The organism is Methylobacterium sp. P5_C11 (assembly GCF_054049775.1).
This window is the reverse complement of the sequence record NZ_JBFULS010000034.1, coordinates 1-53281: the sequence shown is the minus strand read 5'-3', so window position 1 is coordinate 53281 and position 53281 is coordinate 1. Positions and strand designations below refer to the sequence as shown.

Annotated in this window: 59 protein-coding genes (1 of these 59 cut by a window edge); 24 read left to right on the top strand and 35 right to left on the bottom strand. The window is 70.6% G+C overall.

Going from position 1 to position 53281, the window contains the following annotated elements; genetic code table 11:
• Together ACXJKQ_RS17845 and ACXJKQ_RS17840 are read right to left on the bottom strand one after the other, a co-directional pair.
• Window positions 1-581, bottom strand: the 5' portion of a protein-coding gene (locus ACXJKQ_RS17845) for an invasion associated locus B family protein (protein ID WP_457107063.1). Its footprint begins 109 nt before the window's first position; only the first 581 of its 690 coding nucleotides appear in the window; its start codon is at window positions 579-581; its stop codon lies off the left edge, out of view.
• A gap of 100 nt (window positions 582-681) precedes the next feature.
• Entirely contained in the window at window positions 682-858 is a 177-nt protein-coding gene (locus ACXJKQ_RS17840) for a hypothetical protein (RefSeq protein ID WP_457107062.1), read from the bottom strand.
• 378 nt (window positions 859-1236) lie between these two features.
• On the opposite strand from ACXJKQ_RS17840, the gene ACXJKQ_RS17835 reads away from it, so the two are divergent.
• On the top strand, window positions 1237-2682 hold the full coding sequence (locus ACXJKQ_RS17835; RefSeq protein WP_457107061.1) for a homospermidine synthase: 1446 nt from the start codon (window positions 1237-1239) through the stop codon (window positions 2680-2682).
• Between the two features lie 81 nt (window positions 2683-2763).
• On the opposite strand, the gene ACXJKQ_RS17830 is transcribed toward ACXJKQ_RS17835, so the two are convergent.
• The 3 genes from ACXJKQ_RS17830 to ACXJKQ_RS17820 form a co-directional block, all read right to left on the bottom strand.
• Complete coding sequence (locus ACXJKQ_RS17830; RefSeq protein ID WP_457107060.1) at window positions 2764-3657, bottom strand: transporter; 894 nt, start codon at window positions 3655-3657, stop codon at window positions 2764-2766.
• 141 nt (window positions 3658-3798) lie between these two features.
• Window positions 3799-4650 carry a metallophosphoesterase gene (locus tag ACXJKQ_RS17825; RefSeq protein ID WP_457107059.1) on the bottom strand — a complete coding sequence of 284 codons (852 nt, stop codon included), beginning with the start codon at window positions 4648-4650 and terminating at the stop codon, window positions 3799-3801.
• A 23-nt stretch (window positions 4651-4673) separates the two neighbouring features.
• Window positions 4674-5291 (bottom strand): cation transporter, encoded by a 618-nt coding sequence (locus ACXJKQ_RS17820; RefSeq protein WP_457107058.1) that lies wholly within the window; start codon window positions 5289-5291, stop codon window positions 4674-4676.
• Window positions 5292-5468: 177 nt separating this feature from the next.
• Here ACXJKQ_RS17820 and croR point away from each other — a divergent pair, with 177 nt between their 5' ends.
• From croR to ACXJKQ_RS17765, 11 genes are all read left to right on the top strand, one after another.
• Window positions 5469-5942 carry a 3-hydroxybutyryl-CoA dehydratase gene (gene croR, locus ACXJKQ_RS17815; RefSeq protein ID WP_457107068.1) on the top strand — a complete coding sequence of 158 codons (474 nt, stop codon included), beginning with the start codon at window positions 5469-5471 and terminating at the stop codon, window positions 5940-5942.
• 4 nt (window positions 5943-5946) lie between these two features.
• The gene (locus ACXJKQ_RS17810; protein ID WP_457107067.1) at window positions 5947-6771 is read left to right on the top strand and encodes a TrmH family RNA methyltransferase; all 825 of its coding nucleotides are present in this window, start codon (window positions 5947-5949) and stop codon (window positions 6769-6771) included.
• A gap of 281 nt (window positions 6772-7052) precedes the next feature.
• Entirely contained in the window at window positions 7053-8054 is a 1002-nt protein-coding gene (locus ACXJKQ_RS17805; protein ID WP_457107057.1) for a helix-turn-helix domain-containing protein, read from the top strand.
• Window positions 8055-8294: 240 nt separating this feature from the next.
• Window positions 8295-9884, top strand: a complete 1590-nt coding sequence (locus ACXJKQ_RS17800; RefSeq protein WP_457107056.1) for a phytoene desaturase family protein — start codon at window positions 8295-8297, stop codon at window positions 9882-9884.
• A gap of 56 nt (window positions 9885-9940) precedes the next feature.
• A complete protein-coding gene (locus ACXJKQ_RS17795; protein WP_457107066.1) occupies window positions 9941-10348 on the top strand; it encodes a DUF2141 domain-containing protein in 408 nt (135 codons plus the stop codon).
• A 4-nt stretch (window positions 10349-10352) separates the two neighbouring features.
• Complete coding sequence (locus ACXJKQ_RS17790; protein WP_457107055.1) at window positions 10353-11330, top strand: ABC transporter ATP-binding protein; 978 nt, start codon at window positions 10353-10355, stop codon at window positions 11328-11330.
• Window positions 11327-12535, top strand: a complete 1209-nt coding sequence (locus ACXJKQ_RS17785) for an ABC transporter permease (RefSeq protein WP_457107054.1) — start codon at window positions 11327-11329, stop codon at window positions 12533-12535. The genes ACXJKQ_RS17790 and ACXJKQ_RS17785 overlap by 4 nt, the downstream gene beginning before the upstream one ends.
• 115 nt (window positions 12536-12650) lie before the next feature.
• Window positions 12651-13493 carry a type 1 glutamine amidotransferase gene (locus ACXJKQ_RS17780; RefSeq protein ID WP_457107053.1) on the top strand — a complete coding sequence of 281 codons (843 nt, stop codon included), beginning with the start codon at window positions 12651-12653 and terminating at the stop codon, window positions 13491-13493.
• Between the two features lie 104 nt (window positions 13494-13597).
• Window positions 13598-15127: a phytoene desaturase family protein gene (locus ACXJKQ_RS17775; protein WP_457107052.1), complete on the top strand. Its 1530-nt coding sequence runs from the start codon at window positions 13598-13600 to the stop codon at window positions 15125-15127.
• Between the two features lie 95 nt (window positions 15128-15222).
• Window positions 15223-15981: a lysophospholipid acyltransferase family protein gene (locus ACXJKQ_RS17770; RefSeq protein WP_457107051.1), complete on the top strand. Its 759-nt coding sequence runs from the start codon at window positions 15223-15225 to the stop codon at window positions 15979-15981.
• Window positions 15982-16048: 67 nt separating this feature from the next.
• Window positions 16049-17185: a glycosyltransferase gene (locus ACXJKQ_RS17765; RefSeq protein WP_457107050.1), complete on the top strand. Its 1137-nt coding sequence runs from the start codon at window positions 16049-16051 to the stop codon at window positions 17183-17185.
• A 65-nt stretch (window positions 17186-17250) separates the two neighbouring features.
• Here ACXJKQ_RS17765 and ACXJKQ_RS17760 read toward each other — a convergent pair whose 3' ends face one another.
• Together ACXJKQ_RS17760 and cutA are read right to left on the bottom strand one after the other, a co-directional pair.
• Complete coding sequence (locus tag ACXJKQ_RS17760) at window positions 17251-17757, bottom strand: hypothetical protein (RefSeq protein ID WP_457107049.1); 507 nt, start codon at window positions 17755-17757, stop codon at window positions 17251-17253.
• 576 nt (window positions 17758-18333) lie between these two features.
• A complete protein-coding gene (gene cutA / locus ACXJKQ_RS17755; RefSeq protein ID WP_457107048.1) occupies window positions 18334-18687 on the bottom strand; it encodes a divalent-cation tolerance protein CutA in 354 nt (117 codons plus the stop codon).
• 144 nt (window positions 18688-18831) lie between these two features.
• Here cutA and ACXJKQ_RS17750 point away from each other — a divergent pair, with 144 nt between their 5' ends.
• Together ACXJKQ_RS17750 and ACXJKQ_RS17745 are read left to right on the top strand one after the other, a co-directional pair.
• Window positions 18832-19599, top strand: a complete 768-nt coding sequence (locus tag ACXJKQ_RS17750; RefSeq protein ID WP_457107047.1) for an NAD kinase — start codon at window positions 18832-18834, stop codon at window positions 19597-19599.
• 2 nt (window positions 19600-19601) lie between these two features.
• A complete protein-coding gene (locus ACXJKQ_RS17745; protein ID WP_457107065.1) occupies window positions 19602-20084 on the top strand; it encodes an N-acetyltransferase family protein in 483 nt (160 codons plus the stop codon).
• Between the two features lie 11 nt (window positions 20085-20095).
• Here the strand turns inward: ACXJKQ_RS17745 and ACXJKQ_RS17740 are convergent, their stop codons facing one another.
• The 6 genes from ACXJKQ_RS17740 to ACXJKQ_RS17715 all read right to left on the bottom strand — a co-directional run bounded on the left by ACXJKQ_RS17740 (window position 20096) and on the right by ACXJKQ_RS17715 (window position 23349).
• Window positions 20096-20296, bottom strand: a complete 201-nt coding sequence (locus tag ACXJKQ_RS17740) for a hypothetical protein (protein WP_457107046.1) — start codon at window positions 20294-20296, stop codon at window positions 20096-20098.
• Window positions 20297-20333: 37 nt separating this feature from the next.
• Window positions 20334-20702, bottom strand: coding sequence for a DUF6481 family protein (locus ACXJKQ_RS17735; protein WP_457107045.1), 369 nt, complete (start codon window positions 20700-20702; stop codon window positions 20334-20336).
• Between the two features lie 123 nt (window positions 20703-20825).
• Window positions 20826-21035, bottom strand: coding sequence for a cold-shock protein (locus tag ACXJKQ_RS17730; protein WP_010683690.1), 210 nt, complete (start codon window positions 21033-21035; stop codon window positions 20826-20828).
• Between the two features lie 369 nt (window positions 21036-21404).
• Window positions 21405-22532 carry a beta-ketoacyl-ACP synthase gene (locus ACXJKQ_RS17725; protein WP_457107044.1) on the bottom strand — a complete coding sequence of 376 codons (1128 nt, stop codon included), beginning with the start codon at window positions 22530-22532 and terminating at the stop codon, window positions 21405-21407.
• 6 nt (window positions 22533-22538) lie between these two features.
• Window positions 22539-23018 (bottom strand): 3-hydroxyacyl-ACP dehydratase FabZ family protein, encoded by a 480-nt coding sequence (locus ACXJKQ_RS17720; protein WP_457107043.1) that lies wholly within the window; start codon window positions 23016-23018, stop codon window positions 22539-22541.
• Between the two features lie 22 nt (window positions 23019-23040).
• Window positions 23041-23349: an acyl carrier protein gene (locus ACXJKQ_RS17715; RefSeq protein ID WP_010683687.1), complete on the bottom strand. Its 309-nt coding sequence runs from the start codon at window positions 23347-23349 to the stop codon at window positions 23041-23043.
• A gap of 299 nt (window positions 23350-23648) precedes the next feature.
• Between ACXJKQ_RS17715 and ACXJKQ_RS17710 the strand changes: the two genes are divergently transcribed.
• Window positions 23649-24767, top strand: coding sequence for an AI-2E family transporter (locus tag ACXJKQ_RS17710; RefSeq protein WP_457107042.1), 1119 nt, complete (start codon window positions 23649-23651; stop codon window positions 24765-24767).
• A 16-nt stretch (window positions 24768-24783) separates the two neighbouring features.
• Here ACXJKQ_RS17710 and ACXJKQ_RS17705 read toward each other — a convergent pair whose 3' ends face one another.
• The gene (locus tag ACXJKQ_RS17705) at window positions 24784-25287 is read right to left on the bottom strand and encodes a thermonuclease family protein (protein WP_457107041.1); all 504 of its coding nucleotides are present in this window, start codon (window positions 25285-25287) and stop codon (window positions 24784-24786) included.
• Window positions 25288-25491: 204 nt separating this feature from the next.
• Between ACXJKQ_RS17705 and ACXJKQ_RS17700 the strand changes: the two genes are divergently transcribed.
• The gene (locus ACXJKQ_RS17700) at window positions 25492-25749 is read left to right on the top strand and encodes a hypothetical protein (protein ID WP_457107040.1); all 258 of its coding nucleotides are present in this window, start codon (window positions 25492-25494) and stop codon (window positions 25747-25749) included.
• Between the two features lie 135 nt (window positions 25750-25884).
• On the opposite strand, the gene ACXJKQ_RS17695 is transcribed toward ACXJKQ_RS17700, so the two are convergent.
• Window positions 25885-26565, bottom strand: coding sequence for a L,D-transpeptidase (locus tag ACXJKQ_RS17695; RefSeq protein ID WP_457107039.1), 681 nt, complete (start codon window positions 26563-26565; stop codon window positions 25885-25887).
• Window positions 26566-26736: 171 nt separating this feature from the next.
• Between ACXJKQ_RS17695 and ACXJKQ_RS17690 the strand changes: the two genes are divergently transcribed.
• Window positions 26737-27180 (top strand): VOC family protein, encoded by a 444-nt coding sequence (locus tag ACXJKQ_RS17690; protein WP_457107038.1) that lies wholly within the window; start codon window positions 26737-26739, stop codon window positions 27178-27180.
• Here ACXJKQ_RS17690 and ACXJKQ_RS17685 read toward each other — a convergent pair whose 3' ends face one another.
• Window positions 27181-27624 carry a cyclic nucleotide-binding domain-containing protein gene (locus ACXJKQ_RS17685; RefSeq protein WP_457107037.1) on the bottom strand — a complete coding sequence of 148 codons (444 nt, stop codon included), beginning with the start codon at window positions 27622-27624 and terminating at the stop codon, window positions 27181-27183.
• A gap of 61 nt (window positions 27625-27685) precedes the next feature.
• On the opposite strand from ACXJKQ_RS17685, the gene ACXJKQ_RS17680 reads away from it, so the two are divergent.
• Complete coding sequence (locus ACXJKQ_RS17680; protein ID WP_457107036.1) at window positions 27686-28519, top strand: electron transporter; 834 nt, start codon at window positions 27686-27688, stop codon at window positions 28517-28519.
• Between the two features lie 13 nt (window positions 28520-28532).
• Here ACXJKQ_RS17680 and ACXJKQ_RS17675 read toward each other — a convergent pair whose 3' ends face one another.
• Window positions 28533-28739: a hypothetical protein gene (locus tag ACXJKQ_RS17675; RefSeq protein WP_457107035.1), complete on the bottom strand. Its 207-nt coding sequence runs from the start codon at window positions 28737-28739 to the stop codon at window positions 28533-28535.
• Window positions 28740-28985: 246 nt separating this feature from the next.
• On the opposite strand from ACXJKQ_RS17675, the gene ACXJKQ_RS17670 reads away from it, so the two are divergent.
• Window positions 28986-29174, top strand: coding sequence for a con-10 family general stress protein (locus ACXJKQ_RS17670; RefSeq protein WP_043349455.1), 189 nt, complete (start codon window positions 28986-28988; stop codon window positions 29172-29174).
• Between the two features lie 140 nt (window positions 29175-29314).
• Here the strand turns inward: ACXJKQ_RS17670 and ACXJKQ_RS17665 are convergent, their stop codons facing one another.
• On the bottom strand, window positions 29315-29719 hold the full coding sequence (locus tag ACXJKQ_RS17665; protein WP_457107034.1) for a hypothetical protein: 405 nt from the start codon (window positions 29717-29719) through the stop codon (window positions 29315-29317).
• Between the two features lie 415 nt (window positions 29720-30134).
• Window positions 30135-30938 (bottom strand): response regulator, encoded by an 804-nt coding sequence (locus tag ACXJKQ_RS17660; protein WP_457107033.1) that lies wholly within the window; start codon window positions 30936-30938, stop codon window positions 30135-30137.
• 173 nt (window positions 30939-31111) lie between these two features.
• Here ACXJKQ_RS17660 and ACXJKQ_RS17655 point away from each other — a divergent pair, with 173 nt between their 5' ends.
• Window positions 31112-31459 carry a NepR family anti-sigma factor gene (locus tag ACXJKQ_RS17655; protein ID WP_457107032.1) on the top strand — a complete coding sequence of 116 codons (348 nt, stop codon included), beginning with the start codon at window positions 31112-31114 and terminating at the stop codon, window positions 31457-31459.
• A 164-nt stretch (window positions 31460-31623) separates the two neighbouring features.
• On the opposite strand, the gene ACXJKQ_RS17650 is transcribed toward ACXJKQ_RS17655, so the two are convergent.
• Window positions 31624-31800, bottom strand: a complete 177-nt coding sequence (locus ACXJKQ_RS17650; RefSeq protein WP_007568853.1) for a DUF1328 domain-containing protein — start codon at window positions 31798-31800, stop codon at window positions 31624-31626.
• A 204-nt stretch (window positions 31801-32004) separates the two neighbouring features.
• Between ACXJKQ_RS17650 and ACXJKQ_RS17645 the strand changes: the two genes are divergently transcribed.
• Together ACXJKQ_RS17645 and ACXJKQ_RS17640 are read left to right on the top strand one after the other, a co-directional pair.
• Window positions 32005-32181: a hypothetical protein gene (locus ACXJKQ_RS17645; protein WP_457107031.1), complete on the top strand. Its 177-nt coding sequence runs from the start codon at window positions 32005-32007 to the stop codon at window positions 32179-32181.
• 364 nt (window positions 32182-32545) lie between these two features.
• Complete coding sequence (locus ACXJKQ_RS17640; RefSeq protein WP_457107064.1) at window positions 32546-33424, top strand: MBL fold metallo-hydrolase; 879 nt, start codon at window positions 32546-32548, stop codon at window positions 33422-33424.
• 13 nt (window positions 33425-33437) lie between these two features.
• Here ACXJKQ_RS17640 and ACXJKQ_RS17635 read toward each other — a convergent pair whose 3' ends face one another.
• The gene (locus ACXJKQ_RS17635; RefSeq protein WP_457107030.1) at window positions 33438-34217 is read right to left on the bottom strand and encodes a DUF1499 domain-containing protein; all 780 of its coding nucleotides are present in this window, start codon (window positions 34215-34217) and stop codon (window positions 33438-33440) included.
• A gap of 67 nt (window positions 34218-34284) precedes the next feature.
• The gene (locus ACXJKQ_RS17630; protein WP_457107029.1) at window positions 34285-36120 is read right to left on the bottom strand and encodes an AsmA family protein; all 1836 of its coding nucleotides are present in this window, start codon (window positions 36118-36120) and stop codon (window positions 34285-34287) included.
• Between the two features lie 292 nt (window positions 36121-36412).
• Here ACXJKQ_RS17630 and ACXJKQ_RS17625 point away from each other — a divergent pair, with 292 nt between their 5' ends.
• Together ACXJKQ_RS17625 and ACXJKQ_RS17620 are read left to right on the top strand one after the other, a co-directional pair.
• Window positions 36413-37153: a CoA transferase subunit A gene (locus ACXJKQ_RS17625; protein ID WP_457107028.1), complete on the top strand. Its 741-nt coding sequence runs from the start codon at window positions 36413-36415 to the stop codon at window positions 37151-37153.
• Between the two features lie 24 nt (window positions 37154-37177).
• Window positions 37178-37840, top strand: coding sequence for a 3-oxoacid CoA-transferase subunit B (locus ACXJKQ_RS17620; protein ID WP_457107027.1), 663 nt, complete (start codon window positions 37178-37180; stop codon window positions 37838-37840).
• 375 nt (window positions 37841-38215) lie between these two features.
• Here ACXJKQ_RS17620 and ACXJKQ_RS17615 read toward each other — a convergent pair whose 3' ends face one another.
• The 13 genes from ACXJKQ_RS17615 to ACXJKQ_RS17555 form a co-directional block, all read right to left on the bottom strand.
• Complete coding sequence (locus ACXJKQ_RS17615; protein WP_457107026.1) at window positions 38216-38509, bottom strand: formate dehydrogenase subunit delta; 294 nt, start codon at window positions 38507-38509, stop codon at window positions 38216-38218.
• A 9-nt stretch (window positions 38510-38518) separates the two neighbouring features.
• Window positions 38519-41380 (bottom strand): formate dehydrogenase subunit alpha, encoded by a 2862-nt coding sequence (gene fdhF, locus ACXJKQ_RS17610; RefSeq protein WP_457107025.1) that lies wholly within the window; start codon window positions 41378-41380, stop codon window positions 38519-38521.
• A gap of 10 nt (window positions 41381-41390) precedes the next feature.
• A complete protein-coding gene (locus ACXJKQ_RS17605) occupies window positions 41391-42950 on the bottom strand; it encodes a formate dehydrogenase beta subunit (protein ID WP_457107024.1) in 1560 nt (519 codons plus the stop codon).
• Window positions 42947-43420: a formate dehydrogenase subunit gamma gene (locus tag ACXJKQ_RS17600; RefSeq protein WP_457107023.1), complete on the bottom strand. Its 474-nt coding sequence runs from the start codon at window positions 43418-43420 to the stop codon at window positions 42947-42949. The genes ACXJKQ_RS17605 and ACXJKQ_RS17600 overlap by 4 nt, the downstream gene beginning before the upstream one ends.
• Before the next feature lie 318 nt (window positions 43421-43738).
• Window positions 43739-44395 carry a glutathione S-transferase family protein gene (locus ACXJKQ_RS17595; RefSeq protein ID WP_457107022.1) on the bottom strand — a complete coding sequence of 219 codons (657 nt, stop codon included), beginning with the start codon at window positions 44393-44395 and terminating at the stop codon, window positions 43739-43741.
• Between the two features lie 109 nt (window positions 44396-44504).
• Complete coding sequence (locus ACXJKQ_RS17590; protein ID WP_457107021.1) at window positions 44505-44996, bottom strand: cytochrome c-type biogenesis protein; 492 nt, start codon at window positions 44994-44996, stop codon at window positions 44505-44507.
• Between the two features lie 8 nt (window positions 44997-45004).
• Window positions 45005-47005 carry a heme lyase CcmF/NrfE family subunit gene (locus ACXJKQ_RS17585; protein ID WP_457107020.1) on the bottom strand — a complete coding sequence of 667 codons (2001 nt, stop codon included), beginning with the start codon at window positions 47003-47005 and terminating at the stop codon, window positions 45005-45007.
• Between the two features lie 10 nt (window positions 47006-47015).
• Window positions 47016-47528 (bottom strand): cytochrome c maturation protein CcmE, encoded by a 513-nt coding sequence (gene ccmE / locus ACXJKQ_RS17580; protein WP_457107019.1) that lies wholly within the window; start codon window positions 47526-47528, stop codon window positions 47016-47018.
• Between the two features lie 182 nt (window positions 47529-47710).
• Entirely contained in the window at window positions 47711-49198 is a 1488-nt protein-coding gene (ccmI, locus tag ACXJKQ_RS17575; RefSeq protein WP_457107018.1) for a c-type cytochrome biogenesis protein CcmI, read from the bottom strand.
• 185 nt (window positions 49199-49383) lie between these two features.
• Complete coding sequence (locus ACXJKQ_RS17570) at window positions 49384-50802, bottom strand: ATP-binding protein (RefSeq protein WP_457107017.1); 1419 nt, start codon at window positions 50800-50802, stop codon at window positions 49384-49386.
• Window positions 50803-50817: 15 nt separating this feature from the next.
• Window positions 50818-51972, bottom strand: a complete 1155-nt coding sequence (locus ACXJKQ_RS17565; protein WP_457107016.1) for a PrpF domain-containing protein — start codon at window positions 51970-51972, stop codon at window positions 50818-50820.
• A gap of 2 nt (window positions 51973-51974) precedes the next feature.
• Complete coding sequence (locus ACXJKQ_RS17560) at window positions 51975-52652, bottom strand: response regulator transcription factor (protein WP_012321897.1); 678 nt, start codon at window positions 52650-52652, stop codon at window positions 51975-51977.
• A 35-nt stretch (window positions 52653-52687) separates the two neighbouring features.
• On the bottom strand, window positions 52688-53059 hold the full coding sequence (locus ACXJKQ_RS17555) for a PepSY domain-containing protein (RefSeq protein WP_457107015.1): 372 nt from the start codon (window positions 53057-53059) through the stop codon (window positions 52688-52690).
• Window positions 53060-53281 lie beyond the last annotated feature (222 nt).

Here is a 53281-nt window from a genome sequence, read left to right as displayed (position 1 = left end):
GTCTTGGCGTTGCGCATCCCGTCGAGTGCGAGCGTCGGGAAGCTGATCGGAACGATGCAGCCCTCGGCGCTGCAGGTCATGTAGGGCGCACCCTTGCCGAGGGTCTGCTCGTCGAGCTTGAAGGACACACCCGGCTCGATGGCGAGGCCGAAGGGCATCAGCACGACCCCCTCGGAGCGGCCGTTCGCGGGCGTCTGCAGCTCGAAGCCGAACTTGCGCCGACCGGTCTGCGAATCGCCCTGCGCCTGGGCCACGATGCAGGTGACCTTGTCGTTCGGTCGGGTGCAGGTCATCGTCCAGTCGCCGTAGCTCTCGCTGACGGTGCTGGCGCCGGCAGGCCAGACGGCGTGGGCCGGCGTCGCCGGGTGCGCGTCGCTGTCCGCCGACTTTGCTGCCTCCGCGGGTTTGGCAGCCTTGGGCGCGGCCGGCTTCGGCCGAGGCTTCGGCTTGGCCTTGGAGGGCACCTCGGTGGCCGGAGCGGCCTCGGGCTCCGCATCCTGGGCGCGCGATGCCGGGATCGGGACCGCCAGAAGCGCCGTCGCGATCAGGCTGAGTCGCAGGAGCGCGCGAAGTGTCGGCATGGAATCACGAGTCCCCGAGGCCATCAGACGGGAATGCCGCCTAAAGCCCTAGCCGGGGCGACGCAATCGCCCGGCACGCCGCCGTGCGACGAGGCTGCCCTCAGAACGGATTCGGCCCGCCGACGGCGCGGGCGAGCGCGCAGCGGCGCGCGAAGGAGGTCTCGACACCATTCCGCAGGGCGCGGCTGACGGCGAAGACGAGGGTGAGGAAGCCGGGATCACGGTCGGCGGTCTCGACGACCGGGCCGGGGATCCGGGAGGTGATGAGCGCGAGCATGGTGGACTCCGAGGGCGAGATCCCGGGCGTTCCGACGCTCCCCAGTTTTCACAGCCGTCTCCGCGGCCTTGCTGCAGCGCACTATGAGCCCTGCGCCGAAGGCCTGCCACTTGCGTCGAGACAGGGGCCGCATGCGCCAGGATCATACTTGGGCGTGTTTTCGCGCAAGGGTGTGTTAAGGAAGGTTCCGACAGGCGCGGTTGACCGGCGACGGTCGAGCCGCCATTGAGCGCGTTTCCGGCGACTCGGCCCCCGGACCGCACCGGCACCGCACCCACGGCGCGGGCCTGTCGCCGCACTGTCACACGCGCGCCATAACCCGCCCGCGAGCCAGACGCGCGGACGCTCCCGGCATCCGCCCTACTGAGGATCTCCCGCATGACCGATCAGCCGACCCGTCACCCGATCCATGGCCGCATCACCGGCCCTATCGTGATGATCGGCTTCGGCTCGATCGGCCGGGGCACCCTGCCCCTCATCGAGCGTCACTTCGAGTACGACCGCGCCCGCTTCACCGTGATCGACCCGGTCGACACCCATCGGGCGCTCGCCGAGAAGCACGGCCTGCGCTTCGAGAAGGTCGCGCTGACCCAGGAGAACTATCGCGACGTGCTGACCCCGCTCCTCACCGAGGGTGGCGGACAGGGCTTCTGCGTCAACCTCTCGGTCGACACCTCCTCGCGCGCCATCCTGGAACTCTGCCGCGAACTGGGCGCCCTCTACATCGACACGGTGGCGGAGCCCTGGCCGGGCTTCTATTTCGACAAGACCAAGAGCCAGGGCGACCGCACCAACTACGCGCTCCGCCAGGACATCCTCGACGCCCGCGCACAGAAGCCCGGCGGCACCACGGCGGTCTCCTGCTGCGGCGCCAATCCCGGCATGGTGTCATGGTTCGTCAAGCAGGCACTCCTGAACATCGCGCAAGATACCGGCCTGCAGCGGCCGGAGCCCAAGACCAAGGCCGAGTGGGCCGCGCTGATGAAGGATCTGGGCGTGAAGGGTGTCCACATCGCCGAGCGGGACACCCAGCGCGCCAAGACCCCGAAGCCGCGCGGCGTCTTCGTCAACACCTGGTCGGTGGAGGGCTTCGTCTCCGAGGGCAACCAGCCGGCGGAGCTGGGCTGGGGCACGCACGAGACCTGGAAGCCCGCCAATGCCCGCGAGCAGGAGAAGGGCTCGCGCTGCGCGATCTACCTGCTGCAGCCGGGGGCCGATACCCGGGTGCGCACCTGGGTGCCGACCGCCGGCGCGCAGTTCGGCTTCCTCGTGACCCACAACGAGGCGGTCTCGATCGCCGACTACTACACGGTGCGCGAAGGCGACGAGCCGGTCTTCCGGCCGACCTGTCACTACGCCTACCACCCGGCCGACGACGCGGTTCTGTCGCTCCACGAGATGTTCGGCAACGCCGCCAAGGTCCAGGAGCAGCAGCACATCCTCGACGAGACCGAGATCGTCGACGGCATCGACGAGTTGGGCGTGCTGGTCTACGGCCACGCGAAGAACGCCTACTGGTACGGCTCGCAGCTGTCCATCGAGGAGACCCGGCGGATCGCCCCCTACCAGAACGCCACCGGCCTGCAGGTAACCTCGGCGGTGCTCGCCGGCATGGTCTGGGCGCTGGAGAACCCGGAGGCGGGCATCGTCGAGGCCGACGAGATGGATTTCCGCCGCTGCCTGGAGGTCCAGACCCCGTATCTCGGCCCGGTCGTGGGCGTGTACACCGACTGGACGCCGCTGACCGACCGCCCGGGCCTATTCCCGGAGGACATCGACACCAGCGATCCCTGGCAGTTCCGCAACGTGCTGGTGCACGGCTGAGGCGCCGGCGCGGCCCGGCGAGCTCGCCTCCCCCATCGGGGCGGCGAGCAGCGCCGATGGGGGAGGCCCCGCGGCGACGGGCTACTCGGCCTGCCGCCGGGTCACGAGGGTGCGGTTCGGCTCGACCTCGCCCTTGTCCTGGTACAGCGGGACGATGGCGCGCAGCCAGCCGCGGACCTCGCGGCCGCCGTAATTGCGCTCGACCACGTCGCGCGTGACGTAGGCCTGCAGGTTAACGGGACCGAAATTGTACCCGACGAGGCCGCCCACCGCGATCTGGCCCTGGGGCCGGCCGCTCGCCACCGCGGTCGGCAGGTCGCTCGACCCGAACGCGACCGCGCCGACCTGCCACCTGCCGAACTTCTTCGTCATGGTCAGGTCGAGATTCAGGTAATCCGGATACAGGACACCGGACGGCGAGCGCGTGTCGAGGAAGACGCCGTGGAGCAGGTTCGCCGTGAGGTTCCAGTCCTGGCCCGTGTAGCTCACCGCGAAGCGGTGCGTCAGCGAGGCGGACTGGGTCAGGAAGCGCGTCTGGATCGGCAGGTAGCCGCCGAACAGGTAGCTGACGCCCACGTCGTGTCCGAGATCCCAGGCGAGCTGGGCGGCCAGCAATTGCTGGCCGACGCCGCTCTGATAGGGCGCTCCCTGGCTTCTCGCCGCCGCGATCGGCTGCGTGAAGAAGAACTGGAGGCGCCCGCCCGCGACGTCCCAGGGGGTCGCCCAGGCGAAGGTCGGCAGGTTGACGTTCGTCGCCGAGTCGCGGGGTCGCGTCCCGCGGACGCCGAAGCTCGACAGGTTCACGAAGTACAATCCGACAGGCAGCTGCGCGCCGACCGGCAGACCGACCGTCTGGCCGGGCTGGGCCGCGGACGCCGCCCGCGCGGTCGTCGCCGCCGAGGTGACGGCGATGGGAATGGTGACGGCGAGAGACGCCGCCGCGACCCCGCGTGACGTCAGGCTGAATCCGACCATGGGAACCCCGAACCGAGGCCCCGGGATCCGGGGCCGATCGAGATGGGACGGGTGTTCGCGCGGCCGGCATCCCGCCCTCAGGGCCAAGTCGTGTGCAACAGCACGGAGCCGATGGTTCGAGGCCTGCGAGCCGGGATTGGATCAGGGGCCGGCGACGTCCAGGACCAGATCACTGCGATAGGTCGTCCCCTCCACCGGGTTCGAGACCCAGCGGCAACGCCCGACCGCCATGTCGTGGCCCGCGTGGAAATGGCCCGAAATCCACAGCTCCGGCCGCTCGGGATCGGCGAGATCGTCGAGGGCGGTGCTGGCGTAGAAGGCCGGCACCCACCAGGGGACGCCGGGCGCGTCCCGGAACCGGTCCGCCGCCAGCGGGCTCGCCGGGTGATGGGTCACCACGACGGTCGGACCGTCGTGCGGGATCCGGAGCGCCGCGTGCAGGGCCGCCCGCTCGATCCGGTGCTCCGCCATCGCGTCCGCGGGCTGCCAGGAGCTGCCGTCGGCCTTGCGGATCGCGCCGAGATACTCCCGCGAGCCCGTCACCGGATCGGTCATGCGGGCGGCCGCATAGGCCACCGGATCGGCGGGGCGGTCCGGTGCGTCGGGCGCGAGCCAGCGCCCGGCGAGGGTCCAGTCGCTCCACAGGGTCGTGCCGACGAAGCGCACGCCGTCGATGACGCGGCTCTGCGACCGCTGGAGCAGGTGGATCCGGGCGCCGAGCGCGTTCAACCGCGCGACCTCGGCTTCCAGGGCGGCCAGGAGTTCCACGGCGGTCCGCCCGTCTCCAGTCGGGGCGTAGCGCTCGTGGTTGCCCGGCACCAGCACGACGGGCCGGGCCTGTGCGAGGTGCAGCAGGGCCGCGAGCCCCCGCTCGGGATGCCCCTCGTGGAGGTCGCCGGGGCAGACGAGCAGGTCGAACGGTGCCGCGGGCGGCGCGATCAGGTCGAGCCGGCGCCGCTCCAGGTGCAGGTCCGAGACCGGGAAGATGCGCATGGCTGTCGCTGCTCGGAGGGCCGTTATCGCGCGGCTCTGCGCTCGGCCGCCGCGGCCCGGAGGATGTCGGCGGCCGCGTCGGCGTTGAGGATCGCGATTCCCGCCGCCACGACGAGGTCCGGCCAGGGGGATGGATCGAGCGCGGTCACGAGACCGGCGGCGATGATCGCCAGATTGGCGACGGCATCGTTGCGCGCCGAGAGATAGGCGGCCCGGGTCAGGCTGCCGGACCCGGAGCGATGCTTGGCGAGCATGAGCGCGCAGGTCAGGTTGACGGCGAGCGCCCCGAGGCCCGCGAGGGTCAGCGGCAGCGCGGCGGGGGCGGTGAAGTCGGCGATCTTGCCGTAGGCCGCCCAGGCACCCGCGAACGCCGGCAGGAGCAGGATGCCGGCCATGGCGGTCCCCAGGCGTGCGCGGTTGCGCGCGCTCCAGCCGAGACCCGCGAAGATCAACAGGTTGATCGCCGCGTCCTCCAGGAAATCGAGGCTGTCGGCGATCAGCGCCACCGAGCCGATGGCGAGCGCCACCGCGATCTCGATGCCGAAATAGCCGAGGTTCAGCGCCGCCACGCGGGCGACGACCGAACGGAGGGCGGGCGGCGCGGGCCTGGGCGTTTCATCGGCGATCACGGGACGCCTCATCGCCGACACGCGGGTCGCTGTCGAGCGGCTGTTGAGAAATCCATGGCCGCGGCTCAAGAAAGTTCGACGGCCTTACGCCTTTGTCCGGGTGGATTCGGCGCCGCGATCGTGCGACGCCGTTGTCGGAGCCGGCCGCACCCGATGAGAGACCGGCCGGAACCGGAGGTCTGCCGCGTCATGCTGCCCGAACTGCGCGTGCTCTATTTCGAGGATCTCGAGGTCGGACTGTCGGAGACACTGTCGAAGACCATCGCCTCCTCCGACGTGGTGGGCTTCGCCGAGATCACAGGCGACCGCAACCCGATCCATCTCTCCGAGCACTTCGCCGCGCGCACGCCGTTCGGCACCCGCATCGCCCACGGCCTGTACACCGCCGGGCTGATCTCCGCGGTGCTCGGCACCCGCCTGCCCGGGCCGGGCGCCGTCTACATCTCGCAGACCCTGAACTTCCGTGCCCCGGTGCGGATCGGCGACGTCGTCGACGTCACCGTGACGGTGGCCGAACTGATGCCCGAGCGGCGACGCGCGCGCCTCGCCTGCCGGTGCTCCGTGGGCGGCGAGACCGTCCTCGACGGCGAGGCGCTGGTGAAGGTCCCGACCAAGGCCGAGGCCGACCCGCTCGTGAGCCGCACCGAGCGGTCCCAGGGCTGAGGTGATCCCGGAACCGGAAACCCTCACCGACCCGGACGACCCCCGCCTCGAGCCCTACACCCGGATGCGCGAGCGCGATCTCGTCGGCCGCGCCGGGTGCTTCATCGTCGAGGGAGAGGTGACCCTGCGGCTGCTCCTCGGCCGCCGCAGCCGGTTCCGCGCCGCATCGATCCTGATCGCGCCGGAGCGCTGGCCGGGTCTGGCCTCCGCCGTCGCCGCCTGTCCGGAACCGCCGCCGGTGTTTCGCGCCGGCAAGGGCGTGATGAGCGCGGTTGCCGGCTTTCCGATCCATCGCGGCGTCCTCGCGGTCGGCCTGCGCGGCGCGGAGCCCGATCCCGCCGGGCTCGTCCCGCCCTCGCCCGCGCCGGCCATGGTGCTCGGGCTCGCAGGCCTCACCAACCACGACAATGTCGGCGCCGCCTTCCGCAACGCCGCCGCCTTCGGGTCCGATGCGGTGCTGCTGGACGGGGCGAGCTGCGATCCGCTCTACCGCAAGAGCATCCGGGTCTCGGCCGGGGCCGCCCTGATCCAGCCCTTCGCCCGGCTCCCGGCGGCGCAGGATTGGCTGCAATGCGCAGAGGCCCTCGACCTTCAGCCGTTGGCCTTCAGCCCGGGGGCGAGCGAGACCCTGGATGCACTCGCCGTCCCGAAGCGGGCGCTCCTGATCCTCGGCACCGAGGGGCCCGGCCTCGACGCGGCGACCCTGACCCGGGCACGGCCGATCCGCATCGCGATGGCCGCCGGCTTCGACTCGCTGAACGTCGCCACGGCCGCGGGCATCGCCCTGCAAGCCATCGCCCGCGGTCAGGGACGGCTCGGCCTGGCGTGACGGTTGCTGGGCCGTGCAGCCGGAACCGGTCGCACGGCTTCCGAGCGCGTCCTGCCCGTGCGTCCTGCCCGTGCGTCCTGCCGCCTGCGTCCCGCACGCGATACCGGCCGGCCCCCGGTGGGGCCGGCATGGCGCGGACATCAATCATCGCAGTGCCGGCGCCGGGGAATAGGCGCCCTCCGCACTGTTCCGCATGCATAACGCCAACCGATCGACGTTTCGCGCACGCGCCTTTCAAGTAGGATCGATGGATCCGCAGGACGGACGCTGCGCTGCACCGCATGTCGATCATTCCGACCCTTCACTTCAACACGGATACGCTCGATCCGGCGCAGGCCTTCGCGGCCTGGCGCGATCTGATGGCGCCGATCATCCGCGTCGAGCAGGTCCCGGATGGCCCAACGCCGCGAGGAAACCTGTCCTGCACGATGCTGGGCGACATCCTCGCCAGCCGGATGGTCTTCTCCGCCCAGCGCATGATCCGCGACCGCCGCCATGCTGCGGCGACCCCGGATCACTTCACCTTCATGCTGTACGTCTCCGGGGGGCTGTCCGGGGAGATCGCGGGCTGCACGGTGGTGCAGCAGAGAAACCGGATCATGGCGGCCAACATGGGGCGCGAACTCGATGCCCATGGCGTGCGGTCCAGCGCGATCGGGTTGACGATCCCGCGTCGCTTGCTGGACGACCTCGTGATCGAGCGCATCCCGACCTTCCTGGACCGGGAGAGGAACCGGCTGCTGATCGCCCGGCTGCACGCCCTCTATCGCCGGCTTCCGACGACGGGGGCCGACGAGGAGCAAGCGCTTGCGCGGGAGCTGACGGCCTTCGTCCGACGCCTGTTCGACCCGTCCTCCGCCCCGGACGTGCTGCACGGTCCGGAACTCGATGTCGGCCTCATCGCCCTGGCCGAACGCGTCATGGACCTCCATCTCGGCGCGCCCGACCTCTCGCCGCAATGGCTGGCCGATGGCACGGGCGTCTCACGCACGGTGCTGTACCGGGCGTTCCGTGACACGGGCGGCGTGATGCATCGCGTCTGGGAGAAGCGGCTGGAGGCGACGCGGCTCGCTTTGGAGGATCCGCTCGAGACCCGGCCGCTGACGCGCCTGGCGAGCGAACACGGCTTCAGGACGCCGGCGCATCTGAGCCACGCGTTCCGAGCCCGGTTCGGCGTGGCGCCGCGGGAGTGGCGCCGGATCCATGCATCGCCCTCCGCCCGGCGGTTCGAACCATCGCCGGCCCAAGCCCACGCTTGGTACGAGCGGCTCGGTCAGCGATGATCGGTCAGCGATGACTTGCCCCCGGTCTCGACGGCCGCGCGCAGGCCGCCGATCCGGATGCGTGGCCGGCGGGCTCGACCTACCACCGCCCGCCGAGCGCGCACGAACCTTGCGATCACGTTTCGACGGCAGGATCGGGTATGGTGTTCTGCGCGCGACAAACGGCTGCAATTGCCTCGCGCGGTTGCCAAGCTAGCTTGGCCGCATGGGGTATTGGGATTCTGTGAGGAGTCGAGGACGTTGCTTCAGTCAGGGGATGGGTTGCGGGCGCTGACCGGACGCCGGGTGGCCGTGGTCGGGGCCGGTCCAGGTGGACTCGCGGCCGCACTTCTACTGGCGCGGGCTGGCATCCACGTCACCGTCTTCGAGAAGGATGCGCAGGTCGGCGGCCGGACCAAGACCGTGGAGGCGCCGGGCGGGTATCGGTTCGATATCGGCCCCACCTTCTTCCTGTATCCACAGATTCTCGCCGACATCTTCGCGAGCTGCGGCGAGCGCCTCGAAGACCACGTCACGCTCGAACGCCTCGATCCGCAATATCACCTCGTCTTCGAGGGGAAGAACGGCATCTCGGGGACGATCCGCGCAACCGGCGACGTCGAGCGCCTGGAGCGCGAGATCGCCAGCGTCGCACCGGACGACGCCAAGAACGTCAAAGCCTTCTTCGCGGAGAACCGGACGAAGCTGCGCTACTTCAAGCCGGTGCTCGAACAGGCCTTCCATACCCTGCGCAGCATGGCGAGCCCCGCGATGCTGGCGGCCCTGCCCTACCTGCATCCCGGCCGGAGCGTGGACCGCGACCTCAAGCGCCATTTCGCCGACCCGCGGGTGCGCCTCGCCTTCTCGTTTCAGACGAAGTACCTGGGCATGTCGCCGTTCCGGTGCCCGAGCCTGTTCACGATCCTGTCGTTCCTTGAATACGAGCACGGGGTCTACCACCCGGTCGGCGGCTGCGGCGCAGTGTCGGACGCCATGGCCGGGCTCGCCGGCCGCATGGGCGTCGATCTCCGGCTCAACACCAACGTCGAGCGGGTGCTGTTCGAGGGCAAGCGCGCGAGCGGGGTGGTGGCGAACGGCGAGACGTTCAACGCCGACGCGGTGCTGATCAACGGCGACTTCGCCAAGGTCGTGCGTGCCCTCGTGCCGGAACGCCAGAGGCCGCGCTGGCGCGATGCCAAGATCGCCAAGGCCCGGCTCTCGTGCTCGACCTTCATGCTCTATCTCGGCATCGACGGAAAAATGCCCGACAGCCTCGGGCACCACACCATCCTGCTGGCGGACGGCTACGAGAAGAACATCCAGGAGATCACCGAGGGGACGCTGCCGATGCAGCCCTCCCTCTACGTGCAGCATGCCGGCTACACGGATGGCGGCATGGCGCCGCCAGGCCAGACCGCCCTCTACGTGCTGGTGCCGGTGCCGAACCTGAAGGCCGGCATCGACTGGCCGTCGACGCGGGCGACCTACCGCGCCCTGATCCTGGAACGGCTGAAGCTCCTCGGGCTCGGCGATATCGAATCCCGGATCCGGTACGAGCGGATCATCGATCCCACGCAGTGGGAAGAGGATTTCGCCGTCCACGAAGGCGCCACCTTCAACCTCTCCCACGACCTGATGCAGATGCTCTACTTCCGGCCGCATAACCGGTTCGGTCCCGGTCTCTACATCGTCGGCGGCGGCACCCATCCGGGCTCGGGCCTGCCGGTGATCTACGAGGGCGCCCGCATCTCCGCCCGGCTGCTGATCGAGGAGTTGGCCGGCGCTCGCGCCGCCGCCTCGGCGGGGATCCCCGAGACGGCCCCCCTGGCCACCTCCGGCGAGGCCTCGTGAGCGGGGCGCCGAACCGGAGACGCGGCCGCCGCCACACGGGCCGCGGTCCGATCGCGCTGGCGACCTGGCTCTGCCTCATCACCCTGCCCGCCTCGGCCGCAACCGTGCAGGTCGAGGTCGACGGGATCGAGCCGGGGGGCGGCCAGGTGCGCGTCGCCCTGTGCCAAGGGGGGCTATCCGAGGGGTCGTGCGTCCGGGGCGACGATGCCCCGGCCTCCGCCGATCGGGGGCTGTTCACTTTCCCGGGCGTGAGCCCGGGAACCTACGCGGTGGCGGCCTACCAGGATGCCAACGGCAACGGCCGCCTGGACCGCACCGGCCTCGGCCTTCCGCTGGAGCCCTACGGCTTCTCGGGCGCCGCCGGGCGTCGGGAACGGCCCGACTTCACCGCGGCTGCCTTCGTGCTGCGAGAACCCGGTGCCGCCGTGCGGGTACGCCTCGCCCGCGCGCTTCCGAGGCGGTGAAGCGATGGACGATCCCCTCGTCCGGATCGCGGATGTCGGCCTCGACCTCCGCGGACGGCGGGTCTTGGATCGGGTCGACCTCGACCTCGCGGCCGGCGAGACCCTGGCGCTGCTCGGGCCGAACGGAGCCGGCAAGTCCTCGCTGATGCGCCTCGTGGCCGGACGGCTCAACCCGAGCGCGGGGTCGGTACGCGTGGCCGGAGCGGACCCCTACCGCGAAGGACGCGTCCGCCGCGCCATCGGCTGGGTGCCGCAGGAGATCGCCCTCTACCCACGGCTGACCGTTTCGGAGAATCTCGGCGTGTTTGGCCAGCTGGCCGGCGTGTCCCGGCGCGATCGGAGGGCTGCCGTCGACGCGGCCCTGGCGATGGCCGACATCGCCGACGTGGCCCGGCGCCCGGTCGGGGTCCTGTCGGGGGGGTACCGCCGCCGGGTCAACATCGCGGCGAGCCTCATGAACCGTCCCAGGCTGGTGCTCCTCGATGAGCCGACCAGCGGCGTCGACCTCGCCGCCCGGGCGGCGATCCACGGTGTCCTCGATCGGCTGAAGTCCGCCGGGACCGCGATCCTGATCGCCACCCACGATTTTGCCGAAGCGGAGCGTCTGGCCACCCAGGTGGCGTTCCTGGCGCAGGGCCACATCGTGCGGGCCGGCCGGCTCGGCGATCTGCTGGCGCAGTTGCGCACAGGCGCCCCCGAACGGGAACTCAGCCTCGCCGTTCCGGTGGCGGGCCAGGCCGAGGGTGTGCTGCGCCGAGCCGGCTTCGCGCCGGCCGAGCCGGGCGGTCTGGTCTGGCGCTCGGTGGAGCGATCGGGGCTCGACGGCGCGGCTCTGCTCGGCGCCCTGCGTGCCCAGGGTGTTCCGGTGGCCGAGATCCGGGTTCGGGCGCCGCGGCTCGAGACGCTCTATCTCGATGCGCTCCGCCCGCGCGGCGTGGCGGATCCCGAGCCCCCTCCGCTCCGGGCTGGAGCGGCCGGATGATCGGCGCCGCGTTCCGCGTGATGCTCCTCACGCTCCTGCGCGACCGGGCCGCGCTGGTGATGGCCTTCGTGCTGCCGACTGTGATCTTCTCGATCTTCGCGGCGATCTTTTCCGGTGCGGTCGGCGACCGGATCCGGATCCATCTCGGCTTGGCGGATCTCGCCCGCACCGCGGCCACCGAGCGGCTCGCCGATGCCCTCGCGGCCGATGCCTCCCTGCGGGTCACGCGGCTCCCCGCGACCGACATCGCGACCGTGGCGCAGGCGGTGCGGTCGGGCGAGGTCGACGTGGCGCTGGTCCTGCGCGGCGACCTGATCGCCGCGCCTTCGGACGGTGCGCCCGGCCCCGCCGATCAGCCGGTGGTGCTGGTGGAGAACCCCGCAAAGGCGCTCGCGACCCCGATCGCCCTCGGGCAGCTCCAACGGGTACTGAACGAGGCGCTGCCCGACGTCATCCTGTCGCGGGTCGTCGCCGACGTGGAGCGCACCGGAAAGATCAGTCCCGACGAGCGCCGCTTCCTCGACGAGGCCTTCGCCGAGCAGCGGGCCAAGAAGGAGCCCTTCAGTTTCGCCTCGCTGGTGGAGCACCGCAGCACCGCGGCCGGGACGGCGAATGCCAGGGTGAGCTACTACGCCGGTGCGATCACCGCCGTCTTCCTGCTCTTCGCGGCCATGCAGGGGGCCATGTCCCTGGTGGAGGAGCGCGAGACGGGCCTGGCCGAGCGGCTGATGGCCGGGCCGGGCGGCTTACCGGTGGTGGTACTCGGCAAATTCGGCTTCCTCACGCTGCAGGGTCTCGTCCAGGCCGGTCTGATCTTCCTGGCCGCCGCCCTGCTGTACGGGGTCGAGATCGGGCCGCACTGGCCGGCCTTCCTGGCCACCTGCCTCCTGGTCTCCGCGATGGCGGCGGGGCTGGCCCTGGCCGCCTGTGCCCTCGCGGCCTCCCGCCAGCAGGCGCACCTCGCCTCGACCTTCGGGGTGCTGCTGCTCTCGGCGGTGGGCGGCTCGATGGTTCCGCGGTTCCTGATGCCGCCCTGGCTGCAGCAGGCCGGCTGGCTCACCCCCAACGCCTGGGCGATCGAGGCCTATCAGAGCGCGCTGGGCGAAGGATTTGGCGCGGCCGTACCGGCCCTGGGCGTGCTGGGGGCGCTCACCCTCTTCGGGCTGGGCGTGGCGCTCGCCCTGGCGGCGCGGCGGACGGTCTGACCTGCGCGGCGATTCAAGGCCGCGACGATCCGCGCCGGTCGTGCGACCAGCCGCGCGCGGACAGAGGGGGCGCCGATCGGGCAGGGTCCGCCCCGTCGCGCAACGAAGGACCTCCATGCTCCGCCTGCTCATCGCCGACGGCAACGATCGCGCGGCCCGCGACCGGCACGTGGCCGCCACGGGGCGCACCTCGGCCCAGTCCTACGCGGCGGTGGTGCGCGCCCTCGCCCCGGACGCGACCTGCACCCTCATGAGCCCGGCCGATGCCGACGCGGCCCTGCCGATCCCATTCTCGGAGGCCGACGGGCTGATCTTCACCGGCTCGACCCTCAAGGTGTCCGATGCCACGCCCGCGGTCACCCGGCAGTTCGACCTCATGCGCGCCGCCCTGGCGGCCGGCCTGCCGGTATTCGGATCGTGCTGGGGCATGCAGGTCGCCGCCGTCGTGACCGGCGGCAGGGTCGCGGACAATCCGCGGGGGCCGGAATACGGCTTCGCCCGGGCGATCACCCCGACCGAAGAGGGCCGCACCCACCCGTTGCTCGCGGGGCGCCCGGCCGCCTGGGACGCCCCGGCGATCCATTCCGATGCCGTGCTGGAGCCGCCGCCGGGCGCCCGCGTGCTGGCCGGCAACCGGATCCTCGGCATCCAGGTGCTGGAGATCCGCCACGGCGCCGGCTGGTTCTGGGGCACGCAATATCACCCCGAACTGGATCTCGACGAACTCGCCGCGATGCTGCGCCTCTGCGACACGGCGATCGTCGAGGCGGGGCTCGCGGCGGATCGCGCGGCTGTGGCCGCCTACGCCGACGAGGTCGCCGCGCTGGAGCATCGCGCCGACGCGGCGTCGGCCCGCTTGGCGTGGCGCCACGGACTCGGCCCGGAGGTGCTGGAGGCCGCGCTGCGCCGCCGGGAAATCGGCAACTTCCTGGCACGGCTTTCCACAGGCGCGGCCTGATCATGACCCACCGCGACCGGGTGGCGCGTTGACCCGCCCGGTCGCACGTCTAGCTTCGCTGTCGTGGGCCACACCATCGTCGGCCCGGGGAGCGACCCAGCAGGATGAGCCAGGATTCCACGGTCGCCGTCATCGGCAGCGGGCTCGGCGGACTCGCGGCCGCGTGCGTCGCCGCCGCGCGGGGCCACCGCGTGACGGTCTACGACAAGAACGGCTGGCTCGGCGGCAAGGCGGCGGTGCTCCACGAGGGCGGCTTCCGCTTCGACATGGGTCCGACCATCCTGACGGTGCCCCGGGTTCTGGAGCGGATCTTCGCGGAGGCCGGCCGCTCGGTCCACGACTACATGGATCTGCGCCGCCTCGATCCGCAATGGCGCTGCTTCTTCGACGACGGCACCCACATCGACCTGATGCAGGACGTCGAGCGGATGGCGGGCGACATGGAGCGCTTCGCCCCCGGCACCGGCGAAGGCTACAAGAAGTTCCTCGCCATCTCCGAGCACCTTCACGAGGTCTCCGAGAAGTTCTTCTTCTGGAAGCCGGTGGAGGACCTGTTCGACACGATCAACATCCGGGCCAACATGAATCCCGGCACGCTGCGCGACGTGCTGTCCCTGCGCATGCATGCCTCCGTGGCCTCGACGATCCGCGGCAAGGTCAAGGACGCCCGGCTCGCGCAGATGCTCGACCACTTCGTCCAGTATGTCGGGTCCTCGCCCTACGGCGCACCGGCGGTGCTCTGCGCCATCGCCCACATGCAGACCGCCGACGGGGTCTGGTATCCGATGGGCGGCACCCGCGCGGTGGCCGAGGGGCTGGCCAAGCTAGCCCAGGAACTCGGGGCGACCTGCAGGACCGACACCGAAGTGACCGGCATCGAGACCGCCAACGGCGCCGTCCGTGGCGTGCGCACGGCCGCGGGGATGACGCCCTTCGACGCGGTGATCTCCAACATGGATTCGGTCCGCACCTACCGGGAACTGGTCGGCGGCGAGGCGGCCAAGACCTACGCCAAGAAGAACCCCGAGCCGGCCTGCTCCGGCGTGGTGCTCTATCTCGGCCTGAACAGGCGCTACGAGCACCTCAACCACCACGATTTCGTCTTCTCCCGGGACCCCGAGGAGGAGTTCGACTACATCTACAACAAGGGCGAGCCCGCCCCCGACCCGACCGCCTACCTCGCGGCCCCCTCCTCCACCGATCCGAGCGTGGCGCCGGAGGGCGGCGAGGCCCTGTACGTCCTCGTGCACACGCCGTATCTGCGCCCGCACCACGACTGGCGCCCGGACGGGCCGCTGTTCCAGAACTACCGCCGGACGATCCTCGACAAGCTGAAGCGCACCGGCGGCATGCCGGACCTGGAGGAGCGCATCGTCGTCGAGCGCCACCTGACCCCGCAGGACATCCACGAGCGCTACAGGGTGCTCAACGGCGCCATCTACGGCCTCGCCTCGCACGGGCGGGTGATGGGTGCGTTCAAGCCCGGCAACCGCTCGCGGCAGGTGCGCGGCCTCTACCTCGCGGGCGGTGCCGCCCATCCGGGTCCAGGCATGCCGATGGTGATGATGTCCGGCTGGATCGCCGCCGACGCGCACGACCAGGACGCGCGCGGCGCCCTGCGCGCCTCGGCGTGACACCGGCGCCGCCATCCCCTCCCCCCGTGGCGGGGGGCGGGCGAGGCACACGCGGCGCGCCCCTGCCCCATGTCTCGCCCCGGATCCGCCGGTTCATGGTGGCCTGGTTCGAGCGCTACCTGCACCGCCATCTCGACGCACTCCGCCTGCCGCTCTGGAGCACGCCGCCTGCCGCGAGCCATCCCGGCCCGATCGTGGTCTACTGCAACCATCCGGCCTGGTGGGACGCCGCCCTGATCATCGTGCTGGCGGGCCGCCTCTATCCGGACCGCATAAGCCGCGCGCCCTTCGACGCCGCGATGCTGGCCCGCTACCGGATCTTCGAGCGGATCGGCGCCTTCGGCGTCGATCTCGACAGCCCCCGGGGGGCTGCGCAGTTCCTGGCGGCCGCCCGGACGATCCTGGGGGCGCCCGACGGCATGCTCTGGATCACCGCGCAGGGCCGCTTCGCCGATGCCCGCGCACGGCCGCTGGCCCTCAGGCCCGGCGTGGCGCGGCTCGCCGAGATCGCCCCCGATGCCCTCTTCGTCCCGCTCGCCGTGGAGTACGCGTTCTGGGACGAGCGGGGCGCCGTGGCCTTCGCGGCTTTCGGGCCGGCGATCGGCGGATCCGAACTCGCGGCGCTCCCGCGCGACAGGCGACTGGCCCGGCTGGAATCCGATCTCATCGCGATCCTCGACCGTCTCAGCGCCGACGTCATCAGCCGGGAGCCCGGGCGCTTCCGCGCCCTCGTCTCCGGTCGGAAGGGCGTCGGCGGCTTCTACGATCTGTGGCGGCGGTTCGCGGCCAAGCTCTCCGGACGGCGCTTCGATCCGGCACACCGCGCGACGGGCAGGCAGGATCGCACCGGATGAAACCCTCCGCTCTCGCCCCGCGCCGTGCGATCCCGGGTCCTGGCGCGACAGCACCGCGGCGCGGGCCATGACCGACTCCTTCCTCACCGGCCTGGCCCTGCTCTGCCTGCTCGCCGCCCTCCTGCCGGCCGGGCTGGCGGCGGTGAACCTCGCGGTCCTGCGCCGGCCGAAGCCCGGGTCGGAGACCGGGCTCGTCTCGATCCTGATCCCGGCGCGCAATGAAGCCGGCAACATCGACGCCACCGTCCGCGCGGCCCTCGCCAGTACGGGGGTCCCGGTGGAGGTGATCGTCGGCGACGACCATTCCACGGACGCGACACCCGAGATCGTGCGCGCCATCGGCGACCCGCGTCTCCGCCTCGTTCCGGTCCCGCCCCTGCCCGACGGCTGGACGGGCAAAAACCACGCCTGCAGCCACATGGTCGGCCAAGCGCGCGGCGAACGCCTGCTGTTCATCGACGCCGACGTACGCCTGGAGGCCGGGGCCGCCGCCGCTCTGGCGACCGAGGCCCGTCGCACCGGCGCGGCCCTCGTCAGCGGGGTGCCCCGCCAGCGCACGGACACGCTCGGCGAGATGCTGACAGTGCCGATGATCGACTTCCTGCTGGTGGGCTACCTGCCGGTGCCGCTCATGCGCCGCCTGCCCGATCCGTCGCTCGGCGCCGCCTGCGGACAACTGATCCTGGTCGAGCGGGCGGCCTACACCGCCACCGGCGGCCACGGCGCGATCCGCGCCTGCCTGCACGACGGCGTGCGCCTGTCGCGGCTGTTCCGTGCCGCGGGCTACCGGACGGATCTCGTGGCGGCCGCGGCACTGGCGACCTGCCGGATGTATGACGGCTTCGCACAGGCCTGGGCCGGCTTCTCCAAGAACGCCCACGAGGGCATGGCCACGCCCCGCGCCCTCCCCGTCTGGACCGTCCTGCTCGGGTGCGGCCAGTGCCTGCCGCCCCTCCTCGTCCTGGCTGGGCTGCTCGGCCTGATGCCGACGGCCGCACTGATCCTGGCCATCGTGGCCTTCGGCCTGTCGCTGGCGACCCGGACCGCCATCACCGTGGCCGTCCGAGCGCCGTGGGCGACGATCCCGCTCCACCCGGTCGCGGTCGCGGTCGCCCTGGCGATCCAGTGGAACGTGCTCCTGCGCCGCGAGCGGGCCGGCGCCGCCACCTGGAAGGGCCGCAGCTACCCGGTGAGCGGGGCCTGACTGGCCGAGGCGGGGCGGGGTCGGTGTCCAGCCTCCGCTGGCCTCTCGTCAGCCCGGCCTACCGATCACTGTGGGGTTGGCTGACACGGATCGGTCGAGCGTGCCTTCCCCGTGCGCTCCTTCAGCGAGACGATCAGTTGCACGTTCGGCACGTCGCCGACCTGCCGGGTCAGGTGCCCGACATGGCCATCCGGACCCTGGGGCGTTGAACCGATGTCGGCGTTGAACTCCACCTCGCCCGGGCCTTGCTCCAACACCGAGCCGTCCGTCGCCTCCACCGACCAACGGCCCGACAGAGTGATCACCCATTGCGGTCCCGGAGCCGTGTGCCACGTGCCGACATAACCGACAGGAAGCACCGCGTACTTGATCGATTTCACCGCGCCCGGGGGAAAGCCGACGTATTGCGGCGCGGCGGGGGGCGCGTAGCTCTTAAAGACAAAATTCTTGAGGTCACAATATTGGACATGACTGTGCCCCGTATCGTCGGCGTACAAAGCACCGTACCGCAGGACAGGTGGATCGGTCGCGGCGAGACCTGCAGGACCGGCGGGCGCCGGCTCGATGGTCATCAGTGGCTCTCTCGCCGGCCTGCCGGCCGCCAGGGCACTCGGCTCGCGCACACCCGAAGCCAACAGGACCAAGGCCACACAACCCGCACGTCTGGACAGACCCATGACGCCAGCACCCCTACTTGAATGATTCAACGAGTCATTCGCAATATTTTAGCTGCGCTCGGCCGCAAAAATCAAACCTATGCATTCGCGTATCTTGGATCAACGGAGATAAATATTCCAATCTCGGAATAAACTTCGTGATTTTGCTAAATCGATAGGCATTGAAGCGGATCGATTTTCACAAGGCTTGCCGGATCAGCCAGTGCCGCCGGTGAAGCGATCCTATCCACAGGGGTTTAGCGCTGTCCCCGGCCACGTCGAAGGCGGTGCATCCGGCGTCGTGCTCGGCGCGTATCCTTGGGCGCATGCGGGAGAAGGAACGCGTGACGCCATTCAGACCGAGGATGCCGGACCTGTCGCAAGGTGTCTGGTGCGGGTCCGAACCTCGATGGCGGCAACCTGACAGGGTCGGTTGGACGGTCGCGGTGCGCCGCCCGGCTCGGATCGCGGACCGGCGTTCGGCCTCGTCGATCAGGCGGTGTGAGGCGGGCTCCCCGCCGTTCCGCCGGGTTGCGTCTCCGCCTGGATCCAGGCCGCCGTGTCGGCATCCGCGCCGGCGACCGGCAGGTGCAGGATGATCGGCGTGTCGTAGGGATGGCGCGCCTTAAGGGCCGCTGCCAGCGCATCCGCCAAGCCCTCGCGGCTCTTGAGGAGGGCGGCGACCTCCGTGCCGCGCTCCACCGCGCCGTTCCAGCTGTAGACGGACTGCATGCCCGGAAGCACGTTGATGCAGGCGATGAGACGCTCGCGGACCAGGGCCTCGCCGATGTTGAGCGCCGACGCGAGGTCGGGAAAGGTGGTGTAGACGAGGAGCGGACGCTCCATGCTATGCCTCCGGTTGCGCGTGTGCCCGCGGAAGTGAGGCGCATGCCGGCCTGGGACGTCAACCGGGCGGTTCGCTCAGCAGATTGGAGCCGTGACGTGAAGCCAGACCGGACCCCGACGCGCCCGCGTGGCTGCACCTGATCGATGCAACGCTTCAACAAGATCGCCTTCGTGGCGAGCCCGACCGGCTATGCCCGCGAGGCCGCCGCCGCGCTGATGCGGCGCTACGACCACGTCCCGCCCGAGGAGGCGGACGTGGTGGTGGCGCTCGGCGGCGACGGCCTGATGCTGCAGGTGCTGCACCGCTTCATGGACAATCCGAAGCCGATCTACGGGATGAACCGCGGGACGGTCGGCTTCCTGATGAACGAGTTCCGCGACGATGACCTCCTGGAGCATCTTGAGGCGGCCCAGCGCAGCGTCATCCATCCGCTGGTGATGGACGTGCTCGACACCGAGGGCCGCTCCCACCGGGCGCGGGCGATCAACGAGGTCTACCTGCTGCGCCAGACGCACCAGACCGCCAAGCTGAAGATCGCCGTCGACGGCAACGTCCGGCTCGACCTGCTGATCGCCGATGGCGTGCTGGTCGCCACCGCGGCGGGCTCCACCGCCTACAATCTGTCGGTGGGCGGTCCGATCCTGCCCCTCGACGCGAAGCTGCTGGCGCTGACGCCGATCTCGGCCTTCCGTCCGCGGCGCTGGCGCGGTGCGCTCCTGCCCGACTACGCTCGGATCCGCATCGACGTGCTCGACGCACCGCACCGACCGGTGGCGGCCGTCGCCGACCACACCGAGTTTCGTCGGGTCTGCACCGTGGAGACGTCCCTCGACCGCGCCACCGAACTCGTGCTGCTGCACGATCCCGGCCACAGTCTCGACGAGCGCATCCTGCGGGAGCAATTCGGTTGAGCCTGACGATCCGGGCCGCCGACGCGACCGACCATGCGGCGATCCTCCGCATCATCATGCCGACCATTCGGGCCGGCGAGACCTACGCCCTCGACCCCGACCTGAGCCAGGGCGAAGCCCTGGCCTACTGGACCGGCGCGGACCGCGAGACCTTCGTGGCCGAAGCGGAGGGGACGGTGCGCGGCACCTATTACCTACGGGCCAATCAGGCGGGCGGGGGCGCCCACGTCGCCAATTGCGGCTTCATGACCGACACGGCCGCCTCGGGCCGCGGGGTCGCCCGGGCCATGTGCACGCACGCCCTCGACTGGGCTCGGGCGCGGGGCTTCTCGGCGATGCAGTTCAACTTCGTGGTGAGCACGAACGTCCGCGCCGTGCGGCTCTGGGAGAGCTTCGGCTTCGCCGTCGTCGGGCGGCTCCCGGACGCCTTCCGGCACCCGAAGCTCGGCACGGTCGATGCACTGGTGATGTTCCGGACGCTGTGAAGCGGTCCGGATCAGGGCTGGGGCGCCTCGACGAGGTCGCTCTCGCGGATCGCCCGCTCGCCGGTCTGCGTCCGGATCCGGTAGCTCGGCTCCCCGGTCTGGTCCTCCGGCATGAGCCGCAGGATCTCGAAGATCTCGCTCTCCCCCTTGTCGCCGGGGAGGCCGAGCCGGGGTCGGCAGACGCGTTGGCCGATCTTGAACTTGTGTGACATGTCGGCCTCGCGGAACGGGATTCGATGCAGCCGCGGCTCAGCGCCGCTTCTGGGCCTTCGCCTTGCGGGCGATGTAGCGCGCGTCGCGCTGGGCCTTCTGCTCGGCCTGCAGCGCCTTGGCGCGCTCCTGGGCCGCCAGCTGCTCGGCGTGCTTGCGCTCGATCTCGGCGAGCCGCTCGGCCTCGGCCATCGCGGCGGCGCGCTCGATCTCGGCCTGGCGCTGGGCGGCGCGTTCGGCGGCACGGGCCTCACGGGCATCCACCACGGCGCGGCGGGCGGATTGGCGGGCCAGGACGGCCGGGTCGTCAGCGGACGGGCGGGCTCGGAACCGGGCCAGCATCTCGGAGCGCGCCTTGGCGGCGGTCTCGAGGCGATCGACGACACCTTGCTTGTTCAGAAAGCTCACAGACACTCCTGGATCGGGCGCGGCGGAGGCCGTCGCCCAGAGAGGGAAGGCAGAGATGGGAGGGTGGATACGAAGAAGCCGCTCCGAGGGGAGCGGCTTCGCGGAACACGCTTCGGACGGCGATCAGGCCGTCTGGAGCTGACCGGCGGACTGCTTGCCGCTGCGACGATCGGTTTCCAGCTCGTAGGAGACCTTCTGGCCCTCGTTCAAGCTGCGCAGGCCGGCGCGCTCGACGGCCGAGATGTGGACGAACACGTCCTTGCCGCCGTCATCCGGCTGGATGAAGCCGTAGCCCTTGGTCTCGTTGAACCACTTGACGGTTCCGGTGCTCATGGAAGTCCTTGATCTTCGCAGGCATAGTGAGAGAGGGCACCCACCCATGCGAGAGGGTGCCGGTATCGACCGATAGCGATAGGAAAGTCAGAACCGCCCTGCGAAGGCGTAACGGTCCAAGATATCCGGACACGTGCCGATGCGGTTGAAATAAACCGGGCGCGGTTTTTTGGCAAGCGCAGGGAAATATTTCTGTCGGCAACCGGGCCTGCGATCCGGGAAACTCTGTCCGGACATTCCCGCTCGGCAGCGTCAGAACGGCTGCTTGAACAGCGGGATAGCCCCGTACAACCGAGCGCCGGCGCACGAGATCTGCGGTCCGGGCGCACGATTTGCCGCAACCGGCGCCCCCGCGACGAACAAAACCGCTCACGCCGGAACGAGGCGCAGAACGCCCTCGCCCCGCCGGTGGCCGACGGATGTCACGGCGACCTCGCGGGCACCGCCGCTGGCGAGCAGGGCCGCGGCGAGCGCCGCGCCGAACGGGGCCGCCACTTCGAGCCCGTGCCCGATCACGTCCCCGAGGGCGCGCAGGCGCGCCTCCGGCGCAAGTCGCGCCAGCGCAGCGCGCTCGTCCGCGGTGACCGGCGCGACCCCGGTGGCGCCGGAGAGGACATGATCGGGGGCCGAGAGGCCGGCCTGCCGCCAGAGCGTCTCGAGGCTGCCCGCGACGCTGCCGGGCGCGCGCCGGGTCCGATCGCTGGCCACCGGCTCCAGCCGGGCGAGCGCGCGGGCGCCGCGGGCGGCGGCATGGGCGTCGGATTCGAGCATCAGGAAGGCCGCGCAGCTACCGAGGATGAAGCCCCCGGCATCGCCGCGCGCGAAGACCGGCCGGTAGGCGTCGCGGACGAGGTAGCCGCCCATTTCGTGGATCACCAGCACGTCCGGCCGCTCGGCGCTGTAGGAGCCGCCGACCAAGACCGCGTCGATCTGGCCCGACGCGATCCGTGCCTGGGCGATCCGCAGGGCGTCGACCCCGGCGGATTCCTCGCCCATGAAGGTGCGCGATGCGCCCGTCACCCCATGGACGATGGCGATGTTGCCGGCGAGCAGGTTCGAGAGCTGAGCCAGGAACAGCGTCGGGCGGAGGTCGTTCTGCAGGCGTTCGTTCAGGTAGGCACCCGGATCGGCGGCGTCGCGCAGGCCGGTCAGGATCGCCCCGTCCGCCGCATAGTCACGCTCGCCGCCGCCCGCCGCCACCACGAGGTGCAGCACTTGCTTGAAAGGGGCATCGTCCTTCACGCCCGCGGCATCGAGGGCGAGGCCGGCGGCATAGACGCCGAGCCGCTGCCACGCCTCCATCTGACGCTGGTCGCTGCGCTTGGGGATCTGGCCGTCCCAAGTGATCGCCGGTGCGGGATGAACCGGGTAGGGCGCAAAGGTCGCGCTGTCCGTGCGCGGCGCGGCCCCCCCGTCGAGAGCGGCCAAGTGCGCCTCGACGCCCTCGCCCGCACAGGAGACGAGGCCGAGGCCGGTGACGACGACGGGGCGGCTCATGGCGATTCAGGGCTCGCGTTCGGGCTGGGCCGGATCGGGAAAGAGGCCGATCGTCCGCGCCCGCTCGCGCATCGGCGTGTCGAGGCCATCCGGGAACGGCATGGTGCGGAAGCGCAGCTCCGCGTCGCACAGCGCCTTGCCGGCGTGGCTGATCGCAGCCCTCGTCACCGCATAGCCCGAGCCGTCGTGCTCCAGGTTCGCCGTGACCAGAAGGTCGGCTCCGGGTCCCACGAAGGATCGGAAGCGGGCCTTGTCGACTCCGGTAAGGAACGGCATCCGGGTGAAATCGAGATGGGCCAGCACGAGATAGCCGGAGGCCTGCGCCATCGTCTCCGTGAGAAGGACCCCCGGCACCAGGGGATGGCCGGGAAAGTGACCCTCGAAGACCGGGCTGGCCATCGGCACCCGGGCGAGCGCCTCGATTCGGCCGGCGGCCCGGTCGAGGAGCCGCACGGAGTCGATCATCTCGAAATATTCGAGGCGCATGACGAGTCGGATCGGCCTTGGTTCAGACCTTGGCGGCCTTCTCGGCCACGAGGCCGTCGATGCGCGCGCAGAGGTTCTTGAGGACGAAATACTCCTCGGCCGGCACCTTGCCCTCGTTGACCTCCTGGGTCCAGCGCTCGAGGGGCAGCTTGATCCCGAAGGCCTTGTCCACCGCGAAGGCGATATCGAGGAAGGCGAGACTGTCGATGCCGAGGTCGTCGATGGCGTGGCTCTCGGGGGTGATCTTGTCCCGCGGGATGTCGGCGGTCTCGGCTATGATGTCGGCCACGCGCTCGAAGGTGGCGCTGCCGTGGGCGGGCTCGTCGGACATGTCTTCTCGCGGGCTGTTCGAATTCCGGGTCGGTGGTGCGGGAGCCCCCTCGCCGCCGGGCGGCCCGGCGCAGACGCCCCGCGCGGCCACCCTAGGCCTACAGAGGCCCTGGTACGCGGCCCCATCGAATGGCGGCGACCTCTACACGAGGGGGTTAGAGGCGGCAACCGCGGCCGTCCCCCGGCGTTTCAGCGCCTGTCCACACGCGCGCGATCGTGTGTGCGGATGCGCGTACCCCGCCGATGCGCCGGCCCCAGCTTGACGGCGAGAGGACCGCGCGTCCTCAGGAGACCAGACGGATGCCACCGATCACCAAGCCCGCCGCCGCACCAGCGCGAATCGAGACGCCGCCCCAGCCGCCACAGGAGCGGGCGCGCTCGCAGGGGGCAGCCCGCGTCCTCATGGTCCTGACGCTGTCCGCCCTGGGCCTCTGGATCCTGCACGGCTTCCTGCCGGCGCTGGCCTGGGCGGTCGTGCTCGCCATCGCCCTGTGGCCGCTCTACGCCCGGCTCGAGCATCGCTTCCCGCCGGGCAAGCACAACATCCTCCTGCCCACGCTCATGACGACGGCCGTGGCGCTGATCTTCCTGGCGCCGCTGGCGATCCTCGGCATCCAGGCCGCCCGCGAGGCCCACGACGTGGCCGAGTTCGTCCGCAACGCCGAGGCGAGCGGCATCCCGGCGCCCGACTTCCTACAGCACCTGCCCTACGGCGCCGCGCAGGCCACCGCGTGGTGGAACGACAATCTCGGCCACGCGCAGGCGGGCACCGACCTGCTGCACCGGTTCGAGAACAACTCGGTCCTCGGCGCCTCGCGCAACGTCGGACGCGAGGTGGTGCACCGGATCGTGCTGTTCGGCTTCAGCCTGGTGGCCCTGTTCTTCCTCTTCCGCGACTGGCGAACGGTGCGGGACGAGTCGCTCACCGCCTGCCACCGCCTGTTCGGCCCGCGCGGCGAGCGCGTCGCCCGTCAGATGGTCGCCTCCGTGCACGGCACCGTCGACGGGCTCGTGCTGGTCGGCCTCGGCGAGGGCTTCATACTCGGGGTCGTCTACTACTTCGCGGGGGTACCCCATCCCGTGCTGCTCGGCGCGTTCACGGCCGTGGCGGCCATGATCCCGTTCGGGGCGGCCGTGGCCATCGCCATCGCGGCGCTCCTCCTGGTTGCGGCCGGCTCGGCGAAGGCAGCGCTGGTGGTGGCGGCCGCGGGCCTGGTCGTGACCTTCGTGGCCGACCACTTCATCCGGCCGGCGCTGATCGGCGGCACGACGAAGCTGCCCTTCCTGTGGGTGCTTCTCGGCATCCTCGGCGGGGTCGAGACGTTCGGGCTGCTCGGCCTGTTCGTCGGGCCGGCGGTGATGGCCGCCCTGGTCCTGCTGTGGCGGGACTTCACCGAGGGTCAGGACGCGGCGGCTTGAGCCGCCGCTGCCGCGATCAATCGGCCGCGCTCGTTCCGGCCGAGGCCTCGACCCGGCTGCGGTCCTGGCGCCAGTCGGCCGGCTTCTCGAAGGTGCCGGCCCAGATGCCGCGGCGGGTCGCCCAGGCATGGCCTTCCTGGCGGGTGTAGGCCGGCGTCGCTTGGCGGCTGGCCAGCGCCAACCCCTCACCGACCATCCAGGCGGAGAGATCCTCGCCGTTCACGTGGCAGGTTCCGGAGACGCGGCCGGCGACGGCGCCCTCCTGACGCTCGCAGGTGACGAGGCCACCACCGATCCGCGCGCGCAGCGCCCGTGCGGCCTTGCGGCCGCAGCGATATTCCAGACCCTTGTCGGTCTCGCAGCGCTGCGCCGACTCGGGGGCGTCGATGCCGTAGAGGTGGATGCGCGTGTCCTGCACCTCGATCGTGTCGCCATCGATCACGGTCGCCGGCCCGCTGATCGTCCCGGCCGCCGCGGCAGGGCCGCAGAGGAGAAGCACGGCGAGCATCGATCTGATCATTACGGGGTGTCCGAGCGTGGGCGGGGCGTCTGATAGGCGGTCCGTCGAGGGCGCCACGGTGCGCCGCCAATGTGGCGGTTTTGCCGGCCGGACGGGCGGGACCACCCGGCCCCGACCATCGCGCGCGGTGGTTGCGAATGTGTTTTGAATGGCGGGCCAAGCTGCGCAGCGGAACACCGGCTCACGGGTCGTCGTTAAGCCTCGATGAGCCTTCTCAAGACCCTGCTGGCCGGCATGGCCCTGTGCGCGGCGCTCCTCGTCTGGGCCGACGTCGCCATCGGGCCGGAACGACCGGCCGGCCGAGCCGCCACCGGCCTCACCACCGCGGCGATCCTGGCGAGCGACGGGATGGCACCTGACGGAAGGACGGGCGAGGCCGCCCTGGATCGCGCGGCGCTCGGCCGCCTCGCCGGGGCCGCTTCCGACGATGGCAAGCAAGCGGCCGCGGCACCCGCCGGCTGAGGCGTTCTGATCGTCCGCTCGGTGGCCCTGCGCGAAGCGCAGAGCCTCACGTGGGTACCCTTTTCGTGGCCGGGGCGAGGGCTGGATCGTCCATCCGCGCCGATGCCACCCGTCTCAACAACAAGTGGAGGCCGATCAGGTCCGATACTTGCCGTTGCGCTTGACGAGGACGCGGGTCCCGACCGGCACGCGCTCGAAGAGGTCAGCAATATCCTCGTTCAGCATCCGGACGCAGCCCGACGACAGCTGCTCGCCGATGCTCCAGGGCTCGTTGGTGCCGTGGATGCGGAACAGGATGTCGCGGTTGCCCTGATAGAGATAGAGCGCGCGGGCCCCCAGGGGGTTGTCGAGGCCGCCCTTGCGGGTCCGCGGCAGATCGGGATTGAGCGAGACCATCGTGGTCGTCGGGCTCCAGTCGGGCCAGACGCCCTTGCGTCCGACCCGGGCCTCGCCCTTCCATGAAAAGCCCGCCTTGCCGACGCCGACCCCGTACTGCATCGCCATCCCGTCGGCCTGGACCAGGACGAGCTGGCGCTTGTCGATGTCGACCACGATGGTGCCGGGCTGCTCGGGACCGGCGTAGCTGACCTGCTGCCGCCGGTATTTCGGATCGAGCCGCTGGGTGTCGACGAGCGGAATGTCGAAGGGCTTGTCGGGCTTGGTGCCGACATACCAGGCCGAATCGTCGTCCTGCGCGAGCTGGACCGGACGGGTCTGACAGGCGGCCAGGGGCGCGATGGCCATCACGGCGAGCAGGATCCGCGAGAGAACGATGCGGTGCAGGCGGCTCCAGGCCGAGGGAAACGAGGCGATCATAGGTCCTGTCGTGCGGGATACGGTCGTCCCACCCTGCCTACCGTCTCCCCGCCGGTGACGATGTAGCTTTTCCGCCGCAGCGGTCCGTGCGCGGCCCGCTCCCTCGGCCACGGTTGCGCCCTAATTCTGAATCGGTGCGAGGCTCTATTGCGGCCTCCGCGGAGGTGAACGATGCCCGAGACCGAAACTCTTTCCGAGGATGCGACCGTCGTGGCCGATGTGCCGCTCAGTCCGGCAATCCACATCGATCATTGCGTGATCCACGTCAGCGACTGGGCGCGTTCCAACGCCTTCTATCGGGACGTGGTCGGGGCCGAGATCATCGAGCGGGGTTCGGGCTTCGCCTACAGGTTCGGCGGCGTTCAGCTCAACTGCCATGGTCCGGGCGTCGTGGCAGAGCCGGTGGCGGCGAAACCGGTCCAGCCCGGCAACAGCGACCTCTGCTTCCGCTGGTCGGGCTCGATCGAGGCGGCGATCGCCCATCTCGAAGCCGCCGGCATCCCCGTGGAACTCGGCCCCGTGGAGCGGCACGGTGCCGCGGGTTCCGGCCTGAGCGTCTATTTCAGGGATCCGGACGGCTCGCTGCTGGAGTTCATCACCTACGCGACGACGTGATCAGCCCCGGCTCTCGGCCAGCGCCTGATTGGTCTGCTCCAGCCGCAGCGCCAGGACGCGCATCAGGGCGATGCTGATCTGTGGAAACTGTGCCAGCAGTTCCAGGAACACGCCGCGGTCGATCCGCAGGGCGGTCACCGCGGACTCCGCCGTCACGGTGGCGGACCGGGGCTGCTCCGCCAGGATGCCCATCTCGCCGACGAGGGCATCCTGTCCCAGCAGCGCCAGCCGTACCGGGCCGGCGGTGCCATCGATGCTGACTTCCGCGGTGCCCGACAGGATCACGTAGGCCGCATCCGCGACATCACCCCGGGCGAAGAAGCGCTGCCCGGGCTCGAAATGCACCCGCTCGCTGGTGAAGGCCAGCAGCTTCAGGCGCGCCGGTTCCACCTCGCGGAACAGCGGGACCTGCTTCAGGGAGGAAACCTCGGTGTCGAGGGTCATTCGGGGGCTCCGCGACGGGTCTCATGCCCAGGACGGCGGGGCCGGACGGGCCGACATATCCATGCGGTTCGTCAGGCACTTGTCCAGCCCCGCGCCTGACGCCGGCCGGGGATGCGCTCTCGGCGCCCTCCTGGCTCTGGGTCTCGTCCTGGGCTCGGAGCCCGCCGCCGCCCGCTTGGTTCAGGCTGATCTCGCCCGCGTCGCCCTCGCGCCGCCCCCCGGCGCCCGCGCCCCGCTGGACCTCGTCGTCACCGATGCGCGCACGGGGGGGGTCACGACCTTCGGGCAGGCGCTCGGCGGCCGGCCGGCCCTGCTGCTGCCGGTGGATTACACCTGCGGAAACGTGTGCGATCCGATGGTCTCGATGTCGGCGGACGCGCTGGCGGCGACCGGCCTCCCGGCGAAGGACTACGCCTTCGTCCTCGTCGGGATCGACCCGCGCGACGACGCCGCGGCGGCGCGTCGCATGCTTGCGGACACCCTCGGTGACCGGGCTCTGTCGGCAGGCCCCCGGGCGTTGATCGCCTCGGACCGCGCCCTCGCACGTCTCACGGGCGCCCTCGGCTACACCGCCGTCTTCGATGCCGGCACCGACAGCTTCGCCCACCCGGCGGCCGCTATCCTGCTCGGCGGCGACGGCCGGGTCGCCCGCGTGCTCTCGCCGCTGGCACTCACCGGGCACGACCTCCGCCTCGCCCTGACCGAGGCCGGCGAGGGTCGGATCGGTGGACTGGCCGACCGCCTCACCCTGCTGTGCTACGGCTACGACGCCGCGCGCGGCATCTACACGCCGCTCATTCAGCGGATCCTGACGGCGGCCGGGCTCGTGACCGTCCTGGCGATCGCCCTCCTGATCGCCGCCCTGACCCGCCTCGCGCGCAGGCCGGCTCCCTGAGCCACGCCGCGTCTCATCGCTTGGTGGAGAGCCCCTCCCTGCCGGGGACGGGTGCCTCGCGCTTCAGGCTGGCATTCAGATGCGGCGAGTCGATCGGGTCCTCGCGCGTGGTCGGGGTCGCGGCATCCTCCGGCGCCGGCATCGGCGGCAGCGGCGGCGTGTTCGGACGTACCGTCGGCGCGCCGTCGGCGGCATCCTTGACCATGTTGCGGTTCGTCATGCGCCAAAGCCCTTCTCTCGTTCTGGACGGCCCCGCCGGCCGGCCGCGGCAAGTCAGCGGGCCTTCAAGGGGGTGCGCCGGATGCTGCTGCGGACGTTCACCGCGGTCCAATGTCGACCAACGCCGCAGACGAGGCCCAGGTTGCTGCCAAGCTTAGCTGGCGGAAGCTTGAGCATGTCTCGGGACAGGAACCTTGGTTATTGCTGAAGGTTGTTGCGGGGTGAAGCGAAGCCTGAGGAGGAACTGATGGCGTCCGGAAATTCGACCTCGAAGCGGGGCTTTGCCTCGATGAACCTGGAGCGGCAGCGCGAGATCGCCAGCAAGGGTGGCCGCAGCGTGCCGGCCGAGAAGCGCTCGTTCTCCCAGGACCGCGAACTCGCCTCGTCCGCCGGTCGCAAGGGCGGCCAGTCCACGGGGACCGGCCGCGCCGAGTGAGGCGAAGGCTGAATTGTGTCGCGTAGCGGCGCCGCGTCCCCCAGGACCGGCGCCGTTTTCATGTCGGGCTCGTCCCGAACGACAAAAGGCCCCGCCGGATCGGCGGGGCCTTTTGTCGTATCTTCTCCAGGGACAGGAGATCAGGAGATGCAGCGGCCGGGGGTCATGCGGCGCGCCTCGGGGCCGACCAGGGAACTGAGCGCTGTTTCGCAGCCTTCGCGCACCAAGCGACGCGGCGGCTGTCGCAGGATCGGCTTGATGTCCAACCCTTGCGCCTCGCCGGCCACCGGGGCGGTCTGGCTCTCGGTACGCTGAACGCCCGCGACCCGTGTCGGGCTGATCACGAGGGACGCCGGGCGCATTCCCGGAAGCGGCGCCTGAATGATCTGCGCCGTGGGAGCCGGCGGTGTCCAACGATCCGCCGTCTCGCGCACGACCGGCTGGACGAGGATGGTGAGAAGCGCGGCGGGAGCACTCACGCCCAGAATGAAACCAGACCGCAGCATTGCCCCGACCTCGTCGCGAGAGCTTGACAGGATGTACATACAACGCGCCCTGCAAACGCAGGTTCCTAGACTGTTTCGCGCTTATGCAGACTGAGTATTCGATCGCAGATTGGCCGCTGGTGCGCGGGCGCACGCCTTCCGTCCACAGCCATACCGTGTAGCAAAAAAATCACGATCACCGAAAAAGAGCGCCCGCCGGAACCTCAGGRGCCGACATCCGTTCTCTCAGCACCCGGCCACCTGGTCCTCCCCGCATTCCCCTTGTGCATCGGCCGGAACCTTCTCGACGGGCTGGAGCGTTCTCCGGCCCGTTTTTTTGCGCGGCTCTCTGGGAGACATCCCCGCCAGCGCGACGGCCGACAACAAAAAACCCCGGCTCGCGCCGGGGTTTTTGGTGATCAGGCTCAGGTTGGACGCGGCGGACCCCGCCGCGTCCAACCCTCCTAGGGCAACCTCAGGCCGACTTGGCTTCCCGGCGCCGGGCCGTCTGCTGGAAGAACAGGGCCTGGCTGATCACCGCCGAGACGTTTGCGGGCTGGAAGGGCTTGGCGATGAGGAAGGCCGGCTCGGGGCGCTCGCCGGTGAGGAAGCGCTCCGGATAGGCGGTGATGAAGATCACCGGCACCTCGAAGGTCTTCAACAGATCGTTCACGGCGTCGAGTCCGGACGAGCCGTCGGCGAGCTGGATGTCCGCCAGGATCAGGCCGGGACGCTTGCCCTCGCCGGCGATCTTGATCGCTTCCGTGCGGGTGCGGGCGACGCCGATGACGTTGTGGCCGAGCCCCTCGACCAGCGCCTCGAGATCCATGGCGATCAGAGGCTCGTCCTCGATGATGAGGATCTCGGTCGCCATGTCGGCGGCGAGTTCACGGCCCGCCTCGTCCACGAGGTCGCGGACCTCGGACACGTCGACACCCAGAATGATCGCCGCGTCCTCCTCGGAGAAGCCTTCAAGACAGGAGAGCAGGAAGGCCTGCCGCGGCAGCGGCGTGATCTGGCCCAGACGCACCTCCGCCGGGAGGTCATGCTGAACCTGCTCACTGCGGCCGTTCACCGAGAGCGAGTTCCAGATCCGCGTGAAGACCCGGAACAGATCGGCCTTGATGTTGGTGCTCCGGCCGAGCGTGTCGGGTTCGTTGACAAGGGTCTCCAGGGTGGCGGCGACGTACGCGTCACCCGCCACTTGGCTCCCCGTGAGCGCGCGCGCGTAGCGGCGCAGGTACGGCAGGTGCTGTACCACGAGTTGCGATGTCGACATTCGATCCCCTGTGCCTCGCCGTGTTGCCCGGCCACGAACGCCTCGATCCTGGACCGAGGGCCTGCCGGGGCCGGCTTGTATCCTGCCCAGCCTACCGCCCAACGCGGAGGCCCGCACTCCGTTCCACCCCCCGGCGGAACCGATCCCGGCGGGCAGGCGTTGCCGCCGCAGCCATGGCGTATGTCGAGCCGCAGCACAATGCGGCCACGCCGACTTCGGCAACAAGGGGCGTGTTGATGACGGATCAGGGCGAGGAGGCAGGGTTCCGCGCGCGCGGCATGCATGCCGCTACTGCGTCTGATCGCCAATCCGACAACCGCACCAGCACCGCCGACGACGCACCCTCGAGCGCCTTGGCCCAGCCCGACCGCGTCCGGTCACGCAACGGCCTGAGCGATCAAACCCGTACCCGCATCGCTGCGCAGTTGCGTGCGATGTACGACACGGTCACGCAGCAGCCCGTTCCCGATCGTTTCGCCGAACTGATCGCGAAACTCGACAGCAGCGATCGCAAGTCCTGAGCGCAGGCCCGCTCGTTCGATCGCAAGTTCTGCCAACCACGGTTCGTAAAATCGCGGGACTGCCGTCGAAGCAGCATGAAAATAGCCGTCGCGAGGCGCGACGGCTTCTTACGGGCTTCGGCCGAATACCGACCCACGGGGTGGGCCGGTATTCCGCCGGACGTTCAGAGCGTGGGCGAGCGGCCACGCATCAGACCGACGACCGCCGAGATCGCGAACAGGACAATCGCGACGAAGAACACCAGCTTGGCAGCTTCCATTGCCGTTCCGGCGATACCGCCGAAGCCCAGCAGCGCGGCCACGAGAGCGACGACGAGAAAAGTTACAGCCCAACCGAGCATTGTTCGTATCCTTCGAAAATACCAACGCGGGCTGGCCGCGTCGTTCTGAACACGAAAACGCCAAGGTTTCGCTCCGGTTCCGCCGCCTTGGCAAAGTCCTGTGCGCACGAGCCGCGCGCGCGCCGTCCGCGACAAGGGGTGACGGAACGAGACTGGGGCGCTAGCGTTCGAACTTAGGTCTTCAGGCTCGATCCGGGATTTGCGATGCTGCAATCTGTCAAGAGTGCCGTCCGATCGAAGGCCACCGCGGTGGCGGTGCGCCTCGCCGATGCCGTGGATCGGATCGGCGAAACCCTGCGCGCGGCGGCGCTCGGTCTCGTCACGGCACCGGCTCCGGTGCCGATCCGCGTGCGCGCCCGGCAACCCCGCCGCCCGAACTGACCGACGCCGACCCGTTTTGGGCAGGCTCGGCAGTGGTGGCGGCGGATCACGGCGGTCGCGTGCCGTGAAGGCGCGCTCCCACCCGCCGAGAGCGCGGGTGTGGAGGCCCCGTTCGGGCCTCCTGGCGCGGGGTTGATGCCCGCGCCGCCCGGTGCCGGTCGCACACCCAGCAGGATACCGTGACGCGCGGCGTGCCGATCGGGCGGTCCCTCCGGGTTTTGCCGGTCGTGAGGCGGGCCGATACGGAGCTTCGGCCGGCCCGGCGATTGCCAGATGCGCGCGAACCCGCCAAGGACACCCCCATCGGACGCATGGAAGCGCGATGGCGGACCCCGACGACAACCGCCTCACCTTGGAGCCTTCGATGCCGTCGGCGGGGCGGCTCGACGACGTCGCACCCCTGATCCGTCGCCGGGTCGCGCCGAACGGCGGCCCGTTCACGGCCAGCGGCACCTGCACGTACGTGATCGGACACGGCCGGGTGGCGATCCTCGATCCAGGCCCCGACGATCCGGCCCATATCGACGCGTTGCTCGCGGATCTCGACGGGGAGCGGATCGAGGCCATCGTGGTCACCCATACCCATCGCGACCATTCGCCGGGGGCACGGCTCCTCGCCGCCCGCACCGGCGCGCCCGTGATCGGGTGTGGCCCGCACCGGGCCGCACGTGCCCTGTCGGAGGCCGAGGTCCCGATGCTCGACGCCAGCGCCGACCGGGTCTACGCCCCCGACCGGGTGATGGTGGAGGGCGACACGGTGGCCGGTCCGGGCTGGACCCTCGAGGCCGTGGAGACGCCCGGCCACACGATGAACCACCTCGCTTTCGCACTGCCGGAGACGCAGGCGCTGTTCTCCGGCGACCATGTCATGGCGTGGTCCACCACGATCGTAGCCCCACCGGACGGCACGATGCGTGCCTACATGGCCTCCCTCGACAAGCTGCGCCGGCGCGACGAGGCGGTCTACTGGCCCGGCCATGGCGGACCGGTGCGCGAACCGGCTCGTTTTCTCCGCGGGCTGGCCGGCCATCGCCGCCAGCGGGAGGCGGCGATCCGCGCGCGGTTGGCCGCCGGAGATGCACGCATCGCCGACATCGTCGCGGCGATCTACCAGGGGCTCGATCCGCGGCTGCGCGGCGCGGCCGCACTGTCGGTCTTCGCCCACCTGGAGGATCTGGTGGAGGGCGGACGCGCGACCTGCGACGGCCCACCCCGGCTGGACGGGACCTACGCGCCCGCCTGAGCGGCGCGTCGCCTCACTTCACTCTGATGGCGAGATTGGCGACGTCGTCGAGATACGCCCGGATGCGGTCGGCGTTGCTGCCGAAATCGCGGCCGCCGAGCCGCGAGGCCGAGCGTACGTCGATTCGCGCCCCGTCCGCTCGGGGGCGGATGCGCACGGTGACATCGTCCGGCAGGTTGAGGATCAGGCCGCGGGCCACCGCCTCGATCCGGCCGTTTCCGGTGCGGCCGCCCAGCCGGATCGCCTCGACGATCTGCCAGTGCCGCTTCAAAGCCGCCTGCCGGGCGAGTTCGAAGGCCTCGTCGGCGCCGATGTCGAGGGTCAGCGGTGCGATCTGGGGATAGGCCCCGCGCTGGCGCTCGCGGATGGCCGAGCCGGGATCCACCGGATAGCGACCGCCCCGGGCCGCGAAGGCGGCGCGCGAGCGCGAGAACGCGGGCGGGTTGTCGATGTCGGTGGTGACGTCGGAGAGCGCGGGCAGGCGCAGGCCGCGCAGGCCCAGGAACGCCGGATAGCCCAGGACCGCCAGCGCCAGGATCAGCCCGGCGAGGGCGGCACCGAGCCCACGGGCACCCTCGCGCCAGACCCGCACGAAGGCGAAGACCGCCGCCGCCATAGCCAGGAGCGCGACGCCGAGACCCGCCACCAGCGCAACGAGCGCCGCGTCGGTATCGGCACGTGGATCACGGACGAGGACGAGGGCGATGCCGGTGGCGATGAGGGAGAACACGGCGAGCCGCCGGGCCAGCGGCCCCGCGCGGGTGACAGGTTCCTCGATGAGCAGGCGGCGCATGGGGATCACAGAGACGGTCGGAGCCCGATCTTAAGGCTTGGCCGTGGCCGACGCCATCGCGCCGCCGTCACGGCGCGTACGCGCGAGCGGTGCCGGGCAGGCCGAGTGTGGCGGGCAGCTTGAGGGGATCGGGCAGCATCGCCTCGCCGTAGCGGCCGGCGGCCTCGGACGTTTCGCCATGGACAGCCGTCTGGGCGGTCAGGGCGCTCCACGGGCCGGACACCTCGAACAGCAGGCCGCGGGACGGCTCTGCCGGGGGACGCAGGACCAGTTCGCCCCTGGCGTCGAGCCGCCGCTCGGGCAGCGACACCTGTCCGCGCAGCGTAGCCCCGACGCTCGGCCCCAGGAGCCCGGACTCGGCGATCTCACCCACCCCATCGACGAAGCGCAACGTCACCACGGCGCGATCGAAGGCGGTCCGGCCGTTACGGCGCGCGAGGGCGCCGGACGCCACCACACCATTGCGATGAACGACATCGGCGAGATCCAGGCCTGTGATGGTGCCGTTATCCGCGCCGAGGGTCGCTCGGCCGCCGAGATGCGCAAGAAGGCCGACCGAGTCGCGGGCTTTGGCCTCCAGGGCGAAGTGGCCCTGTACGAGTCCGACCAGCCAGCGCGTCGCGCGGATCTCGCCCAGCAGGGCGCCGAGGTCGACGTGGTCGAGACTGCCCTGGGTGCGGAATTCGGTCTCGGCCGGATCCGTCCCGCTCGCCAGGATCGCGCGTCCCTTGACCGTACCGTCCTGGATCCGCGCCCGGTTCACCGCGACTTCCAGGGCGCCGTCCCGCACCAGCACGCTCGCAGCCAGATCCTGCACCCGGACAGCTCCGGCGCGCCCCTCGACTGCCGAGAGGCGGAGGTCGAGGTCGCCCTGTGTGACCGGCGCCAGGGCGATCGGCACGGGAGTGGCCTCGAACAGGCGCGCCAGATCTGCGGCGAGGGGCGTGAGGTCGAGGGTCTCGGCCGCCAGGGTCGCCTGCACCGCAAGGCGCGGCGCCTGGCCCGACCCGAGCGTCACGGCGCCGGCCCCCTCCAGAACGTTCTGGCCGATGCCGATGCGCAGGCGCGGCCAGGAGACGGACCGCTCCGCGGTCTCGAACCGGCCGTCGATGGTGAAGGCCCCGGCGAGGGGCGCCAGCGGCGCCTCCCGGCCGAGCCAAGCGAGGCTTTCCGGCAGCGAGCGGGTCGCGAAGCGCAGCTCTCCGGAGAGGGCCGGCGACGCGCCGCCCTCGGCCGAAAGCCCCATCGTCCCGTCCGCCGCGAGGCTGCCGCCGGGCCACGTGACGTCCGCGGTGAACGGACTGGTGCGGCGCAGGGCGATCTCGGCCGGGCGCAGGTGCGTGAGGGTGATCCGGGTCGGCACGCCCCGCCACATCAGGCTGGCGCGAGCCTCGGCGGTCGCGCTCCAGAGCGGCCATGCGACGTCGAGGTCGATGTCCCGCGCTGCGCCGCCGTCGGCGAGGCGCGCGCCGCGCACGACGATCCGGCGCGGCCGCGCCATCACGCCGGACCGGGCCTGCTCGGCGAGGCGGGCCAGCGGCGCATCCCAGCCGCCGGCATCCTCCGACAGGCGCGCGCCCTCCAGGCGCAGGCCGCCCACGGCGGCATGGCCACCCAGCAGGCTCAGCGGGTCAAGGTCGACGATCAGGCGCCCGTCGTCAGCGAGAACCGGCCCGGTGGATCCGGCGGCGAGGCGAACCTGGCCGAGGGTCAGGCGCGGCCAGGGCAGCAGGGTCAGGCTCGCCGGCCCGCGCAGGGTCAGGTCGATCCCGTACGCGCCGAGGGCGCGGCGGGCGAACGCCGTCGCCCGGCCGTCATCGAGCGGCCAGTCGCGCAGACCGAGACCGGCGACGATCAGGCTCCCGAGAGCGAGGACGAAGATCGGGCGGCGCAGAGACTTCATCCTCCGAGAGGGGCGGCGGCTATGGCCGGAGGCCGGCCCCTCGGGCTGTCACAGCCCGGCAGGTCTGCACGTCGCGGGTGCTTTTTAAACCCCTCAGCCGGATTTGTCTGCCGCGCCGGTACCGAGCCACCCCGCGCTCCCCAGCGCAGTGCCGGTTACGGATCGCCCGGGACCGCGCCACAGGGTGTGCGGCGCCACTGGATTTCACGCGCGGAATCGGGGAGAGCAAGCGCGAGGACACGCGCTTCCCAAGGTTTCGGCCGGTCGGGTCCGGCGGGAAAAGGACGGTTCGATGAAGAAGGTCTACACGGATGCCGCCGCCGCCCTGGCCGGCCTCCTGCACGACGACATGATGGTGATGTGCGGCGGCTTCGGCCTCTGCGGCATCCCGGACGAGCTGATCGAGGCGGTCCGCCTCTCGGGCGTCAAGGGCCTGACCGTCGTGTCGAACAATGCCGGCATCGACGGGGTCGGCCTCGGCAAGCTCCTGGACACCCGGCAGGTCGCCAAGATGATCTCGTCCTACGTGGGCGAGAACAAGGAATTCGCCCGCCAGTATCTCGGCGGCGAGCTGGAGATCGAGTTCAACCCGCAGGGCACGCTCGCCGAGCGGATCCGCGCCGGCGGCGCCGGAATCCCGGCCTTCTTCACCAAGACCGGCGTCGGCACCAAGGTCGCCGAGGGCAAGGAAGTCCGCGAGTTCGACGGCGAGCAGTACGTCATGGAGCGCGGCCTGTTCGCCGACCTCGCCCTCGTCCACGCCCACACCGGCGACACCGAGGGCAACCTCCGCTACCGGATGACCGCGCGCAACTTCAACCCGATGATGGCGACCGCCGCCAAGATGACGGTGGCGCAGGTCGAGCACCTCGTGAAGCCGGGCGCGATCGATCCGGACACGATCCACACGCCCGGCATCTTCGTGAAGCGGATCATCGACGTCGGGCAGCGCGACAAGCGCATCGAGCAGCGCACCACGCGCAAGCGCGGCGACAGCACCCCGGCCGCGGCGGCCGGCGGCGGCACGCACTGATCGAACGGGAAGGGAGCGAGAACGATGGCCTGGACCCGCGAGCAGATGGCGGCGCGCGCCGCCAAGGAGCTGGAGGATGGCTTCTACGTGAACCTCGGCATCGGCATCCCGACGCTGGTGTCGAACTACATCCCCGAGGGCATGTCGGTGCAGCTCCAGTCGGAGAACGGCATGCTGGGCATGGGTCCCTTCCCCTACGAGGGCGAGGAGGATCCGGACCTGATCAACGCCGGCAAGCAGACGATCACCGCGCTGCCGACGACGAGCTACTTCTCCTCGGCGGATTCCTTCGGGATGATCCGCGGCGGGCACATCAACCTGTCGATCCTCGGCGCCATGCAGGTGGCCGGCAACGGCGACCTCGCCAACTGGATGATCCCCGGCAAGATGGTGAAGGGGATGGGCGGCGCCATGGACCTCGTCGCCGGCGTGAAGCGCGTGGTCGTGGTGATGGAGCACGTCGCCAAGAACAAGGACGGCACCGAGAGCCCGAAGCTGCTCAAGGCCTGCGACCTGCCGCTCACCGGCACGCAGGTGGTCGACCTGGTGATCACCGATCTCGGCGTGTTCGAGATCGACAAGAAGGGCGACGGCGGCATGAAGCTCATCGAGCTCGCCGACGGCGTCACCGAGGACGAGATCCGCAAGAAGACCGAGGCCGACTTCACCGTCGCCCTGAAGACCTGACGTCCCGGGGCTCGGCGGCGGATGTCGCCGGGCCAATCGGGGTGGGACGGCCGGGCACCCGATCGGCGAGCAGTGCCGCCGTCGCAACGCCTTTTTGCATAGGCTCAGACGGTTTCCGGTTGACCGCTTCGGTTGACACGTCTCGCTCCGTCATCGCGAGCGCAGCGAAGTGACCCAGGGTCGCGCGATCGTACAGAGCGTGGCGCTGCTGGATTGCTTCGCTCCGCTCGCAAAGACGGCGGAACCGATCGATGACCCAGAAACGGTATCAGACGCGAAACACCCCTGCTCCCAGTCGGGACAGGGGCTGATTCGCGTGATTGCGTGCCAGCCAGGCGGGGCGCGGGCTGGAGGTCCCGCCCGGCCTCGGGCGGCTCAGCCCGCGTCGCTGGCGCCCGCACCCGCGAGCTGCGGGTCCCGGGTCGCCGGACGCACCGGGCTCTCGGCCTGCGGCTCACCGCCGTGGAGCGCCTGCCGCACGTAGCTGTCGACCCGCTCACCCTGCTCCGGCAGTGCGGCCTCCAGATGCGCGATCATCTTCGGCGTCCAGAACGCCTTGATGTGCTTCTGGATGCCCGCCACCGCCTCCTCCTCCGGGTAGGACCGGAAGAAGGTGGCGATCTGGTTGGCCATGCGGACCAGCTTGTCCGCCTGCGTCACGGCACTCATCGGTTACTCTTACTCTGCCGCGTCCAGGGTCTGGGCGATCCGGGTGAGGGAGAAGTCCTCCTCGTAGAACCTCGCCTGCCAGTCGGAGGGCCGGTTGGTCCGCCGGACCTGCACGGCCGTCACCTTGTACTCGGGGCAGTTGGTCGCCCAGTCCGAGTAGTCCGTCGTGATGACGTTGGCGCCGGTCTTGGCGTGGTGGAAGGTGGTGTAGACCACGCCCGGCTGCATCCGCTCGGAGATCTTGGCCTTCAGGGCGATGTCGCCGGACCGGCTCTCCAGGGCGACGAGGTCGCCGTCGACGATGCCGCGCAGCTCCGCGTCGAACGGGTGGATCTCCAGCACGTCCTCCTCGTGCCAGCGCGAGTTCTCGGTACGCCGCGTCTGCGCGCCGACATTGTACTGGGACAGGATCCGGCCCGTGGTCAGGATCAGCGGGAACTTCGCCCCCGTCCGCTCCTCGGTGGCCACGAACTCGGTGATCATGAACCGGCCCTTGCCGCGGACGAACCGGTCCACGTGCATCATCGGCGTGCCGAGCGGCGCCTTCTCGTTGCAGGGCCACTGCACCGAGCCGAGCTCGTCGAGCTTGGCGTAGGACACGCCCGTGAAGCTCGGGGTGAGCGAGGCGATCTCGTCCATGATCTCGGACGGGTGGTTGTACTCCATCTTGTAGCCGAGCGCGTTGGAGAGCAGCACCGTGCCCTCCCAGTCGCCGTATCCGCCCATCGGAGCCATGACCTTGCGCACGCGCGAGATGCGGCGCTCGGCATTGGTGAAGGTCCCGTCCTTCTCGAGGAACGAGGCGCCCGGCAGGAAGACGTGGGCGTATTTGGCGGTCTCGTTCAGGAACAGGTCCTGGATGACGATGCACTCCATCGCCATCAGGCCGCTCGTCACGTGGTGCGTGTCGGGATCGGACTGCGCGATATCCTCACCCTGGATGTACAGGCCCTTGAAGCTGCCCTCGACGGCCTCGTCGAGCATGTTGGTGATGCGCAGGCCCGGCGCGTTGTCGAGCTTGGCGCCCCAGAGAGCCTCGAAGCTCTCGCGGGTGGCGTCGTCCGAGACGTGGCGGTAGCCGGTGAGCTCGTGCGGGAACGAGCCCATGTCGCAGGAGCCCTGCACGTTGTTCTGGCCGCGCAGCGGGTTCACGCCGGCGCCGAGCTTGCCGATGTTGCCGGTGGCCATGGCGATGTTGGCCATGCCCATCACCATGGTCGAGCCCTGGCTGTGCTCGGTGACGCCCAGCCCGTAGTAGATGCCGGCCGCGCCGCCCTTGGCGTAGAGCCGGGCCGCCCCGCGGACGTCCGCCGGGTCGAGCCCGGTGAATTGCTGCTGGTTCTCCGGGGAGTGGCGCTCGTCGGCGATGAACCGCGCCCAGGACTCGAACTCGGCCAGATCGCAGCGCTCGCGGACATAGGCCTCGTCGATCAGCCCCTCGGTGACGATCACGTGCGCCAGCGAGTTGATGAACGCGACGTTGGAGCCGGGCTTCAGCGGCAGGTGGTAGTCGGCCTTGATGTGGGGCGACTTCACGAGGTCGATCTTGCGGGGATCGGCGACGATGAGCTTGGCACCCTGGCGCAGCCGCTTCTTCATCCGCGAGCCGAAGACCGGGTGGCCGTCGGTCGGGTTCGCGCCGATGACCAGGATCACGTCGGAATTCTCGACCGACTTGAAATCCTGGGTGCCGGCCGAGGTGCCCAGCGTCGACATCAGGCCGTAGCCGGTCGGCGAATGGCAGACTCGGGCGCAGGTATCGACGTTGTTGTTGCCGAAGGCGGCGCGCACGAGCTTCTGGACGAGGTAGGCCTCCTCGTTGGTGCAGCGCGAGGAGGTGATGCCGCCGACCGAATCCTTGCCGTACTTCGCCTGGATCCGCTTGAACTCGGAGGCCGCCCGGTCGATCGCCTCTTCCCAGGACACCTCGCGCCACGGATCCGTGATCTTCTCGCGGATCATCGGCTTGGTGATGCGGTCCTTGTGGGTGGCGTAGCCGTAGGCGAAGCGGCCCTTCACGCAGGAATGGCCCTCATTGGCCTTGCCGCCCTTGTACGGAACCATGCGGACGACGCGCTCGCCCTGCATCTCGGCCTTGAACGAGCAGCCGACGCCGCAATACGCGCAGGTCGTGACCTCCGCGTGCTCGGGCTGGCCGTACTCGTGGATCGACTTCTCCTGGAGGGTCGCGGTCGGGCAGGCCTGCACGCAGGCGCCGCAGGAGACGCACTCGGACTCGAAGAAGTTGGTCGGGCCGGCCGCAACGCGGCTGTCGAAGCCGCGGCCCGCGATGGTCAGCGCGAAGGTGCCCTGCACCTCCTCGCAGGCGCGGACGCAGCGGTTGCAGACGATGCACTTCGACGGATCGTAGGTGAAGTACGGGTTCGACTCGTCCTTCGGCAGGTACTTTTCCGAACTCGGACGGACGTGGTTGTCGCCCTCATAGCCGTATCGGACGTCGCGCAGGCCGACCACGCCGGCCTGCGTCTGCAGCTCGCAGTCGCCGTTGGCCGCGCAGGTCAGACAGTCGAGGGGGTGATCGGAGATGTAGAGCTCCATCACGCCCTTGCGGAGCTTGGCGAGCTTCTCGTTCTGCGTGTGGACCACCATGCCGTTCTCGGCCGGGGTCGTGCACGAGGCCGGGGTGCCGCGCCGGCCCTCGATCTCCACGAGGCAGAGGCGGCAGGAGCCGAACGGCTCCAGCGAGTCGGTCGCGCAGAGCTTCGGGATCTGCGTCCCGGCCTGCATCGCCGCCGCCATAACCGAGGTGCCGGCCGGCACCGTCACCGACATGCCGTCGATCGTCAGCGTCACCGTCTGCTCGCTGACGCGGATCGGCGTGCCGTAGTCGATCTCCTTGATCAGGCCCATCGACGTTTCCTCACTCGGCCGCGGCCGGCAGATCGCCGGCGCGCCTGAAATCTTCGGGGAAGTGGGTGATCGCGCTCATCACGGGCATCGGCGTGAGCCCGCCCATGGCGCAGAGCGACCCGTCGGTCATGACCTCGCAGAGGTCCTCGACCAGCTTCAGGTTCGCGTCCGGCCGGATGCCGGCGATCACCTTGTCCATGGTCTCGACGCCGCGGGTCGCTCCGATGCGGCAGGGGGTGCACTTGCCGCACGACTCGGTGGCGCAGAAGTCGAAGGCGAAGCGGGCCTGGGCGGCCATGTCGACGGTGTCGTCGAACACCACGATGCCGCCGTGGCCGACGAGGCCCTTCTTGGCCGCCATCGCCTCGTAATCGAGGGGCGTGTCGAGGAGATGGTCGGGGAAGTAGGCCCCGAGCGGGCCTCCGACCTGCACGGCCCGGACCGGCCGCCCCGAGCGGGTGCCGCCGCCGAAATCCTCGATGACCTGCCGCAGGGTGATGCCGAAGGCCATCTCGATCAGGCCGCCGTGCTTGACGTTGCCGGCGAGCTGGATCGGCAGGGTGCCGAGCGAGCGGCCCATGCCGTAATCGGCGTAGGCCCTGGCGCCGTTCTCCAGGATCCACGGCACCGCCGTGAAGGTCATTACGTTGTTGACCAGCGTCGGCTTGCCGAGGAAGCCCTTGAGCGCCGGGATCGGCGGCTTGGCCCGCACGATGCCGCGCTTGCCCTCCAGGCTCTCCAGCAGCGAGGTCTCCTCGCCGCAGATATAGGCGCCGGCGCCCAGCCGAACTTCCAGGTGGAAGGTCCTGCCCGAGCCCAGGATGTTGTCGCCCAGCACGCCGGCCGCCACGCCGTTGGCGATCGCCTCCTTGAGGGTCGCGAAGGCCTGCGGGTACTCGGAGCGCAGGTAGATGTAGCCGCGGGTGGCGCCGGTCGCCATGGCCGCGATGGTCATGCCCTCGATGAGGTTGAAGGGGTCGCCCTCCATCATCATCCGGTCGGCGAAGGTGCCGGAATCGCCCTCGTCGGCGTTGCAGACCACGTATTTCTGGTCCGCCTTGGCGAGCATCACGGTGTTCCACTTGATGCCGGCCGGGAAGCCGGCACCGCCCCGGCCGCGCAGGCCGGAATCGCGCACCGCCGCCACGATACCCTCGGCATCGAGCTTGAGCGCGGCCTCAAGGCCGCGATAGCCGCCATGCGCCCGGTAATCGTCGACGGAGACCGGGTCGATCACGCCGCAGCGGTGGAAGGTCAGGCGCTGCTGCCGGGCGAGGTAGGGGATCTTCTCGGGGTCCCCGAGACACAGGGGATGGTCGCCGCCGGTGGCAAGGCCCCCGTCCAGCAGGGCATCGACATCCTTGACCGTCACCGGCCCGTAGGCGACGCGCCCCTCAGGCGTGCCGACCTCGACCATCGGCTCCAGCCAGAACAGGCCGCGGGAGCCGGTGCGGACGATGGTGACGTCCAGACCGCGGCGCTCGGCGCCGGCGAAGAGGGCGCGGGCGACCTTGTTGGCACCGAGTCCGAGGGCGACGGCGTCGCGCGGAACGTAGAGCGTGACGCTCACTGGCGCACCTCCGTCAGGGCAGCTTCGAGGGCGTCGGCGGTCAGGTGCGCGACCGGCTCACCGTCCACCAGCGCGGCGGGGCCGTTGGCGCACAGGCCGAGGCAGTAGACCGGCTCGACCGTGGCGCTGCCGTCGGCGGTGGTCTCGTGCCAGCCGCAGCCGAGGCGGCCGAGGATCTCGCGGTGCAGGTTGTCGGAGCCCATGGCCTGGCAGGCCTCGGCGCGGCACAGCTTCACTTCGTGCCGGCCGGCGGGATGGGCGCGGAAATCATGGTAGAAGGTGATGCAGCCGTGCACCTCGGCGCGCGACAGGTTCAGGGCGTCCGCGATCAGCGGCACGGCGCCAGAATCCACGTAGCCGAATGTTTCCTGCAGTGCGTGCAGGATCGGCAGCGTGGCCCCTTCGAGATGCGTATGCTCGGCGATGATCCCGGTGGCGCGTTCCGCGCTCCAGGGCTCGTGACGCGCCATGGTTCTCAGCCCAGTCTGTTCCTGTTCTAAGGCGAAGAGGAACAGAAATGCCGAATGGCTTCAATCGAACTGTCCGGTCAGGCGACAAAGGACGTTTGTCGAGCTGTAACGCGCCGGTGGGGGCAATGAGCACGTTCTGTTAACCCGTTGAAACAACGTAGTTTTTCAAATCACACCCTCAGTCAGAATCTCCTGCGTGCATCGCAACATGGATTTGTGCTCTGCAATAAATTGCATGCATCCGACGTCGGGCATATCCGCTTGCAGAATAGCCGGCCGTCATTGCGCGCGCAGCGAAGCAACGACGGAAGCTGAGGGTCAGAACTCCATCTCGAGCTCTTCGATCTCATCCGGCTCGTCGGCGGCGGCCTCGGCCCACTCGACCATCAGGGGCCAGCGCAGGATCGTGTCGCGGTAGGCGGCGGCCCGGGGCGGCAGCGCGACGTCGTAGGTGCGGAAGCGCGTGCAGACCGGGGCGTACATGGCGTCAGCCAGGCAGGGGCGGTCACCGAACAGGAACGGCCCCTCGTACCGGTCCAGGCAATCGTCAAAGATCGTGACGATGCGCTCGATATCGGCCTTCGCGCCGTTGAACACCCGGAAGTCGGGGTGGAAGGCCCGCAGGTTCATCGGCAGGGCCGAGCGCAGGTTGACGAAACCGGAATGCATCTCGCCGGAGATGGACCGGCAATGGGCACGCTCCGCCACGTTGCCGGGCAGGAAGCCAGCCTGCGGGAACGTCTCCGCGAGGTATTCGGCGATGGCGAGGGTGTCCCAGACGACCACGTCGCCGTGGCGCAGGCGCGGCACGAGGAAGGAGGGCGACAGATGCAGCAACTCCGCCCGGCTTCCGGCATCCGCACCGGACAGGACCTCGGTCTCGAAGTCGAGACCCGCCATCCGGCAGATCAGCCACCCCCGTAGGGACCATGAAGAGTAGTTGCGGCTCGAGATGGTAAGCGTTGCAGCCGTCATCGTCCTGCCCCCCGGCGCGTGACCCGTCCTGCGGTCTGCGGCGCCTGATCCAAGACCTGATCCAAGACTCGTGCCGCGTGACGCCGGCGAATCACGATTCCGCCGGATTCTACTCCCGCCGCAGGAGCGCCGCGACCTCCGCCTCCTCGGCGGCTGACAGGTTTCGGACGGGGGCCGCCGGCCTGCGGCGCGCGAGGCGCCAGATGCCGAATCCGCCGAGCAGGACCGCGAGCACAGGGGTCAGCCATAGGAGCAGGGTGTGCAGGGCGAAGACTGGGCGCAGCAGCACGAACTCGCCGTAACGGGCCACGACGTAGTCGAGCACCGCCGTGTCGCTGTCGCCCTTCTCCAGGCGCTCGCGCACGATCAGGCGCAGATCCTTGGCGAGCGGCGCGTCGGAATCGTCGATCGACTGGTTCTGGCAGACGAGGCAGCGCAGCTCCGCCGAGATCTCCCGTGCGCGATGCTCCAGGGCCGGGTTCTTCAGGACTTCGTCGGGCTGGACGGCGTGGGCCGGGGCGACAAGGACGAGAGCAGCGGCGAGCGCGAAGCCGAACCGGCCGGCGCGCGCCCGCACGCCCACCTTTGCGGGGGCTATCATCGCCGCCATCATTCCGCCGGCACCGCGTTGGGCAGCGGCCGCGCCTTCGCCTTGGCGGGGGCGCCGACGCGCATCCGGCGATCGGTGAGCGAGAGGCCGCCGCCCAGCGCCATCACCACGGCCCCGAGCCAGATCAGGAGCACCAGGGGCTTGTAGTAGAGGCGCAGGCCGACGCCGCCGTCCTGGCCCATCTCGCCGAGGCTGGCATAGACCTGGCTGAAGCCGATGGTCAACAGACCCGACTCCGTCACCGCCATCTTGCGGCTCGGATAGAAGCGCTTGCCGGTCTCCACATGGCCGACCTCGTCGCCGGAGCGGGTCCGGATCGTCAGGGAGGCCGCGGCCTCCTCGTAGTTCGGCCCCTGGCGGGGGCCGACGCGGTCCAGGGTCGCCACGTAGGGTCCCGTCGCCAGGGTCTGTCCGGGCTTGAGGGTCGCAAGCCCCTCGGTGGCCCAGCCCTGGGCGGCGATGCCCAGCACCACGACGCCGACACCGGCATGGGCGAAGGCGGTCCCCCAGGCCGAGCGCGGCAGGCCGACGGCGCGCCGCCCGATCTGACCGAGCGAGCGCGCCCGGCTCGCCCCGTAGCCCCGGGCGCGGGTGACGATCTCGAGGGCGGAGCCGATCAGCAGGTAGGCGCCGAGGCCGATCCCCACCGGCGCCATGACCGGGCCGCCCCAGGTCAGCGCCAGCACGGCGAAGCCGATGACCAGGGCGACCGCCAGCGCGGCGAAGAGGCGCTGGGCGGCGGCGAGCACGTCGCCGCGCTTCCAGGCCAGCGCCTGGCCGAGAGGCACGATCAGCAGCAGCGGGATCGCCAGCGGCACGAAGGTCGAGTTGAAGAAGGGCGGACCGACCGTGATCTTCTCGCCCGTCAGCATCTCCAGGAGCAGCGGGTAGAGGGTGCCGACCAGCACGGTGGCGCAGCCGGCGACGAGGAAGAGATTGTTGAGGACCAGGGAGCCCTCGCGGGAGATCGGGGCGAACAGACCCCCCTGCCGCAGCAGCGGCGCCCGCCACGCGAACAGCGTCAGCGAGCCGCCGATGAACAGGATCAGGATCCCCAGGATGAACACGCCGCGGGTCGGGTCGGTGGCGAAGGAATGCACGGAGGTGATCACGCCCGAGCGGACCAGGAAGGTGCCGATCAGCGACAGCGAGAAGGTCAGGATCGCGAGCAGGACCGTCCAGACCTTGAGGGCGTCGCGCTTCTCCATGACCACGGTGGAGTGCAGAAGCGCCGTCCCGGCGATCCACGGCATCAGGGAGGCGTTCTCGACCGGATCCCAGAACCACCAGCCACCCCAGCCGAGTTCGTAATAGGCCCAGTAGGAGCCCATCGCGATTCCGAGCGTCAGGAAGCACCACGCAGTGAGCGTCCAGGGCCGCACCGCCCGCGCCCAGACGGCGTCGATCCGGCCGTCGATCAGCGCGGCGACCGCGAAGGCGAAGCTGATCGAGAAGCCGACATAGCCGAGGTAGAGGAGAGGCGGGTGGATCGCCAGCCCGGGATCCTGCAGCAGCGGGTTGAGGTCGTTGCCCTCCAGCGGCGCCGGGATCACGCGGCTGAACGGGTTCGAGGTCGTGATGATGAACAGCACGAACACGAAGGTGATCAGCCCCTGCACACCCAGCGTGCTGGCGCGCAGCCGCGGCGGCACGGAGTTCTTCGCCGCCGCGACACAGGCGCCGAACAAGGTGAGGATCAGGACCCAGAGGAGCATCGAGCCCTCGTGGTTCCCCCAGACGCCGGAGATCTTGTAGATCAGTGGCTTCTGCGTGTGCGAGTTCTCGACGACGTTCTGGACCGAGAAATCGGACGTGACATGCGCCCAGGTCAGCGCCGCGAACGCGAACAGCACGCAGGCGAAGGCGCCGAGCGCCGCCTGCGAGGCGGTCTGGCGGAGCGCCGGGTCGCCCGAGCGCGCGGCCCAGATCGGCATCACCACCTGGACGAGGGAGATCGCGAGCGCGAGTGCGAGCGCGAAGTGACCGGTCTCGACGATCATGCGGATTCCCTTACCGCTCGCTGCGCTGGCCGAGGGTCTGGTCGGCCGCCGCGGTGGCGGGCTTTTGCGCGGGTGCGCCCTTGTTCGGACCGCCCTCCTGCCAGCGCCCCTGCGCCTTCAGGGCATCGGCGACCTCGCGGGGCATGTACGATTCGTCGTGCTTGGCCAGCACCGTGTCGGCGCGGAACTGCCCGCCCGGCTCCAGCACGCCCTCGGCGACCACGCCCTGCCCTTCCCGGAACAGGTCCGGAAGCAGCCCCTTGTAGTGGACCGCGACGGTCTCGTTCGTGTCGGTGACGGCGAAATCGACCGTCTGGTCGGGGCCGCGCTTGAGCGAGCCGTCCTTCACCAGGCCGCCGAGCCGCAGGCGCGTGCCTGGGGCGATGGCCTGCTTGGCGATGTCGGTGGGCGAGCGGAAGAACACGATCGAGCCGCTCATGGCGTAGAGCATCAGCCCCACGGCGAGGGCCAGTACGCTTCCGCAGGCGGCGATCAGGATCAGGCGGCGTTTCTTACGCGTCACGATACTTCCACCCCGCGGTCCGGCGCGCGGAGACCCGCCACGACCGAAACCGTTCTCATTCTAGTCTTGAGGGTGTCGGCTCCGGGCGCCCGCGGGTCAAGGGCAGCCGTCGGGACCGATTGTCGTACGGGCCGCGCCGCGGCGGCGGCCTCGCGATTTCGTGGCGTCAGGAATTGGGCTGGTCAGGGGGTCGGCTTGGCGGGGAGGTCCAGCTCCCGGGCGAGGCCGTCGAGCCGCGCCACCGCCTCGGCGTTGGCGGCCAGCGCCATCCGTGCGCGATCGAGGGCCTTCACAGCCAGATCGCGCTCGCCCAGCGCGCTGTAGGAGCGCACGAGGCGCATCCACTCGTCCGGCGTCCCGCCGCGGGCGCCGAGGCGCCGGTCGAGCCCCTCGACCATGCCGCGAATCGCCGCCTGCTGCTCCGCCTGCGGCATGGCGCGCACGGCCGCCATCGCCGACTCCTTCTCGGCTTGGGCGGTCGGCCCCGCCTGACCTGATTCGGCCGGTGCGGACGCCTCGCCTTCGACGCCGAGGCCCACGGCGCGGGCGCCCTGCTCCACCTGGGCGAGCCCCTGCGGGTCGCCCGCGAGGGCGGCGCGGGCGCGGGCAAGGGCGGCCGTCGCCTGATCGCGCTCGCCGAGCACCGCGCGGGAACGGACGAGCCGCAGCCACTCGTCGGGAGTCCCGCCACCGGCCTTGAGCCGGGCGTCGAGCCCGTCGACCATGCCGCGGATCGCGGCCTGCTGTTCCGCGGGCATTTTCGGCCCCGCCTGGGGCGTCGTGGGCGGCGGCGGCTCGCCCTTGAGGCGCGCCACCGTCTGCCGGACCACGCCGAGCCACGGGGCGTTCGGCGGGCTCGCGGCCTCGAGTTCGGTGAGCTGGCGGATCGCCTCGCCGGTGTCGCCGGCCTGCTCGGCCGCCCGCGCGAGGTAGAAGCGGGGCTTCGGCGCGTTGGGCTCCTTGGCCTGCGCCTTCTCGAACAGCGCCTTGGCCTCGGGCGAGACGGTGCCGTCGGCCGCCGCCGTCAGGGCCTCCCCCTGATCGGCGAGGGTGTCGGCGCTCTCGCCCTTCAGGCGCGCGATGTTGGCGTAGGCGCGGGCGGCATCGTCGAAGCGGCCGGTGCGCATGTAGACCGGGGCGAGGACCGCCCAGCCGCGGGCATCGTTGGGGTCGCGGGCGAGCCGCGCCTCGATCTGCCCGACCGCCTTCATCAGCTCGTCGGCACCGCCACGGGCGGCCTGCCGGTCGGCCTCGGTCTGCGCGGGCAGCTCGGGCGAGCCGTAGAGGCCGTAGGCGATCAGCGCCACGAGGGGGATGGTCGAGAGTGCGAAGGCCGAGGCGGCCCGGCGCCGGCGGAGGCGCGGCTCGGCCGGGCGCGCGGCCTCCGCGAGGCCGTCGTCCTCGGCCTCGCGCTGCGCCTCGCGGCTCGCGCGGAGCAGCCGGCGGGCGGCCTCCGCCTTGGCGGTCTCGGCTTCGTCCCGGGCGATCAGGCCGCGGCCCAGGTCGCGGTCGATCTCGGCGATCTGATCCTCGTAGAAGGCGGTCTCGGTGGCGAGCCCGGTCCCGCCGGCCTCGCCGGTCGGCACGGCGGCGCGCCGCGACATCGGCCAGAGCAGGCCGAGGACGGCCGCCGCGGTCATGGCCGCCAGGATGAACCAGATCGCCGTCATGAACCTTATCGCCAACGAGCCGGACCGGCCCGCCCCTCCCCACGCCATGTGGAGCCGGCAGCGTGAGGCCACGACGTCTCCCGACGGCGGCACGGTGTCACGCAAGTCTCCCGCGAAGACAAGGGGCAGGCCCGGGCCATGTGGCCGCGTCCCGCACCGGGGGTCGGCCGGCGGGGCGAGCGGCCTCAGTGCGTCGCCGTCCCCACGGGCGCGTCGCCCGGCACTTCCAGCACCGCCCGCAGGCCGCCGAGCGTCGCCTGCTCGAGGGTGAAGCGGCCCCGGTACAGGGCGGCGAGATCGGCCACGATCGAGAGGCCCAGACCCGAGCCGGGCTTCGATTCGTCGAGCCGGCGCCCGCGGCCGAGCACCGCCTGGCGGGCCTCCGGAGGCAGACCGGGACCATCGTCCTCGATGGCGACGACGAGGTGGGGATAATCGTGCTCGGCCACCGCCTCGGCCCGGATCGCCACCCTGCCGTGCGCCCATTTCGAGGCGTTGTCGACGAGGTTGCCGACCATCTCCTCGAAATCCTGGCGCTCGCCGCGGAAGCGCAGACCCGGTGGGACGTGGACATCGTAGGCGATGTCTTTGTCCCGGTAGATTTTTCCGAACGTCCGCACGAGGCCGGCCAGCGCCGGCTCGACCTCCGTCGATGTCCCCAGGGTGCCGGCGAGCGCCGCGGCGCGCGCCCGGTCGAGGTGGTAGTTCACCTGATCGCGCATCACGGCGGCCTGCTCGCAGATCTTCTGCGCCAGTTCCTCCGGCGCGTCCGAGGCGCCGACCTCGTTGACGATGATCGAGAGCGGCGTCTTCAAGGCGTGGGCGAGGTTGCCGACCTGCGTGCGGGCGCGCTCCAGGATCTCGCGATTGGTCTCGATCAGCAGGTTCACCTCGCCGGTGAGCGGGGCGATGTCGCGGGGATAGGTGCCGGTGATGCGGTCGGCCTCGCCCCGGCGGACGGCGCCGAGCGCGGCCCGCATCTTCTTGAGCGGCGCGAGGCCGAACCGGATCTGCAGCAGGGTGGTGATCGCCAGCGAGAGGCCGAGCAGTCCGAAGGTGATGGTCAGCGAGTTGCGGAACCGGTCGACGTCGTTGACGATCTCGTCGGCCGGGCCGGCGACGCGGACCGTGTAGCGGCCCTCCTCGCCGAGATCGACGTCGCGCTCCATGATCCGCAGCAGGCGCCCGTCCTGCCCCTTGCCGTAGCCCTGCCGGATCTGACCGACGCCGGCCTTGCCCTCCGGATCCGTGGCGGGCGGAAGCGGCACGCCGACCAGCGAGCGGGAGGTGCGCACGTCCCGCGGCTTCGCGTCGGGCTTGCCGACCTGCCAGTACCAGCCCGACAGGGGCAGGTCGAAGCGGGGGTCACCCAGCGAGAAGGTCCGGCTCTCGGGATCGTTCGGCGAGACGAGATCGGTGGCGAGGTTGTTGGCGAAGACCAGCAGCCGGCTGTCGAAGGAGCGCTCGGTGTTCTCGCGGTAGAGGGTCGTGAGGATCCAGGCCGCGATCAGCAGGATCGCGGAACTCGACAGGAAGGCCGACACGGCGAGCCGCACCGCGATGGAGCGGCGGCGTAGGGAGAAGAGGCCGATGAGGTCGATCATGGTCGCGTCGGTCGCTCAGCCGGGCGGCGGCGCATCGTAGAACACCGCGCCCCGCATCAGCGGGCGCGCCGTGCGGAAGAACGCGCCGCGCGCGGCCCGCCAGCCGTCGCCCTCGCGCATCACGGCGGCGTCGGCGGTGAGGATTCCCGACGGCATGCCGACCCGCAGGGCCGCGCCGGTGGCGCGCGCGGCCTCGTGGACGAGGCTGCCGTCGAGCCGGGCGGCGACCGCGAGGCACAGGGTGGCGGTGAGGGGCAGCGCTTGGTGCGGCACGCCGTTGGAGATCACCCGGGCGGTCAGGTCGATGTCGGCGGCGCGGACCGTGGCGCCGGAGAGGCTGCCGGCATCCCTCGGCGGCCCGACGAGGCCGACGAAGGGCACGTGGACGATGCCCGCCGCCGCCGCGAGGTCGGGCGCGATGCCCATCGCCACGGACCCGGCCCGGCGGATCTGCGCCAGGCGGTCGAGGAGGCCGGGCACCGACTCCAGGGCGGCGGGCAGTTCCGTGCCGGCGAGCCCGAGATCGGCGGCGCGGACGAATACGCAGGCATTGGCGGCGTCGACCAGCGAGGCCTCGATCGGGCCGAGGCCCGGCACGTCGAGGGTCTGGCGGACGGCGCCGGTGGGCAGGAGCCGGCCGGTCGTGGCGCCGCCGGGATCCAGGAAGTCGAGCTGGATCGGCGCGCCCGTGCCGGCGACGCCGGGGATCGCGAGGTCGCCGCGATAGACGCTGCGGCCGCCCTCCGCGGCGAAGCTGGCCGCGATCAGCTTGCGCGTGTTGGTGTTGAAGATCCGCAGGGACACCGGGCCGTCCGGGACGGCGATGAGCCCCTCGTCGACCGCGAACGGGCCGACCGCCGCGAGCATGTTGCCGCAATTGCCCGACAGGTCGATGCGGCCGTCGCGGACCACCACCTGCACGAAGGTGTACTCGAGATCGGCATCCGGCCGCGCGGAGCGCTCCACCACGCAGATCTTCGAGACCGACGACACGCCCCCGCCCATGCCGTTGAGCTGCCGCCCGAACGGGTCCGGGCTGTCCATGGCGGAGAGGAAGACCCGCTCCCAGGCGGCGAGGTCCCCCGGCACGTCCCGGCGGTGCAGCATCAGCGCCTTGCTGGTGCCGCCGCGCATGAACACGGCGGGCAGCGTGCCGGATCGGGCGGGCACGCTCACATCCGCGCCGGCGGCTGGTTCGGGTCCACGAGGTAGCCGAGGCCGCGCACGGTCTGGATCAGGTCCACGGCGAGTTTCTTGCGCAGGCGGCCGACGAACACCTCGATCGTGTTCGAGTCCCGGTCGAAATCCTGGTCGTAGAGGTGCTCGGTGAGTTCGGCCCGGGACACGACCCGGCCGGTATGGTGCATCAGGTAGGAGAGCAGCCGGTACTCGTGGCTCGTCAGCTTCACCTGGGCGCCGTCGACGAAGACCTTGCCGGAGCGCGTATCGAGCGTGACGGGACCGCAGGCGATCTGGCTGGTGGCGTGGCCGGCGGCCCGGCGCAGGAGCGCGCGGACCCGGGCCATCAGCTCCTCCATGTGGAAGGGCTTGGTGACGTAGTCGTCGGCGCCGGCATCGAAGCCGTCGACCTTGTCGGACCAGCGGTCGCGGGCGGTGAGGATGATCACCGGCGTCTTGACGCCGGCCCGGCGCCACTTCTGCAGGACCGTGACGCCGTCGGCCTTGGGCAGGCCCATGTCGAGGATGATGGCGTCGTAGGGCTCGCTCTCGCCGAGATAGCCGCCCTCCTCGCCGTCATAGGCCTTGTCGGCGACGTAGCCGGCCTCCTCAAGCGCGGCCACGACTTGCCGGTTGATGTCCTTGTCATCTTCCACGACCAGCAGACGCACGGCTCACTCCCCTCCGAAACGGTCCCGGCGCCCGCTCAATACTGTCCCGCGACGGTGCCGGTGCGCGCATCGACGATGACGTGCACGAAGTGACCGTCCCGACGCAAGGCGGTGAGCATGTACACGAGCGTGTCCTCGTAACGGCAGAGGCTCGCCCTCTGGATCTCGGCCCGGGGGATCACCGTGCGAGCCGCGCGGATCGCCGCCACCGGCGGGATCACCCGGCGTTCGCCGACCTCCTCGCGCATGTCGGCGGGGGACAGGCAGTTCTCGATCCGCAGGGGCGCCGGGCTGGAGACGGTGCCCGTCTGGGGAGCCGGCCCATCATCGGCCATGGAGCCGAGGCCGCCCGCGGCGAGGGCCGCGGCGGTCAGGCTGATGGCGACGAGGGCGATGGCGTAGCGCATTGCCGGGAGATGTGCGCCGAGGGCACTGAATGCGTCCTGAATACGTGGCCATAGGCGGCGCGGTTCGCGCGCTGGAGGCCGGCCGGCAAATCCTGATGTGATCGACTTCAAGGCGGGCGGCATCGTGCCGGCATTACGGCTGAGGGGCCGGCCGGTTCCGACGACCGGCCGGGTTCGCACCGGCGATGCGCGGCGGCTCGCCGCCCCGGCGCGGCCGCGGTC

What these genes read in the sequence shown, in the direction of transcription:
- ACXJKQ_RS17840 (WP_457107062.1), bottom strand. Translation starts at nt 858, where the DNA reads ATGCTCGCGCTCATCACCTCCCGGATCCCCGGCCCGGTCGTCGAGACC.
- ACXJKQ_RS17835 (WP_457107061.1), top strand. Translation starts at nt 1,237, where the DNA reads ATGACCGATCAGCCGACCCGTCACCCGATCCATGGCCGCATCACCGGC.
- ACXJKQ_RS17830 (WP_457107060.1), bottom strand. Translation starts at nt 3,657, where the DNA reads ATGGTCGGATTCAGCCTGACGTCACGCGGGGTCGCGGCGGCGTCTCTC.
- ACXJKQ_RS17825 (WP_457107059.1), bottom strand. Translation starts at nt 4,650, where the DNA reads ATGCGCATCTTCCCGGTCTCGGACCTGCACCTGGAGCGGCGCCGGCTC.
- ACXJKQ_RS17820 (WP_457107058.1), bottom strand. Translation starts at nt 5,291, where the DNA reads ATGAGGCGTCCCGTGATCGCCGATGAAACGCCCAGGCCCGCGCCGCCC.
- croR (WP_457107068.1), top strand. Translation starts at nt 5,469, where the DNA reads ATGCTGCCCGAACTGCGCGTGCTCTATTTCGAGGATCTCGAGGTCGGA.
- ACXJKQ_RS17805 (WP_457107057.1), top strand. Translation starts at nt 7,053, where the DNA reads ATGTCGATCATTCCGACCCTTCACTTCAACACGGATACGCTCGATCCG.
- ACXJKQ_RS17790 (WP_457107055.1), top strand. Translation starts at nt 10,353, where the DNA reads ATGGACGATCCCCTCGTCCGGATCGCGGATGTCGGCCTCGACCTCCGC.
- ACXJKQ_RS17785 (WP_457107054.1), top strand. Translation starts at nt 11,327, where the DNA reads ATGATCGGCGCCGCGTTCCGCGTGATGCTCCTCACGCTCCTGCGCGAC.
- ACXJKQ_RS17780 (WP_457107053.1), top strand. Translation starts at nt 12,651, where the DNA reads ATGCTCCGCCTGCTCATCGCCGACGGCAACGATCGCGCGGCCCGCGAC.
- ACXJKQ_RS17775 (WP_457107052.1), top strand. Translation starts at nt 13,598, where the DNA reads ATGAGCCAGGATTCCACGGTCGCCGTCATCGGCAGCGGGCTCGGCGGA.
- ACXJKQ_RS17770 (WP_457107051.1), top strand. Translation starts at nt 15,223, where the DNA reads ATGGTGGCCTGGTTCGAGCGCTACCTGCACCGCCATCTCGACGCACTC.
- ACXJKQ_RS17765 (WP_457107050.1), top strand. Translation starts at nt 16,049, where the DNA reads ATGACCGACTCCTTCCTCACCGGCCTGGCCCTGCTCTGCCTGCTCGCC.
- ACXJKQ_RS17760 (WP_457107049.1), bottom strand. Translation starts at nt 17,757, where the DNA reads ATGACCATCGAGCCGGCGCCCGCCGGTCCTGCAGGTCTCGCCGCGACC.
- cutA (WP_457107048.1), bottom strand. Translation starts at nt 18,687, where the DNA reads ATGGAGCGTCCGCTCCTCGTCTACACCACCTTTCCCGACCTCGCGTCG.
- ACXJKQ_RS17750 (WP_457107047.1), top strand. Translation starts at nt 18,832, where the DNA reads ATGCAACGCTTCAACAAGATCGCCTTCGTGGCGAGCCCGACCGGCTAT.
- ACXJKQ_RS17740 (WP_457107046.1), bottom strand. Translation starts at nt 20,296, where the DNA reads ATGTCACACAAGTTCAAGATCGGCCAACGCGTCTGCCGACCCCGGCTC.
- ACXJKQ_RS17730 (WP_010683690.1), bottom strand. Translation starts at nt 21,035, where the DNA reads ATGAGCACCGGAACCGTCAAGTGGTTCAACGAGACCAAGGGCTACGGC.
- ACXJKQ_RS17725 (WP_457107044.1), bottom strand. Translation starts at nt 22,532, where the DNA reads ATGAGCCGCCCCGTCGTCGTCACCGGCCTCGGCCTCGTCTCCTGTGCG.
- ACXJKQ_RS17720 (WP_457107043.1), bottom strand. Translation starts at nt 23,018, where the DNA reads ATGCGCCTCGAATATTTCGAGATGATCGACTCCGTGCGGCTCCTCGAC.
- ACXJKQ_RS17715 (WP_010683687.1), bottom strand. Translation starts at nt 23,349, where the DNA reads ATGTCCGACGAGCCCGCCCACGGCAGCGCCACCTTCGAGCGCGTGGCC.
- ACXJKQ_RS17710 (WP_457107042.1), top strand. Translation starts at nt 23,649, where the DNA reads ATGCCACCGATCACCAAGCCCGCCGCCGCACCAGCGCGAATCGAGACG.
- ACXJKQ_RS17705 (WP_457107041.1), bottom strand. Translation starts at nt 25,287, where the DNA reads ATGATCAGATCGATGCTCGCCGTGCTTCTCCTCTGCGGCCCTGCCGCG.
- ACXJKQ_RS17700 (WP_457107040.1), top strand. Translation starts at nt 25,492, where the DNA reads ATGAGCCTTCTCAAGACCCTGCTGGCCGGCATGGCCCTGTGCGCGGCG.
- ACXJKQ_RS17695 (WP_457107039.1), bottom strand. Translation starts at nt 26,565, where the DNA reads ATGATCGCCTCGTTTCCCTCGGCCTGGAGCCGCCTGCACCGCATCGTT.
- ACXJKQ_RS17690 (WP_457107038.1), top strand. Translation starts at nt 26,737, where the DNA reads ATGCCCGAGACCGAAACTCTTTCCGAGGATGCGACCGTCGTGGCCGAT.
- ACXJKQ_RS17685 (WP_457107037.1), bottom strand. Translation starts at nt 27,624, where the DNA reads ATGACCCTCGACACCGAGGTTTCCTCCCTGAAGCAGGTCCCGCTGTTC.
- ACXJKQ_RS17680 (WP_457107036.1), top strand. Translation starts at nt 27,686, where the DNA reads ATGCGGTTCGTCAGGCACTTGTCCAGCCCCGCGCCTGACGCCGGCCGG.
- ACXJKQ_RS17675 (WP_457107035.1), bottom strand. Translation starts at nt 28,739, where the DNA reads ATGACGAACCGCAACATGGTCAAGGATGCCGCCGACGGCGCGCCGACG.
- ACXJKQ_RS17670 (WP_043349455.1), top strand. Translation starts at nt 28,986, where the DNA reads ATGGCGTCCGGAAATTCGACCTCGAAGCGGGGCTTTGCCTCGATGAAC.
- ACXJKQ_RS17665 (WP_457107034.1), bottom strand. Translation starts at nt 29,719, where the DNA reads ATGTACATCCTGTCAAGCTCTCGCGACGAGGTCGGGGCAATGCTGCGG.
- ACXJKQ_RS17660 (WP_457107033.1), bottom strand. Translation starts at nt 30,938, where the DNA reads ATGTCGACATCGCAACTCGTGGTACAGCACCTGCCGTACCTGCGCCGC.
- ACXJKQ_RS17655 (WP_457107032.1), top strand. Translation starts at nt 31,112, where the DNA reads ATGGCGTATGTCGAGCCGCAGCACAATGCGGCCACGCCGACTTCGGCA.
- ACXJKQ_RS17650 (WP_007568853.1), bottom strand. Translation starts at nt 31,800, where the DNA reads ATGCTCGGTTGGGCTGTAACTTTTCTCGTCGTCGCTCTCGTGGCCGCG.
- ACXJKQ_RS17645 (WP_457107031.1), top strand. Translation starts at nt 32,005, where the DNA reads ATGCTGCAATCTGTCAAGAGTGCCGTCCGATCGAAGGCCACCGCGGTG.
- ACXJKQ_RS17640 (WP_457107064.1), top strand. Translation starts at nt 32,546, where the DNA reads ATGCCGTCGGCGGGGCGGCTCGACGACGTCGCACCCCTGATCCGTCGC.
- ACXJKQ_RS17635 (WP_457107030.1), bottom strand. Translation starts at nt 34,217, where the DNA reads ATGCGCCGCCTGCTCATCGAGGAACCTGTCACCCGCGCGGGGCCGCTG.
- ACXJKQ_RS17630 (WP_457107029.1), bottom strand. Translation starts at nt 36,120, where the DNA reads ATGAAGTCTCTGCGCCGCCCGATCTTCGTCCTCGCTCTCGGGAGCCTG.
- ACXJKQ_RS17625 (WP_457107028.1), top strand. Translation starts at nt 36,413, where the DNA reads ATGAAGAAGGTCTACACGGATGCCGCCGCCGCCCTGGCCGGCCTCCTG.
- ACXJKQ_RS17620 (WP_457107027.1), top strand. Translation starts at nt 37,178, where the DNA reads ATGGCCTGGACCCGCGAGCAGATGGCGGCGCGCGCCGCCAAGGAGCTG.
- ACXJKQ_RS17615 (WP_457107026.1), bottom strand. Translation starts at nt 38,509, where the DNA reads ATGAGTGCCGTGACGCAGGCGGACAAGCTGGTCCGCATGGCCAACCAG.
- fdhF (WP_457107025.1), bottom strand. Translation starts at nt 41,380, where the DNA reads ATGGGCCTGATCAAGGAGATCGACTACGGCACGCCGATCCGCGTCAGC.
- ACXJKQ_RS17600 (WP_457107023.1), bottom strand. Translation starts at nt 43,420, where the DNA reads ATGGCGCGTCACGAGCCCTGGAGCGCGGAACGCGCCACCGGGATCATC.
- ACXJKQ_RS17595 (WP_457107022.1), bottom strand. Translation starts at nt 44,395, where the DNA reads ATGACGGCTGCAACGCTTACCATCTCGAGCCGCAACTACTCTTCATGG.
- ACXJKQ_RS17590 (WP_457107021.1), bottom strand. Translation starts at nt 44,996, where the DNA reads ATGATAGCCCCCGCAAAGGTGGGCGTGCGGGCGCGCGCCGGCCGGTTC.
- ACXJKQ_RS17585 (WP_457107020.1), bottom strand. Translation starts at nt 47,005, where the DNA reads ATGATCGTCGAGACCGGTCACTTCGCGCTCGCACTCGCGCTCGCGATC.
- ccmI (WP_457107018.1), bottom strand. Translation starts at nt 49,198, where the DNA reads ATGACGGCGATCTGGTTCATCCTGGCGGCCATGACCGCGGCGGCCGTC.
- ACXJKQ_RS17570 (WP_457107017.1), bottom strand. Translation starts at nt 50,802, where the DNA reads ATGATCGACCTCATCGGCCTCTTCTCCCTACGCCGCCGCTCCATCGCG.
- ACXJKQ_RS17555 (WP_457107015.1), bottom strand. Translation starts at nt 53,059, where the DNA reads ATGCGCTACGCCATCGCCCTCGTCGCCATCAGCCTGACCGCCGCGGCC.